This window comes from Sphingobium sp. B7D2B, from assembly GCF_025961895.1.
In the GTDB taxonomy this organism is placed as follows: Bacteria; Pseudomonadota; Alphaproteobacteria; order Sphingomonadales; family Sphingomonadaceae; genus Sphingobium.
Map to the genome: position 1 here is coordinate 2,727,062 of NZ_JAOQOM010000001.1, position 55,689 is coordinate 2,782,750.

Sequence of the window (55,689 nt, forward strand, 5' to 3'; positions counted from 1 at the left end):
TCGCTCGTCGCGGCCCGTAACACGCGGTTGTGGATGGTCGGCACGGTGAGCGAGAGGCCTTCCATCACCGGCAGGCGGCTCTGCACCATCGTTGCCAGCGTGCGGGCCATGCGCGCGGCGTGGAGATCGCGCAGCAGCCGGCCGACGAACGGCACGCCAAGCAGCATCGCATCGGCACGCAGGCGCACATCCTCATTCTTGAGAGCCCGCCAGCCGATCAGGCCGAGCGCGACCAACAGGATGAGGATCGCCCACCACCAGCTTGCCAGCATGTTCGAGATGCCCATCACGATGCGGGTGAGCAGCGGCAGTTGCTGGCCGAGCGTATCGAACTGTTCCACCACCAGCGGGACGACGAAGATCATCAGCGAGATGATGACGATCACCGCGAACGCCGCGAGAACGGTGGGATAAGCCAGCGCCGTCAGCAGCTTGGAGCGCATCACGGCCTGCCGTTCCAGCAAGACCGCCAGCCGCTCGGTCAGCATCGGAAGACTGCCGGAGCGCTCCCCCGCTGCGATCATCGCGCGATAGAGGCCGGGGAAGCTGCGCGGGTCCATGCCCATCGCCTCTCCCAGCGTGCGCCCCTCGACCACGCCCTGATGGACCCGCGAGACGATCTCGCGCACATGGGACTTCTCGCTCTGCCGGGTGATCGTGCGCAGCGCTTCTTCCAGCGGCGAGACCTGCGCCAGCGTGGAGAGCTGACGCGTGAACAAGGTGAGGTCCTTGTTTGAGAGCCGATTGCGCTCAAAGCTCAGCAGGCTGCGCGCCGGCCGGGCCTTGCCTTCGGCCTTGGTGCCCGAGGAACCCCGCCCCTCGCCGATGCGCACCACGAACAACTTCTTGGCCGCCAGCGCGCTGCGCGCATCGGTAGCGGTTTCCGCGCGGATCAGCCCGCGCTTCTCCCGCCCGGCCCCATCGATAACGACATAGTCGAACTCAGGCATGGCCGCTCTCGGGCATCACGACTTCAGGCATCGACCGCTTCGTGCCGCGAGATGCGGATCGCTTCTTCCGCGCTCGTCTCGCCGCTGAGCACCAGCGCCCGGGCGGCGGAAATCAGATTGGGGGCATTGAGATAGGCGTGGCGGGCAATGCGCGATTCATCGCCGCCCTCGTTGATCATCCGGCGGATCGTCTCATCGACGCGAATGGCCTCGAACACGCCGATCCGGCCCTTATAGCCGCTGTTGCCGCACTGGTCGCAGCCGCGCGGGCGATAGATCAGCGTGCCCTCATCGATGCCGAGCAGCGCGCTGACCGACTTGTCCGCCGGGACCTGCTCGCGACAATGCGGGCACAGCCGCCGCACCAGCCGCTGGGCGATAACCGCGCGCAAGGTGGAGGCGAGCAGGAACGGCTCCACCTTCATGTCGCGCATCCGGGTAATGGCGCCCACGGCATCATTGGTGTGGACGGTCGAGAGCACGAGGTGGCCTGTGAGCGAGGCTTGCACGGCGATTTCCGCCGTCTCCCGGTCGCGAATTTCGCCGACCATCACCACATCGGGGTCCTGGCGCAGAATGGCGCGCAGACCGGCGGCGAAGGTCAGGCCGACCTTGGCATTAACCTGCGTCTGGCCGACACCCTCGATGGCATATTCCACCGGATCTTCCACCGTCAGGATGTTGCGGCTGCCGTCATTCAGCTGGCGCAGGCCGGCATAGAGCGTGGTCGTCTTGCCGCTGCCGGTCGGGCCGGTGACGAGAATGATGCCGTTCGGCTCCTCCAGCGCGCGACGGAAGACGCCATCGGCCGTGCCGGTCAGCCCGAGCACATCGAGCGAAATGCCGGCGTTCTCCTTGTCGAGGATACGCATGACGACGCGCTCGCCCGCCCGGCTGGGCAAGGTCGAGACGCGCACGTCCAGCAGCTTGCCGCCCAGCGTGAGGCCGATGCGGCCATCCTGCGGCACGCGCCGCTCGGCAATGTCCAGCCGCGCCATCACCTTGATTCGGCTGACGACGACCGGCGCGACATGCGGCGGCATCCGCAGCGTCTCGGTCAGCACGCCATCCATGCGCATCCGCACGACGAGGCCTGTCTCATAAGGCTCGATATGGATATCGCTGACGCCCTGCCGGGCCGCTTCGGCGAGAATGCCGTTGATCAGGCGGATCGCCGGGGCATCGTCGCCGCTGTCGAGCAGATCCTCGGCGGTCGGCAGGTCGCCGGCGATGAAATCGAGATCGTCCCCGCCCATCGCAAGCGAGCCGGCCATCGCCGCTGCCGAGCCTTCCATGGCGTAATGGTTGGAGAGATGCTTGTCGAAATCCTGCTGGCTGACGATCGAGACATCGAAGCTGCGGGCAAGATGCCGCCGCACCTCCACCAGCACGCGCGGATCGGCGCCCTCCCGCATCGCGACGGCAAGGCGGGGTTGCGCGGCATCCGCATCGGCCTTGTCCGCCACTAGCACCACGCCATGCTTGCGCGCGAAGGCATAGGGAATATCGACCGGCAAGGTCTCGTGAACCAGCGGTGCGGGTTCGTCAGATGCCTGCACCGGCACAGCGGGTTCATCCAGTGCCGGCACCGGCAAGGGCGCGCCTTCGGCCTGAGCGGGGCGCTCGGGCTCGCTCATGGCACGTCCGTCGTCTTGACTGCGCCGGGCCGCACGACCTGCTGGGAGCGCACCTCCTGCCCGGTTGTGATCCGCCCGTCGACCACCTGATCGCCGGGCTTGGGCTCGGCGACCGGCGGCGTCGTGCCCAGATATTCGCGCACGAGCTGATCGATGGACGGCTCGACATCCGGGTTGGCGAGCATCTGCTGGCCGCGAATATAGCCATAGCGCTGGGCGGTCATCTTGCGCGCATCGGCGCGACTGCCGAGGATCGTCGGGCGGATGAAGACCATGAGGTTGGTCTTGGCCTTCGCCCGGCTGCGCGACTTGAACAGCTCACCGATCAGGGGAATGTCCCCCAGCAGCGGGATCTTCTCGATCGTCCGGCGCTCATTCTCGTCGAGCAGGCCGCCAATGGCGAGGATATCGCCATTATCGACCAGAACCGTCGTCTCGAACTCGCGCTTGTTGATGATGAGATCGCTGCTGTTGTTGGAGACCGGCCCGGCGACGCTGCTGACCTCCTGCTTGATGAACAGCTTGATCGTGCCTTCGGAGCTGATCTGCGGCGTCACGTCGAGCATGATGCCGACATTCTGCCGCTGCACGGTGCGGAACTTGTTATCGAAATTGGGGCTGAGCGCCTCGCCCGTCGCAACCGGCACTTCCTGCCCGACGAGCATCTTGGCCTGCTGGTTATCGAGCGTGGTGATGTGCGGCGTCGAGAGGATGTTGCTCTCGGTATCCGACTGGACGGCGTTGATGATCGCGCCGAACACGCCGTTGCTGCCCAGTTCCGTCGCGATGCCGCCAAAGCCGCCGCGCGCCGCCGCCAGCGAATCGACGGCCGCGCTCTGGAGCTGATTGGCAAGTCCGCTATTCTCGGTCGTGGTCGTCGTGGTGCGCGTGCCATCGGGCGCCACCACCACTGTTTCCGTCTGGCTCAGATTTCTGGCGGCAAGCGCGCCGGCCAGCGTCAGGATGTTCGGGCTGGCATTGGAATAGTTCGTCGCGGCAAAGCCGGTCGACGTGCTGCCGACCAGGAACTGCACGCCGAGCTGCCGCGCAGCATTGTCGCCGATCTCGACGATGATCGCTTCGACCAGCACCTGATCGCGGCGGGTATCGAGCTGGCGGATCACTTCGCCGAGCATCCGCTGCGTATCGCCATTGGCCGCGACGATCACCGCATTGGCGCCCTCATAGCGCGTCACGACCGCGGGGCCGCGCCCGATGCCGCCCCCGCTCGAACTGCTCGCCGGTGTGGCGGCGGGGGCTGCGGGTGCGCTGCCTGCCCCGGCGGGCGCGCTGGGCGCATTCGAAGCGGCCGGCGTCTCCGACACCACCCCGGCCTGACCCAGCAACTGCTGCAGCACCGGCAACATCTTGTCGGCATCGGCATGTTGCAGCCAGTAGACGCGAATTTCCGTGCCGGAAGCCGCACGCCCGTCGATATCCCGCACCATCGCGGCGAGGCGCTGCACGGTCGTCGCGTCGCCGCGCAGGGCGATGCTGTTGGAACTGTCGATCGCGACGATGGTCGCGCGGGACGGCGCGCCCTCCTCGCCCGCAAGCAGCCCTTGCAGCGACGTCGCGATCTCGCGCGCGCCGGCATTTTTCAGCGTGATGAGCTGCGTGGTCGATCCGTCCGTATCCACCTGCGCGAGCACCTGCCGGATGCGCCGGATGTTATCGGCATAATCCGCGACAACGATAGAGCGGCCGGAGCGGTTGGCGGTGATCGAGCCATCGCGGCTCACCAGCGGGCGGAGCGTTTCCAGCGCCGATTGCGCGTCGATGGAGCGCAGGCGGATGACTTCCGTCACGAACTGGTTGCTGTTAGCGGCCCGGCCCACCTGCCCCGGCTGGCCCGCCGCGCCCTCGACCGGCTGGATGCGGAAGGCGCCGCCCGCCGCTGGCACGGCGACCAGCCCGTTGGCGCGCAGCGTCGAGAGGAAGATCTCGAAATATTCCGAGCGCGACAGCGGCCGATCCGTCACGACTGAAACCTTGCCCTGCACCCGATTGTCGATGATGAAGGTGCGCCCGGTCACCCGCGCCGCATCCTGAATGAAGGCGCGCACATCGGCATCCCGCACATTCAGCGTCAATTGGCCGACCGCCGGCACGGCGAGCAGCAGCGCGATCATAGCGCTGCCGGCGAAACGGCGGAATTTGGGAAGCAGGGTCATTGGCGTTCCGGAAGATTGAGTGAGATGGGCACGGTGGAGGCACCGCGCTCGACCATGAGGGACAGGCGCGCACCGGGCCGGAGCGCCGCCTGCAACTGGGAGATGTCGCCCATGGATGTGACCGGCCGCCCGTTGATCTGCACGATGATATCGCCGGGCCGGAAGCCGACCTGCGACAGTGCGCCGCTATCGCTGCCGGCGTTGAGGACGATGCCTGTGACTTTCCCGTCCTGATTGCGCGGCGCCATGTTAACCGCCTTCATCACCGAGTCGGGCGTCAACGCCGCGGCAGGCGCCTGCGGGCCGGCGCCGGTCGTCATCTCCGGCGGCATGGCAGGGCCGCCCTCGGCCGGCGGCGCGGGCACCACGGGCGCGTCGCCACCGGACTGATCGATGTAGAGCGTCTCCCCTACACCGCCGCGCTCGATGACGACATGATCGAACTGCACGGCCTTGAGGATGATGCCCGGGGCGATCTGATCGCCCACGGCATAGCTGGCCTGCTCGCCCGCCTCATTGGCGATGATCGCCGAGCCCTGGCCCGACGCCTCGTTGAGACGGATGCCGAACAGGCGGAACGGCAGGGACGTGACTTGCTGCACGCCACCCCCCGCGCTCGCGCCGTTGCGGAAGAACGGATCGAAGCCGGCGAACAGGGCGCTCCGCGCATCGGCGGAGACGAGCACGGGCTCGCGCGCGCGCCAGTCGCCGAACAGGCCGACCGGCGTGCCGAGCGCCCAGAGCAGCCGGGCGATCTGAATGATGAGGACGACGAGCAGCACAGCCTCGATCCATTGACCGAGGCTGGAAGAACCGGCGGGCCGGCCCTGTCGCGCGCGCCGAATGAGATCGGTCCACCGCATCCTAGATTTGATGCCCTCCAGCAAAGCAAGCGCTGCCTATGCGCGGTGTATGACTGATCCGTTTCACCATGGTTACCAAAAAATGACAACCGGCGCTGAGATGCGCCGAATGGCCGGTCGGACGCCGTCTACCCCACAAAAATAATCGCCGTGGAGCGGTTGATCCGGCTCCGCTCCCGTTGCTAGACGCACCGTTCAGCCATGTCGATGCTCGACGCACCTCTTCTTGCCGGTCAGCCGGGCATTCAGCGCCTCCCTCGGCGCGACCTCACGCTGTTCGTGAGGAAGGGTTTTCTCGATTCGGACGAATGCGCCGGGCTGATCGATCGCATCGAAGCCAACCGCCGGCCTTCCACAATCGCCGATGATCTCGGCTATGAAGCCTTCCGCACCAGCGAGACCTGCGATCTGGAGGATAGCGACCCCTTCGTCGCCGCGATCAACGCCAAGCTCGCGGCCTATAGCGGCATCGATCCCGCGCAGGGCGAGCAGCTGCAGGGGCAGCGCTACGCCGTGGGTCAGGAATTCAAGGCGCATACCGATTATTTCGAGCCGGGCGGCATGGATTTTGAGCGCTACTGCGGTCGCTCGGGCAATCGCACCTGGACGTTGATGGTCTATCTCAACCAGCCCGCCGCCGGCGGCGCCACGCGCTTCACCCAGGTGGACAAGATGATCCAGCCGGAAACCGGCAAGCTGGTCGCCTGGAACAATCGCCTGCCGGACGGGACAATGAACCCGGCCACCATCCATCACGGCATGAAGGTGCGCTCGGGCGTCAAATACATCATCACGAAATGGTATCGCGAGCGCATCTGGGCGGGGTAAGCCAAGAAGTCGCGATGGCCAGAATGTTCGACACAATGAAAGCGCCCGACCTACCCTTGGCCGGGCGCTTTCTGACTCTTGAGTGCGGCTTCTCGCAGTCGATCAGAACTTCAATGATGCTGAAAGACTGAAGGTCGTGCCAATATTGTAGAAATTATAGTAGACGCGCCGGTCGCCCAATTCCTGATATTCGCGATACTTGTTGTACAGGATGTTGCGGACCTCTGCCTTGAGGTCGACCTCGCGGCTTCCGATCAACACGCCCTCTCTCCAGACGAAGTCCAAATTAAAGCCAGGATGCTCGAACACATCCGGCTGATCGCCAGACACGCCCCGGCTGGTCACCCGCTTGCTGGCGTAGGAGAGGATGAATGTCTGTTGCGACAACCGGTCCGTATTCTCCATGCCGAGCTGGAAATTGACGATGTGATCGGACTGTCCGGTCAGCGAGGAACCGTCCTTGAAATAGGCAGTTGCAGCAGTCACGACGCCGTTGGCCCCAATGGTGGTATCGCCGCTCGCAACCTTCAGCTTGGACTTGGTGTAAGTGTAGTTCGCAATCGTCACCAGACGGCGGGCCGCGAACATATCGCCAGCAAACCAGTCGGACATGTTGAAATATTTCTGCACGTCAACTTCAACACCGTACAGACTTGCCTTCGGCGCATTGGCGAAGAAAGTCGACGCGCTGTTTCCGGATGAGTCGAGCGATAGATACGCCTCGATCGGCCGATCGATCGTCTTGTAGAACCCGGCGACGGACAGCCGCTGGTCGCGATCGAAATACCATTCGTACCGGCCCTCGAAGTTGGTCAGTTTACTGTCCGTGAGGAATGGATTGCCCGTATAGGTCCGGTTGGTTTCGGGGTCGAAATAAGGCTGAAGCACCAGCTCGCGGAACTGGGGCCGTGCGATGGTCTTGGAGGCATTGAAGCGCAGCTGCATGGCCGGCTGGAACTCCCAGGTCACCGTTCCGGCGGGCAGCCAGTAGTCATTCTTCAGGGCAGTGCGGAACACCGAAGCGTCCGAGAGGAAGACCTGAATACGCTGGGTGCGCTGGAACGCCCTTTCATAGCGGACGCCAGCATCGACGGTGAGACCCGGTATCAACTGCCAGTTGATCTTGCCGTAACCGGCGTGATTCTTGAGGCGAGCGCTCCAAGCCGGGTTCGGCTCGACCTCGTTCGCTTCGATGCCATAGGGATTGATCGCACCGCCCGGTCCGACGGCATTGATGACGCCCGGCGAAAACAGGATATCGGGCCGCAATAGCAGAACACCCGTCGGCGTTGAATTGTCAGCGTTCAACTGGAATTCGCGGCGGACAGTGGTACGGCGCGTCACCTGATAATAATAGCCGGCGCCCAGACTGATGTCCGGGGTAAGCTTGTAGGTGACGTCACCCCCTGCTGCCCACAAATCCTCATTCAGGTCCGAGAAGGCAACGCGTGGGCGATTACCCACATTGCCGGTCAGGCTGATCTGATAGAGGTTGCCGTAGGGATCCTCACTGTTACCCGTCCGAAAATACTCGAAACTCGTCTCGGCCGGCGCTTCGCGCTGAGAATTGGCGTAACTGGCACGCAGATCAACGCTGAGCCCATCGAACGGCTTGAACTCTCCGACCAACTGCGTGTCGATGAGCTGACGCTCGTACCAGGCGGTGTCCTGCACCTGGAATGTGGCCCCCTGGGACCGGGTGCCGATTCCGATGCGCGTGCTTTTCAGCGTGTCGCGAATGTAAAGTGCGGTCGTCCGAATCTTGTTGTCGCCAAATTCCAGGCCAACACCCAAAAGGCCGTTTGCGACGCTGCGATCCGTCGTCGTCACCCGCTCAAAATTCGAGTTCAGGAACCCAAGATCGTCCTGGCTCGAGAACTGCTGGATGGCGTCGCGGGTCTGCCACTTGTTGCTGAACCCGGCAGTGGCGATCAAGCCGAGCGCTGCGTCGCTGCCCAGCTCGAACGATGTGCCCGCGGACAGGCTGCCCGAGAAGTTGGGCGGAATTGTGCCGTCGCGCTGTGCGATCGACAGGCTTGGCGTCACCAGCGATCCAGCGAGGGTCCTGTTCTGTTCATTGGTGATCTGACTAGTCGTGAGACCGGTCGCATAATAAGCCGCAAGACCCGCCGGCGTGTTGCGCGTGCCATTGTCGAAGCCCGTCCAGTCGGTCTTCGACCCATAATAGGTGTAACCATTGATGCCGGTCGTTTCCGAATGAAAGCTGCCGCCGATCGTCGCGGTGAGGAAACTCTCCTGCGGCACCACGCTGGTGGTAAGATTGACCACACCGCCGCCAAACTCGCCGGGGAAGTTCACCGAGTAACTCTTCTGGACGAGCGAGGACGAGACAATGTTGGTGGGGAACAGATCGAGGGGAATTGAACGCTTGAGAGGCTCGGGGCTGGGTAGCGGCAGGCCGTTGAGCAAAGCGAGCGAATAGCGGTCGCCAAGCCCGCGCACATACACAAAGCCATTGCCCACAACGCTCAGGCCCGTGACACGGCCCAACGCGCCGGCGATGTTGCCTTCGCCGGTCCGGGCGATGTCCGCTGTCGAAAGAACCGAGACAACGGCCGGCGCAGCCTGCTGAACATTCGCATTGCGACGGCCCGTGACAACAATATCCCCGCCTGGGATGGAAATGTCCGGAGCAGCCTGCTCCTGGCCGTCAGCAGCAGGAGCCGTATTGTCGCTTTCCTGAACCGCCTTGGCTTCCTGAGCGATCGCTGCAGGGGCAACGAACGCCGTGGATAGAAGCAGCAAGACCCCGAACTTGAGCGGCGTCGCCATGAAATATCCCCTAAATATAGTCGGTGTCACGGCGGGGTGCGACGATCAGCGCCGCACCCCGCTCAACAGTGAGGCTTCGGGCAACCGATCAGGTGGTCGGAAGCGAGCTGCAGTTCCGGTTCGTATTGCTCGTATCGTCGAACTGCGCGTAGCTCGAGTTGCACGTCCAGCCCTTGTACCACGTGTCGTTCGCGTCCTTGACGGCGCCGACATAAGTCGTGCTGTCAAAGAAGTCGCGGAAGTCCGTGCTCAGGCCGGCGATCGTCTTGGGATCGGTTCCCGCGACTGCGTTTTCTGCGGCACCGTTGATAAACAGGCTAGTCAGCGACGACGTATAGGCGTCGTTATTGCCGTTGGACCCGGCGCCAAAAGCCAGAGCCACGTCCGCAGCCGTATAGCGGGCGGCGTTCGAGTCAGAGCTCTTGTTGCCCAGGAATTTGGCGCTGTTGCACTGGAGCAGGACCGAATAGGCCTTGAGAGTGGCACGATCCGCCGTCGAGCCTGACCCGTTCAGACGGATACATTCGTTATTCGGCGTCACCATGACGCCGTTGACCAGCGTCGTATCCGAGTTGCCGCGGAACAGCGACGAAGCCAGATCGTTGGCTTCGTTGTTGGTGCTGGATTGCGACTGAAGGGCTGTGAAGTTCGCAACGTACAGCTTCGAGCGCGGTGCGTCGGTCTCTTTGCCATCACTGTCGATCTCGAACAGTGCATCACCCTGGCCCGGACGCTGGATCAGCATGACATGCTGGAAAGCGCCTTGCGCACCCGTGTCCAGATCGAGGCTGTCGTCGTCGGCGCCGGTTGCGATATAGTGCTTGAATTTCACGACACCGCCGAAGAACTCAGCGCCATCGTCCGAACTGTTGTGCGATTGGATGTAATCAAGCTTGGTCCCGCTACCGATGCCTTCGGTCGTGAGCGCCTGCAGTTCGGTGTTTCCGCTGAGGATAAAGCCAGAGAAGCGAATCTGGACATATTTCATGGACCCCGCATTGTAGGTCGGGTCATTGCCGCCAAACCGCGCGGGGTTCACCGAACCCTCGGTGTTGCGCTCGCAATCGACGCCCACGGTGCCGAAGTTGCAGTCGGTGACCGGCGCGCGACCCATCAAGATCACGCCACCCCAGTGACCGATCGATGTGTCGGTTTCCTGACCGAGCACGTTGTCGCGGCTGGTGAAGATGATCGGTGACGTCTGCGTGCCCTCGGCGACCAACTTGTTACCACGGTTGACCGCAAGGAAAGCCGCGCCTTGGCCCATGACAATTACGCCCGGCTGAATGGTCAGTGTAACGTTGGTGTCTGCAATCAGTTGGCCCGACCCGTTAGCGACTGAGCTCTGCAGGCCCAGACCCGCGATCTCGCTTGCGCGACAGCCGACCGTGGTACTTTCGCGGGGCGAGCCAGAACTTGGCGCGGAGAAACCCCCGTCGCAGCCGACATCCACGCGGCCGTTGTTGATGGCCGGGTTAAGATAATAAACGAGACCGGGAATCTTCTCCAACGTCAGGTTGCGGCTGATGACGCCGGGCAGCGAGCAGACGCGCCACGTTCCGGTCGGTCCGGAGATCGTACCCGAGTCAGTCAGCTGAGTGGGATTGTTGATCGTCGGACAGCCGAGCGCCGCGGTGACCGAGTTAGTCGGCGTCGGTATGGGAGTCGGCGTGGGGGTGGGCGTTGGATTGTTGATCACGATACCGCCCGTACCCGGGGATGCGATCTCGCTCGCACCGCAACCGGCGAGCAGCGGCAGGGCCACGCCTGCCAGCATGAAGTTGATTGTCCGATTGATCAGTTTCATCGTCGTCTCCGCTGCCGGATGTTCCGGATTTCGATTGCAGGACGGCCAACGGGAGTAGCGACTCTGTGAAGTCCCCCTTGCGCCCTCGGCGCGGCAGCTAGGCGATGAGTGTGACAGCGGGATGCAATCCCCGCGTCATCCGAGTGACGGATTCATGTCAGTTTTATTGCAGGGACGTAGGGCAGCGGCGGACGCAAGGGTTAGGTCGCGAAGATCGGCCCGGCTTTCGGAAGCGGGATGATGTACGGCATTGGAGCTGCCGGTGGCGGGCTCGCCGTTCCCCTCCATAGAAAAAAGGTGCGCAAGACCCGCGTCCGCGCACCTTTTCGGGATGATGTCCGGCCGGAAGCCGGATCGGCCTCAATGCTGATCGAGGCGCGCCAGCAGGGTGCGGGCGACGGCGTGGCTCGAATAGCTGGCGCCATCGGCCAGATCGAGCTGCTCGGCGGGAAGCGACTGAACGCGCATCAGCGCCTCGCGCGCCTCGGCCTTGCGCTGCGTGCGCGCATAGACCGTCGCGATGTTGATGAGCCGAGCGGGATCCGCAGCATCGGTCATGCTGGCCGGCTGCAGCAAGCGCTCGGCTTCGTCCAGATTTCCGGCAGAAATGGCGGTGGCGGCATAGCTGCCCGTGGCGCCGCCGGTCTGAGCGATCGCGCCTGTGCAGCCCAGTGCCGCGAGCGCGGCGCCTCCTGCAATCAAAATCTTGAAATTCATGACAATTCCTCTCGTATCTTTTGAAATCTGACCGAGAGTATTTCAGTTTTATGACTCGCTATCAATATTCGAACAAAAATTTTTAAGTTAAAAAAATCATAGGGATAGTCATGATTTTTCGTGTGTACGTACGAGATCAGCATTTTGTCATAATTCTGTAATATTCATGATTCTGCGCTTCGCAGCAACGTTCAGGGCGCGAAACGCCAGAGCCGCGAAGCAACGCCCCGCAGAAGTCAGGTCTTCAAAAGCTGTGCGAGAAGGGCTGAGGTGGGGAGCTTCTGTTGCCCGGCGCTCCCCGTGCCGCTGGAATCCGATTCTGTTGCCCGGTTCGGTCCAACCGCGTTCTGTTAGGGTAATGTCAGGCCGTGAGGCCCTCAATTACGCTGCAAGAGCAAGTGCTTCGTTATCGTTGGCACTTATGGGTTTTGAGCCTTGAACGGGTTACTCAGCCCGGGCAAAAACAGCGCTTTTCAACACACGTCGATCCTAGTTCGGCCCCGTCAGGAACAGTTCTTCCTGAAAGGAAGAGCCACTTCTGGTGGAGCCGCCGGGTACCGCCCCCGGGTCCGCTGCGCCTATTACACGCCGCAGTTTATCGCCATAGCCGGACAAGCCGGCAAATCCTCATATAGGGATCAATTCGCGGTTGAGAAGCCCGCAGACGCAAACAGCCCGGCATAATCCCTGTGGACTATGCCGGGCCGGTCGAACCAAACGCTCAGCGAGCGTTTAGATCAATTGGCAATTCACTTGGCCGCGTCGATCGCGTCAGCCTTCTCGTCGCCCATGTTCCGCACGGCATCCGCACGATTTTCAAGACGATCCACGGCGTTTTCCGCGCGGTCTTCAGCAGCGCCGTTCATGTGGTCGCTCGCCTGCTCAAGCTGGTCAGCCTGGTTGTCAATCGCGTCCGCCCGGTTGTCATAGGCATCTTCGACGTTCTGCGCTTCCTTGGAATCGCATGCGGCCAGCGTCAGGGCTACGCCTGCAGCGGCAAGGATCATCATGGGTTTCACGCGTCTGTCTCCTGTTAGGTCCCGCCATCTGTCACGAGACTGCAAACAAAACCCCCGCAGCGACAAAGGTTCCCGGCTCGGCAACCTTTCGTTCACCGCGATGCGACGGACCGATCAGGGCTTCGCCTTCAGAACGTCGCGGATTTCCTTGAGAAGATCGACCTCGGAGGGCCCAGCAGGCGCTGCAACCTCCTCCGCTTTTTTCTTAACGAAGAAGCGGTTGGCCTGCCGCACGATCAGGAAAATGACGAACGCCAGAATGAAGAATTTGATCACCGCCGTGATGAACGAGCCATAAGCGAAGACCGGCACCGCCGCAGCCTTCATGGCCTCCAGCGTCGGTTCGGTCCCGGCGGGGACGGCGGCCAGCGGAACGAAGTAGTTGGAGAAATCCAGCCCGCCGAGCAGCGCGCCGATGACCGGCATGATGAGATCGTCCGTCACCGAACTGACGATAGCGCCGAAGGCCGCGCCGATGATGACGCCCACGGCGAGATCGAGGACGTTGCCCCGTGCGATGAAGGCTTTGAATTCGGTCAGCATCGTGTTTCTCCCCTGCCGTCTGCGGGCTGCTGATGATGGATTTCGATGATGCGGGGCAGCTAAGCCCGTTGCGGGCGGGCAATCAACACCCTATTTAGCGTATCACTCAAGCGATACACCGCCTTATGAGGGGACAGACCGCCATGGCCACGCTTTCATCGCCATTCAAAGCACTGCGCATGTTTCTGCTGCTTGCCTTGCCGCTGGCGCTGGCGGCCTGCGGCATCAATTCGGTGCCCACCGCCGAGGAAAATGCCAAGGCCAAATGGGCTGACGTGCAGGCGGCTTATCAGCGCCGGGCCGATCTTATTCCCAATCTCGTCGCGGTCGCGCGCAATTCCGCGCAGATCGAGCGCGAGACGCTGGAAGGCGTGATCAGTGCCCGCGCGTCCGCGACGCAGGTGCAGGTCACTGCAGATCAACTGAGCGACCCGGCCAAGGTCCAGGCGTTTCAGGCTGCGCAGAACAATGTGAGCGGCGCCCTCTCCCGCCTGCTCGTCACCGTCGAGCGCTATCCCGACCTCAAGAGCCAGGAGCGCTTCGCGGACCTGATGACCCAGCTCGAGGGCACGGAAAACCGCATCAATATCTCGATCCGCGACTATAATCTCGCGGTGCAGGATTATAACACGCGCATCCGCACCTTCCCGGAGATGATCGGCGCCAAGCTGATCCATGGCGCTAAGCCGCTGACGCCCTTCGAGGCCAAGGCCGGTGCTGACACCACGCCGGATGTCGGCGCGATGTTCAACGGCAATTGACCCGTTCCCACCGCCCTGTCGCGCCGGCCATCGTGCCGGCGCTGATGCGCTTCATGCTGCTGCTGGTTGCGCTGCTTGTGCTGCGGCCGGATGCGGCGCTTGCCCAGAGCTTTCCGGCGCTGACGGGGCGGGTGGTGGACGGCGCCGACATTCTCGACCCCGCCACAGAGGCAGCTCTCACCCAGCAATCCGAAACGCTGGAAAAGACCACCGGGCGCCAGCTGGTCGTGGCGACCGTGCCGGACCTCAATGGCTATGAGATCAGCGATTATGGCTATCGGCTTGGCCGCGCCTGGGGCATCGGCGAGAAGGACACCAACAGCGGCGTGTTGTTGCTGGTCGCACCGAACGAGCGCCGGCTGACCATTCAGGTTGGCTACGGCCTGGAGCCGATCCTGACAGACGCACTGTCTGGCCGGATCATCCGCGATGTCATCACGCCGCGCTTTCGCGACGGGGATTTTCCGGGCGGCATCAGCGCGGGCGTCGCCGAGATCGTGCGCATTCTCGAACTGCCGCCCGAAGAACAGCGCAAGCTCGCCTCGGCTGCGGCCGAGCAGGACAAGCGCCAGGCGGGCAAGGGCTTCGGGCCGGCGATCTTCTTCGCGATCTTCATTCTCTTCTTCGTCGTGCTGCCCATTTTCGGGCGGTTGCGCGGCGGCCGGCGCTATCGCGGCGGCATCCACCCCATCATCATCTGGGGGGCGGAAGCGGCCATTCGCAGCGCGCTCAACAGTCGCGACAATGATGGCGGCGGCTGGGGTGGCGGCGGTGGCTGGGGCGGCGGTGGCGGCTTTTCCGGCGGTGGTGGCAGCTTCGGTGGCGGCGGCGCGAGCGGAGGCTGGTGATGGGCAGGCGGATTTCCATGAGCGAGGCCGATCATCGCATCGTCACCGATGCTGTGGCGAAGGCCGAACTGAAGACCGACGCGGAGATCGTGACCATTGTCGCGCGCCGGTCGGATGCTTATCATGATGTCGGGCTGCACTGGTCCTTGCTGTTCATGCTGCTGGTGCCGCTGGTCGCTGCCGCTTTCCCCGCAGCCTATGAGCATGCCTTGATCGGCCTGACCGGCGGCTGGCATCATGAGTTGCCGCGACACCTGCTCTACCTGCTGATGTTCGGGCAGATGTGCCTGCACTTCCTCGTGATGCGCTATCTGCTGGCGATCCCAGCGCTGCGGATGCTGGCGACGCCCGGCGCGACCAAATCGCGGCGGGTGCGGCGGCGCGCTCTGCTGCTGTTCCGTACTTCGGCCGAGGCGCGGACCCGCCGCCTTACGGGCATGTTGCTCTACCTCTCGCTGGATGAGCATCGCGCGGAAATCGTGGCAGACGAAGCCATCGCCTCGCGCGTGTCGCCGGAAGTCTGGGGCGAAGCAATGGCTGCGATGATCGACGAAGTGCGCGCCGGGCGCATCGCGCAAGGCATGGCGCTCGCCATCGAGAAGGCCGGCCTCATCCTTGCCGAACATTGCCCCAAGAGCGCCGACAATCCCAATGAGTTGCCGGATCGGCTGATCGAACTGTGAGCGACGCCACCCCTGAAGACGAGTTCCGCTTCCCCGAGGAAGCCGTGTGGGAGGGCCGGTTCATCACCGCCAAGAGGCGCGGGCGGTGGGAATATGTCTCGCGCGCTCGCGGCATCCGCGCCGCCGTCATCATCGCCATGGATGAGGGCACGGACGGGCGCCATATTCTGCTGGTCGACCAGTTTCGCGTCCCCCTCGGGCGCCGATGTATCGAGCTGCCCGCCGGGCTGGTGGGCGACGAGTCGGCTGGCGAAGAGCCGGGCCTCGCGGCCGCGCGCGAGCTGGAGGAAGAAACCGGCTATCGCGCAGGCCGCGTGGAGGATCTGGGCGAATATTGGAGCTCGCCGGGCATGGTCTCCGAAAGCTTCACCCTGTTCCGCGCCTTCGACCTTGAGAAAGTGGGCGACGGCGGCGGCGTTCCCGGCGAGGACATCCGCGTTCACCGCGTCCCGCTCGCCGGCTTCGCCGACTGGATCGCAGGCCGCCGCGCGGAAGGCTATGCGGTGGACGTAAAGCTACTCACGCTGCTCGGCGGCGCGTTTCTTATGGCGGGAGAGTGATAGCGATGGGCGATCGGAAGATGACGCCGGGCGGGGACAATCCAGAGGCCCGCAACATTGCGCTGCTGATCGACGCAGACAATTCTCGCCCTGACGACCTCGATGCCGTGCTGACCATCCTGGGCGACCTTGGAACGGTCAATGTTCGCCGCGCCTATGGAAACTGGTCCAAGCCCGCGCTCAAAGGCTGGGCGGGGCTCGTGCTTCAGCAGGCCATCGAGCCGCAACAGCAATTCGATCTCACCAAGGGCAAGAATGCCACGGACATGAAGATGACGATCGACGCCATGGACCTGCTCTATGGCGGTCGCGTCGATGGCTTCGGCATCATGTCCAGCGACAGCGATTTCATGCCCATCGCTGTCCGAATCCGCCAGAACGGATTGCCGGTTTATGGCTTTGGCAACGCCAAGGCTCCCGTCGGCTTTCAGAGGGCCTGCACCCGGTTTATCGACCTCGGCGCGCTCGCCGCCAGTGAAGCCGACGAAGTGCCGGTCGAGGCCAAGCCACCCATTGACGAGGAACTGGTAAAGCTGCTCGGAGATGCGTGGAAAGCATCCAAGCGCGATGAGCGCGGCTTTGCCCGCCTTTCCGAGCTTGGGCAGCGGGCTGCCAATCGGTCGTCCTTCGATGCGCGCAGCTACGGCTTTTCCCGCCTTTCCGAGCTGATCGCCTCCTTGCCCAATTTCGTCACCGAGCAGCGCGAGGATGGCGCTGTTTTCGTGCGGCGCGTGCGCTGAATTTCCAACAGGCCAGAAGCTCGCTACACCCCGCCGCCATGTCACGAGTCGCCATCAAGATTTGCGGGGTCAAGACCGCCGAGGCTATCGATGCGGCCGTGCGTGGCGGCGCGAGCCATGTCGGCCTTAATTATTTCCCGCCCAGTCCGCGTTATCTCGCGCCCGATCGGGTGAGCCTCATCGCCGCGCGGGTGCCGGCCCATGTGAAGCGGGTGGGTGTTCTCGTCGATCCGAGCGATGATCTGATCGATACACTGGTCGCTGCCGGCGGCATGGAGATCGCCCAGTTGCATGGCCGCGAGACGCCGGAACGGGCTGCGGCCATCCGCCAGCGCACCGGGCTGCAGGTCTGGAAAGTCATCTCCGTGAAGACCGCCGCCGATCTCGCCACTGGTGCGGCTTATGCGGGCGCGGCCGATTTCCTGCTCTACGATGCCAAGACGCCGGACGGTGCGGCTCTGCCCGGCGGCATGGGCCTGCGTTTTGATTGGCGCCTCCTCGCCGGCCATCGCCCGCCGCTGCGCTGGGGCCTCTCTGGCGGCCTGGATGCGGAGAATGTCGCCGATGCCATTCGCCTGACTGGCGCGCCGCTGGTGGATGTCTCTTCCGGCATCGAGAGCGCGCCGGGCGTCAAGGATGTGGCCAAGATCGCCAACTTTTGCCGTGCGGCGCAGGCTAGCTGATTGGGGCGCCCTGGCGGTTCGCGGACGCTGTGCGGGATCGAATGCACGTGATTGCGGTTGAGCTTTCATGCCGATGACGACCAACCCCGAATGGCTTCACCTTGCGCTCTACGCGGGCGGTGCGGCGCTGATCCTCATTCTGATCTTCAAAATCCCCTATGTGGGACGGGCTCTGCGCGCCCTGTTTTCGTTCGCCTTGCTGGCGTTTGCCTTGTTCGTGCTGTTTCAGCAGGCGCCATTCGACCCGTCCCTGTCCCGCTTCAGCAGCCGGCTGGGCGTCGACTCTCAGCAAGTCGTGGGCGACGAGGTGCGCATCCGGATGTCGCCCGACGGCCATTTCTGGGCGACGGCGCAAATCAATGGCGTCGACCGGCGGATGCTCATCGATAGCGGCGCCACCGTCACAGCGCTGTCCACGGGGACGGCAGACCTGGCAGGCGTGCCCCGGGGAGCCAGCCTGCTGCCGGTCGTGCTCCAGACAGCGAACGGGACGGTGCAGGCGGAAACCGGCACCGTCGAGCGCCTCGCGATCGGCCCGCTGACGGCCCAAAACCTCAAGGTCGTGATCTCGCCCGCGCTGGGCGACATGGACGTGCTGGGGATGAACTTTCTCTCCCAACTGGCCTCCTGGCGCGTGGAGGAGCGAACCCTGATCCTCGTGCCCGCCCCGCCGACCTGATGGATCAGGACCGAGGGCAAAGCGGGCGCCGCTCGCCAGACTGCCCCAAAGGCCAGCCGCCGAATGCGTCAATGCGGTGGACAAGGCCGCGACCTTCTGCAAAGCGGTTGGGAATGATGACACTGCCTGCCATAGCCAGATGCATCGGGACACGATGGCGCTGATCGCTCGACCCTTTCGACGCGACCCGACCCCAGTGACCAAGAGAGACGCACAGTGACTGCTGCAACCACCCTCCCCAATTCCCGCCCCAATTCCTTGCGCGCCCTGCCCGACGAGCGCGGCCATTTCGGCCAGTTCGGCGGCCGTTATGTGGCCGAGACGCTGATGCCGCTTATCCTTGACCTGGAGCGCGAGTATCGCGCCGCCAAGGAAGACCCGGCTTTCGAAGCCGAGTTCAATGGCCTGATGACGCATTATGTCGGCCGCCCCTCGCCGCTCTACTTCGCGGAACGGCTGACCGCTTATTATCGCGAGCGCGCCAAGCCCGGTTTCGGCGCCAAGATCTATTTCAAGCGCGAAGAGCTCAATCACACTGGCGCGCACAAGATCAACAATTGCATCGGCCAGATCCTGCTCGCCATCCGCATGGGCAAGACGCGGATCATTGCCGAGACCGGCGCCGGCCAGCATGGCGTGGCGACGGCGACCGTTTGTGCCCGCTTTGGCCTGCCGTGCACCATCTTCATGGGCGCTAAGGACATCGAGCGGCAGCAGCCCAACGTCTTCCGCATGAAGCTGCTCGGCGCCGAAGTGCGCCCCGTCACCAGCGGATCGCAAAGCCTCAAGGATGCGATGAACGAAGCGCTGCGTGACTGGGTCGCGACGGTCGAGAACACCTTTTACATTATCGGCACTGCCGCAGGTCCGCATCCCTATCCCGAGCTGGTGCGCGACTTCCAGAGCGTGATCGGCAAGGAAACCCGCGAGCAGATGCTGGCTGCCGAAGGGCGCCTGCCCGACCTGCTGATCGCGGCCGTCGGTGGCGGTTCCAATGCAATCGGGATGTTCCACCCGTTCCTGGACGATCCCGATGTGGCGATGGTCGGCACCGAGGCAGCGGGCCACGGCATCGATACGGACAAGCACGCCGCCAGTCTCACCGGCGGCAAGCCCGGTATCCTCCATGGCAACAAGACCTATCTGCTGCAGGACGAGGACGGCCAGATCACCGAGGCGCACTCGATTTCGGCGGGCCTCGATTATCCCGGCATCGGCCCCGAGCATAGCTGGCTGCACGAGAGCGGCCGCGTGCGCTATGTGCCGGTGACCGATGTGCAGGCTTTGGATGCGTTCCAGCTCTGCTCACAGCAGGAAGGCATCATCCCCGCCCTCGAAAGCGCTCACGCCCTCGCCGCGCTGGAGGCGGAGGCTACGGCGATGCCGCAGGACAAGCTGATCGTCGTCAACGTCTCCGGCCGCGGCGACAAGGACATCTTCACCGTCGCCCAGGCGCTGGGAGCGAAGATATGAACCGCCTCACCTCCACCTTCGCCCGCACCCGCTCAGAAGGGCGCGCCGCGCTCGTGACCTTCGTCACCGGCGGCGATCCGACGCCTGCTGACACCGCCTCTGTGCTCGATGCGCTGGTCGCGGGCGGCGCGGATGTGATCGAGCTGGGGATGCCGTTCACTGATCCCATGGCGGACGGGCAGGCCATTCAGTCCGCCAATCTGCGCGCGCTGGGGGCGGGGATCAGCACGGCGAAGATCTTCGAGATCGCCGCCGCCTTCCGCGCCCGCCATCCGGAGACGCCGCTGGTGCTGATGGGCTATGCCAACCCGATGACCGTACGCGGCGCCGACTGGTTCGCCGCCGAATGTGCCAAGGCGGGTGTCGACGGCGTGATTTGCGTCGACATTCCGCCCGAGGAAGATGCAGAGCTTGGCCCGGCGCTGCGCGGCGCTGGCGTCTCGCTGATCCGCCTCGCCACACCAACCACGGATGCCGCGCGCCTGCCGGCCGTGCTGGAGGGCGCCTCGGGCTTCCTTTATTATGTATCCGTCGCCGGCATCACCGGCTTGCAGCAGGCCGCGCAGACCAGCATCGAGTACGCCGTCGCAAAGCTCAAGGCCGCCACCGACCTGCCCGTCGCCGTGGGCTTCGGCGTGCGCACGCCCGAGCAGGCCGCCGCCATCGGCGTGGTGGCTGAAGGGGTCGTCGTCGGCTCGGCCATCGTCGAGCTGGTCGGCAAGCATGGCGCCCAGGCCGCTGGCCCGGTCCGCGACTTCGTGGCGACCCTGCGCGCCGCGCTCAATCAGAAGGAGAAAGCCGCATGAGCTGGCTGAACCGCGTTCGCAATGCCCTGCCCTTCATCGCCAAGAAGGCCGAGACACCGGACAATCTCTGGCACAAATGCACAAGCTGCGGTCAGATGATCTTCCAGAAAGAATGGGACGAGAATCTCTCGGTCTGCCCGCGCTGCGACCATCATGGCCGGATCGGCCCGCACACCCGGTTCGCGCACATCTTCGATGAGGGCACGATGCACATCCTGCCCGCACCGGTGGTCAAGGAAGACCCGCTCAAGTTCCGCGATTCCAAGCGCTACACCGATCGCCTGAAGGCCGCTCGCGCGCAGACCGGCGACCAGGATGCGTTGATCAATGCCTCCGGCCGGATCGAGGGCCAGCCGGCTGTTGTCGGCGTGCAGAACTTCGCCTTCATGGGCGGCTCGATGGGCACGGCGGTCGGCGCGGCCTTCGTCGCCGGCGTGCAGGAAGCGGTGCGCCAGTCCTGCCCTTATGTGATCTTCACAGCGGCTGGCGGGGCGCGGATGCAGGAGGGCATCCTTTCGCTGATGCAGATGCCCCGTGCCACCGTCGCCGTGCAGCAACTGCGTGCGGCTGGCCTGCCTTACATCGTGGTGCTGACCGATCCGACCACCGGGGGCGTGACTGCCAGCTATGCGATGCTGGGTGACGTGCAGATTGCCGAGCCCAATGCGCTGATCGCCTTCGCCGGTGCCCGCGTGATCGAGAACACCATCCGCGAGAAGCTGCCCGAGGGCTTCCAGCGCGCCGAATATCTGCTCGCACACGGCATGATTGACATGGTGACGCATCGCAAGGAAATGAAGGCGACGCTGGCCAAGACGATCGGCTATCTGACGACGAAGCAAGCGGCATAAAACCACCGATTTCCGTCCCGTCCGCGCCTGCCTGAGGACTCGCCGACCTGCGCAGCAGGGCGAGTCTCCCGGCAAGGCAGGCCGGGCAGCACCTGACCCAGAGGCCCTGCGATGGCTGACCACGCCGTTTCCGACCACCCTGCTGTGCAGGCACAACTCGATCGCCTGATGGCGCTTTCGCCCGGCCGTGACGTGCTGGGGCTGGAGCGCATCAGCGAACTCGTCCGCCGGCTGGGCAACCCGCATCTGGAGATGCCGCCGGTCTTCCACGTGGCCGGCACCAACGGCAAGGGATCGACCTGCGCCTATTTGCGCGCGGCGCTGGAAGCCGACGGCAAGAGCGTCCATGTCTTCACTTCTCCCCATCTGGTGCGGTTCAACGAGCGCATTCGCCTTGCCGGCACGTTGATCGACGATGACACGCTCGCCCGCGCGCTGGAGCAAGTGCTCGACATCGGCGGCGATCTGAACGCCAGCTTCTTCGAGATCACCACCGCCGCAGCTTTCATGCTGTTCGCCACCGTGCCGGCGGATGCCTGCGTGATCGAGGTGGGTCTGGGCGGACGGCTGGACGCGACGAACGTCATTCAGGCGCCGGTCGCCTGCGGTATCGCCTCGCTGGCGATCGACCATGAGAGCTTCCTGCTCGCGCCGGACCATGACGTGCCGGAAGACCCGCTGAGCCGCATCGCCTTTGAGAAGGCCGGCATCGCCAAGGCCGGGGCGCCATTGGTCACCCAGCATTATCGCCCAGCGATGAACGCCACGATCGCCCGCGTGGCCGATAAGGCCGGTGCCGCGCATCTACCGCGCGGGCGGAGCTGGGACATCGCCGAATATCAGGGCCAATTGCACTATCGCGACGAAGCCGGGCGCATCGAATTGCCGACGCCCCGCCTCCACGGCGCTCATCAGATATCCAATATGGGCCTCGCCATCGCGATGCTCCGCCACCAGCAGGCCGTGCCATTGCCCGAGGCCGCGCTGCGCGCCGCGCCGCTCTGGGCGCACTGGCCCGCGCGCATGCAGCGTCTGGAAGGCGGTCCGCTCAACGCGATGCTGCCCGGGCGGACGCTGATGCTCGATGGCGGGCATAATCCCGATGCCGGCAAGGCGCTGGCCGAGGCGCTGACGGAAAGCCATCTGGCCGATGAGGGCATCGACCTGATCATCGGCATGCTCTCGAACAAGGACGTCGCCGGCTTCCTCAAGCCGCTCCGTCCCTTGATCCGCTCGATCCGCTCGCTGCCGGTGCCCGGCCATGAGCATCACGGCCCGGAGGTCTTCGCGCAGGTCGCCCGCGCATGGGAAGTACCGCACCGCAGCTTCACCACGATCCAGGAGGCGCTGACGGATGTCGCCGCCGGGCCGCGACGCACCGTGCTCATGGCGGGCACGCTCTATCTGGCCGGGCAGGTGCTGGTCGCGAACAACCAGCCGCCGGTCTGAGGCGCGTCGCTAATCGTCCTGCGTGCTGGGCTGTCGCACGGACTCCACCACGAAGCCTTTCGTCCACATGATCCAGAGCAGGATCATGCCCGGAATGGCGGCCACGACGGTGAATGCCCAGAAACCGACCCAGCCCAGCCCCTCGGCGAGATAGCCCGAAGGCGTCGAGAGCCATGTCCGGCCGACTGCGGCGAAGGATGAGAGCAAAGCAAACTGCGTCGCGGTATAAGCCAGGCTCGACAGGCCGGACAGGTAGGTGACGAACACCGTTAGGCCGATGCCGCTGGTGAAATTCTCCGCCCCCACCGCCAGCGCGAGCATCGGCGTCGAATGGCCGGCCATGGCGAGCGCGCAGAACAGCAGGTTGGAGAGCATCATCATCGCGCCGGAGACGAACAGCGCGCGCCCCATGCCCAGCCGGGCGATGAACGGCGCGCCCAGCGCCGACCCGGCGATCAGCGCGGCAAAGCCGACGAACTTGTTGACGGTGACATATTCGGTGTCGGTAAAGCCCAGCTCGACGATCATCGGCGCCAGCATCACCTGCCCCATGGCATCGCCGATCTTGTAGATCAGCACGAAGCCCAGGACGAGGAAGGCGCCGTGACGGGAGAGAAACTCGCGGAATGGATTGACGATGGTCTCCTTGAGCCAGTCGCCCATCGCTAGCCCCTCGCGCACCGCGCGGTGCTCCACATAGCGCCCCGTCCCCGCCAGCAGCGCGCCAATCGCTGCCGGGAGCACGCAAAAGGCAGTGATGCCATAGGCGACGGCCCAGCCCAGCCCGGCGCCCTCGGTCGAGGCGAGGAAGATCGTCCCAGCGCCGGCCAGCAGATTGCCGGTGCGATAGCCGAACTGGTTCATCGCCGTACCGTGCGGCAGTTCCTGCTCGCTCAGGATTTCGATGCGATAGGCATCGATCACGATATCCTGCGTGGCGGAGAGGAAGGCGACGGCGATGGCCCAGAGCGCAAAGCGCGCCAGATCGGTCGCCGGATCGCTGGCGCCCAGTTGCCAGATCGCGCCAAACAGCAGCGCCTGAATGAAGAACAGCCATGCGCGCCGCTGCCCGAACAAGCGGGTGAGCACAGGCAGCGGCACCTTGTCGACCAGCGGCGCCCACAGGAATTTGAGCGTGTAGGGGGTCGTCAGGCCGATGGCGAAGCCGATCGTGGACTTGTCGATGCCGACCTTGGAGAGCCAGAAGGTCATGGTCGCAAGCAGCAGCGTCAGCGGAAAGCCGCTCGATATGCCGAGCAGGAACGCGACGAACGGCATGGGCCGCAAATAGGGACGAAAGCTTGGAACGAAGAAGCCGCTCGCCACGACTGCACCGACAATCACGGCGAATATGAGGGTCTGCGACATGCACACTCCGACTGCTTGGGCCTGAACGCGCAGTCTTAGAGCGCTATGCCGGAATTCAAAGCATCGTTTTTGCCGGCGCGCCTCAACGCAGCCCTCAGTTGCGCTTGAAGAGCTTCAGCCCCGCCGGCAGCCGGCCAGGCGAACGCCCGCCGATCACCCGCTCGCACACGCCAATGGCACGGATAAGATCGCGCGGCAGAAACGGCTTGGAGAGGCACCCGAGCGCAATGTCCTGATCCCGCGCTTCCTCCGGGCAGGTGGCCGTCGCGAATAGCACGGCGATGCCGAGTTCGCGGGCATGGCGGGCCAACTCGACGCCCGAGCGGACACCGGCAAGCCGCACATCGGTTACCACCAGATCGACCGCGCCCTGTTCGAGGATGATCGCCGTCGCTTCCCGGAAGCGATCGACCGTCGCGACCACCTCATAGCCGGCCGTCTGGAGGGTATGTTCTTCATCGAATGCGAGCAGCGGCTCATCCTCGACGATCAGGATGCGGCGTATTCGCTGCGTCTCCTTCGAGAAAAACATTGCCGCCTCATTCCCGTTGCGCCAAACCGCAGACCGAAAACGGATCGATCCCGGCGCACAAAAACGCTAGGTCGCGCGGCTGCGATTCGCCAGTGCAGCGATGACACAGCCGCCCCAAAAACGGACACAGATTTTGTCGAACACTCGTGGACCTTCCGGACCTCGCCGTCCCCAGCGCCCTGTAGCCGGTGCTACCGATCGTCGAGCCCAGCCGCCCAGAGCGCGCCGGGGCGCAGGCCGCGTCGCGCCGCAGGTGCGCCAGGCCGCCGATGATGGCACCGCGCGAGAGGGCGAGCGCATTGCCAAGCTGATGGCCCGCGCGGGCGTCGCCTCCCGCCGGGATGTCGAGCGGATGATCGCCGAAGGGCGCGTGGCGCTGAACGGCACGCTGGTGGAAACGCCCGCAACGCTGCTCAAGTCGCTGCGCGGCGTGACGGTGGATGGTGTGGCGGTGAAAGAACCCGCACCGGCCCGCATGTTCCTGTTCCACAAGCCCGCAGGTCTCCTCACCACCGCCAAAGACCCCGCCGGGCGCCCGACCATTTATGATCGCCTGCCCGCCGACCTGCCGCGCGTGATGCCGGTCGGCCGGCTCGATCTCAACACAGAAGGCCTGCTGCTGCTCACCACCGATGGCGAGCTGAAGCGGCAGCTGGAACTGCCTTCCACCGGTGTCGAGCGCACCTATCGCGCGCGCGCGTTCGGGGAGATCAGCCAGGCCCAGCTGGAAGAACTGATCGAGGGCGTCGAGATTGAGGGGATGCGCTATGGCCGCATCGACGCCAATCTGGAGCGGCGGACAGGGCGCAATCAGTGGATTGAAATGACGCTGACCGAAGGGAAGAACCGCGAAGTGCGGCGCGTGCTCGAACATCTCGGCCTCAAGGTCAGCCGGCTGATCCGAACTCGCTACGGTCCCTTCGTGCTGGGCGATTCCGCGCCGGGTGAGGTGGCCGAGGTGCGCCAGGTCGATCTCATCAAGTTCCGCAAGACGCTCAAATGAGGATCATCTCAGGACAATGGCGGGGCCGGCCCCTGGTGGCGCCAATCGGCGAGGAAACGCGCCCGACAGCGGATCGCACACGCGAGACGCTGTTTTCGATGCTCACCAGCCGGCTGGGCTCATTCGAAGGGCTTGCGGTGGGCGATTTCTTTGCCGGCTCCGGCGCACTGGGCCTAGAGGCGCTGTCGCGCGGGGCGGCGACATGCCTGTTTGTCGAGCGCGATCGGGCTGCGATCACAGCCTTGCGCCAAAATGCCGAAAAGCTCGGACTTGCGCGCCCCGACATCCGCCAGAACGATGTTCTTGCGCTTGGCGCCACGTCGGCGCCGCTGGATGTGATTTTCATGGACCCGCCTTATGGCACCGGCGCGGGTGCCGTCGCTCTGGACAAGCTTGCCCGGCTCGGCTGGGTCGGCCCCAGCACCTGGGTGAGCATCGAGACCGAAAAGCGGGAAGAGATCGCGGTCAAAGGCTTCGATTGCGATGCCGAGCGCGTGGTCGGCAAGGCCAAATTGGTCCTGCTGAGGCCGGCAACCTAGACGGACGCCGACCTCAGCAGAAGCTCAGTTAATTATCGCCCGCCGGGGTTCTTGCACCCGTCCTTCACGGTGCGCGAGCACACCGGATATTCTGCCGGGGGCTGCGGAGCGGTCTGCTCCACGGGCCGCTGCGGCATCATCTCAACCTGACCACCACCGGGGGGCGGAGGCGGCGGCGTCATCGTGCCGCCGGGTGCAGGGGGCGGCGGGGGAGCCGGCGGCGGCGGCGGGTTCATGCCATCGCCGGGCATGGGGTTACCAGTCGGCGGGGGCATGGTGTCCGTCCCGCCCGGCATCGGCCCGGGTGTGTCGCCCGGCATCGGCGCGGTCGCGGACGGTGGGCCGACCGGCGCGCCACCCGGAGGCGGCATGTCTTGTGCGTGGGCAGCGAAGGCCAGTGCCGAAGCGGCACCGCAGGCGAGAATGGTTGAGAAGCGCATGATCGCATCCTCCTATGAGTGATCGTTCTTGTGGGATGGAAATCCCGCAACGGGACAGCCGTTCCGCGGGAACCATCCGCCGCAGACCGCCGGGGGCGTAATCGGGATGAAGCGGTCGGAACGCACGCCAAGGCCCTTGCCCCCGCCCCACCCGTTCCCTAGTTGTTCGCCTGTGACCGATCCTTTGCCAGCCCCCTCTCCTGCCGACCCGCCTTATATCCAGGGTCTCAATGCGCCGCAGCGCGAGGCCGTGCTGACCACGGAAGGGCCAGTTCTGGTTCTGGCCGGCGCGGGCACGGGCAAGACGGCAGCGCTGACAGCGCGCCTCGCGCATCTGGTGGCGACCCGCCGCGCCTGGCCTTCCGAGATCCTGTGCGTCACCTTCACCAACAAGGCCGCGCGCGAGATGCGCGAGCGCGTGGGGCGAATGATCGGCGAAGCGGTCGAGGGCATGCCTTGGCTCGGCACCTTCCACTCCGTCTGCGCCAAGATGCTGCGGCGCCATTCCGAACTCGTCGGGCTGCAGAGCAATTTCACGATCCTGGATACCGACGACCAGCTGCGCCTGATGAAGCAGATCATCGTCGCCGAGGGGATCGATGAGAAGCGCTTCACCGCCCGCGCGCTGGCCGGCCTTATCGACAAGTGGAAGAACAAGGGCCTCACACCCGGCGAGATCGACGCGGGCGAGAGCGAGGCCTTCGCCAATGGCAAGGGCGCGGCGATCTATGCGCTGTATCAGGCCCGCCTGCGCGCGCTCAACGCATGCGATTTCGGCGATCTGCTGCTGCACATGCTGACGATCTTCAAGACCGATCGCGAGGTGCTGGAGCAATATCAGCAGCGGTTCCGCTACATCATGGTGGACGAATATCAGGACACCAACACCAGCCAGTATCTCTGGCTGCGGCTGCTCGCCCAGCAGCGCAAGAACATCTGCTGCGTTGGCGATGATGACCAGAGCATCTATAGCTGGCGCGGCGCGGAAGTGGCGAACATCCTGCGCTTCGAGCGCGATTTTCCCGGCGCCGCGATCATCAGGCTGGAGCAGAATTATCGCTCGACGCCGCATATCCTCGCCGCGGCCTCCGGCGTCATCGCGCAGAATGGCGGACGGCTCGGCAAGACCTTGTGGACGCAGGAGGCCGATGGCGAGAAGCTGCGCGTCATCGGCGTGTGGGACGGGCCGGAAGAGGCCCGCCGCGTCGGCGAGGAGATCGAATCGCTGGAACGGCAGGGCGTCGGCGCCGAGAAGATCGCCATCCTCGTGCGCGCCTCCTTCCAGACTCGCGAGTTCGAGGACCGCTTCATCCAGATCGGCCTGCCCTACCGTATCGTCGGCGGCTTCCGCTTTTATGAGCGTGCCGAAATCCGCGATGCGCTGGCTTATCTGCGCCTCGTCAACCAGCCGGCGGATGATCTTGCGTTCGAGCGGATCGTCAACGTGCCCAAGCGCGGCCTTGGCGACAAGGCGGTCGAGAAGGTGCACCGCCTCGCCCGCGCCATGGGGGAGCCGCTCACCAGCGCGGCGGCCCGTATTCTCGACACGGACGAGCTGACCCCGCAGGCGCGGCGCTCGCTAGGGCGGTTCATCGGCGATCTCGCCCGCTGGCGCGATCTCGCCAATGCGATGAACCACGCCGATCTCGCGCGCCAGATTCTCGACGAAAGCGGCTACACCGCTGCGTTGCAGGCCGAGCGTACCACGGAGGCCAGCGGGCGGCTGGAGAACCTGCAGGAACTCACCCGCGCCATGGAGGAATATGAGACGCTCGGGGCCTTCCTCGAGCATGTCAGCCTCGTCATGGACAATGAGGCGCAGGCCGATGAAGCCAAGGTCACGCTGATGACCATCCACGCCGCCAAGGGGCTGGAGTTCGACACCGTCTTCCTCGCCGGCTGGGAGGATGGCCTGTTCCCCTCGCAACGCGCGCTCGATGAGGGCGGCCTCGCCAGCCTGGAGGAAGAGCGCCGGCTGGCTTATGTGGCGATCACCCGCGCGCGCCAGCGCTGCCTGATCCTGCACGCCGCCAACCGGCGGGTCTATGGCCAGTGGACCAGTTCCATCCCCTCGCGCTTCATTGGCGAATTGCCCAAGGAGACGGTGGACGAGGAAAACACCATGTCCGGTGGCGCAAGCCTTTGGCGCGCCAACTGGTCCGAGCGGGACGATCCCTTCGCCAATGTGGCGCGCGGCTCAGGGCGCGGACCGGGCTGGCAGCGTGCGCAAAGCCAGTTCTCGCGCGAGCCGACGCGCCTCGTCGAAGCGCGGCAGAGCGCCGTGAGCCTCGGAAACAAGGGCCGCAGCGACATCAGCCTCGGCACCCGCGTCTTCCACCAGAAGTTCGGATATGGGACGGTGACGGGCATCGAGGGCAACAAGCTGGAAATCGATTTCGAGCAGGCCGGCGCCAAACGGGTTCTGGACAGCTTCATCAGCCTCGCCTGAGGTGCGGTACCTCAGGCGGCACAATTGTGTTCATGACGCCGCAGGTGCCCCAGGAAAAATGACAAGCTGCTTTATTTCCTGATGACTCATTAACCCTGTTTTCTTAGGGCGGAGCTGCGACCCGAAGGGCGCTGGCAGCCCCAGTGCTCAAACTCGGCCCGGCGGAGCGTGGGTTCCTGCCGGGCCTTTTTCGTTCCGCCCAAGCGAAGGCGCGCGGCAATCGAAAATCTTTGCCCTGCGCGCGTTTTGGTCCGTTGCGCCGTCGCCAGCCTTGCGCCAAGGAACATGCATGGTCAGCCCATCTTCTCGCGAGCCTGACGGCACCGCCGGGCGCAAGCCACCGACCCATCCCTTTCAGATCGGCGCCTTCCGCGCCTATCTGATGGTCCGCCTGTCGACGATCCTCGCATCGAACGGTATGGCGCTGATCATCGCATGGGAAGCCTACAACATCGCGCGCCAGACCATGTCTCCCGGGCAGTCGGCGGCGCAATTGGGGCTGATCGGCCTCATCCAGTTTGTCATGGTCTTCGTGCTGACCCCCTTTGCGGGACTCGTCGCGGACAATTACTCGCGCACCCGCATCGCCATGGGCACGCTCTCGCTGCTGCTCTTCTCGGCAGGGATTTTGGCGCTTTCCAGCTATGAAGGGTGGATCAGCCTGCCGCTGATCTTCGCCCTCGCCGCGCTGATCGGCTTTGCCCGCGCTTTCCAGGGGCCAGCGCTCGGCTCCTTGGGCCCGAACATCGTCCCCAAGGACCTGCTGCCCCGCGCCATCGCATTCAGCAGCATGTTCTGGCAGGCCGGCAGCATCGTCGGGCCGGCCGTCGCCGGCTACGCCTATGCGTTCAAGCCCTATTTCGCCTACATGTTCAGCAGCGCGCTGTTCGGCATGGCGGTCATCGGCATGATCTTCGTGGGCAAGGTCCCGCAAGCGGCCCGCCAGCGCGACCGTCATCCGATCGGCCAGATCATTGACGGCCTCACCTATGTGCGCACCAACCGGCTGGTGTTCGGCGCCATCACGCTCGATCTCTTTGCCGTGCTGCTGGCCGGCACCACGGCGCTTCTCCCGGTCTATGCGCGCGATGTGCTTCACATCGGTTCGCAGGGCCTGGGGCATCTTGCCGCAGCGCCGGGCATCGGCGCAGGGCTGACCGCTCTCTTCTTCTCCTTCCGACCGCTGCGCCACAATGTCGGGCTGAAGATGATGCTCTCGGTCGGCATCTTCGGGCTGGCCACAATCGTCTTCGGCCTCACCGCCTTCATGCCGCAGCAGACCGCGATCATCGTCGCCCTGTTCGCCATGGCGACGTGGGGCAGTGCGGACATGTTCTCGGTGTTCGTCCGCCAGTCGCTCATCCAGCTCCACACGCCCGACGACATGCGCGGCCGCGTGACCAGCGTATCGATGATGACGATTTCCGCCTCCAACGAGCTGGGCGATGCCGAGTCGGGCTTTCTCGCCGCGCTCATCGGGCCGATCGCGGCTGTGATTGCGGGTGGCGTCGGTGCGATTGCCATCACCTTGTGGTGGTCGCGCCTTTTCCCTGAATTGCGGAACGCCCGGACCTTCGATCCGCCCGAGGTTCATTTACGACCTTCCCACGCGGGCGCTGCTCCCGCAAAAGAAGGATAGAGTCCGCCCCTTGCAAATCTCTATCAATTAAGTTTTAATTGATCGATCGCCTTATGGAGGATTGCCCATGAAAGTCTCGTCCATTCTCGAAACGATCGGCGGCACGCCGCATATCCGCTTCAACCGCCTATTTGGCGATGCGAATGTCTGGATCAAGTCCGAGCGCTCCAACCCCGGCGGATCGATCAAGGACCGCATCGCGCTGGCCATGATCGAAGCTGCGGAAAAGGACGGCAGCTTGAAGCCCGGCGGTGTCATCGTCGAGCCAACCTCAGGCAACACCGGCATTGGTCTTGCCATGGTCGCCGCCGTGAAGGGCTATAAGCTCGTCCTCGTCATGCCCGAGAGCATGAGCCTTGAGCGCCGCCGACTGATGCTGGCCTACGGTGCCAGCTTCGACCTCACCCCGCGGGAAAAGGGCATGAAGGGCGCCATCGAGCGCGCGCTGGAGATCGTCGCGGCCACGCCGGGTGCGTGGATGCCGCAGCAGTTCGAAAATCCGGCCAATATCGATGTCCATGTCCGCACGACGGCGCAGGAAATCTTCAATGATTTCGCCGACGAGCCGCTGGATGCGCTGATCACCGGCGTCGGCACCGGCGGCCACATCACGGGCTGCGCGCAGGTGCTCAAGGCGATGTGGCCAAGCCTTAAGGTCTTTGCCGTGGAGCCGACGCTCTCCCCGGTCATCAGTGGCGGCGCGCCCGGCCCGCACCCGATCCAGGGCATCGGCGCCGGTTTCATTCCGGCCAATCTGCACACCGATCTGCTGGACGGCGTGATCCAGGTCGATCCCGCCGATGCCAAGGATTATGCCCGCCGCGCTGCCAGCGAGGAAGGCGTGCTGGTCGGCATCTCCTCCGGCGCGACGCTCGCCGCTATCGCCCAGAAGCTGCCGGAACTGCCCGCCGGCGCTAAGGTGCTGGGCTTCAATTACGACACTGGCGAGCGCTATCTTTCGGTGCCGGACTTCCTGCCCGAAGCCGGCTGATCCGGGCCGACCATCCCGTGCCGGCGAGCCGTTAAGACTTGCCGGCCGGAATTTCCCGTTATGGCACGGCCGTCCCTGTGGCCGGGCGGCTGGCCGTGCCGCTCTTGCCTAACGCTGCCTAAAGGCACACATACCGCCCCTCTCCGGCCGCGCATGGCGGCTTTGGCGGAAGGACGTATGGCAAGCAACGGTCTGATTGCGCGAAAATCGGCATTCCCGGCGCTCTCTTCGCGCCAAGGCCGACTCGTGCTGGCTGGCCTGCTGGGGCTGATCCTCACCGGCGCTCTGGCGCTGCTCGCCATCGGCAATCGCTCCAGCGTTACCGCCCTGTCCGGCAGCGAGGCCGTGAGCACAGCTCTGCCCAAGGCACCGGATAACAGCCCCGTGCCCGTCGTCGAGCCGCTGGTGCTCGACGCCTCCCATCCCGATCAGGCGCGCCAACTGAACGCGCAGATCCCCTTCTCGACCGCGCCCAATCCTGCCGCGCGCCCCTTCACGTTCAGGGGCGACGCGATGGCATTGGGCCGCGCAACCGACTGTCTTGCCGCCGCGATGATCTATGAGGCCGGCGACGACGCCAAGGGCCAGCGCGCTGTGGGACAGGTGGTGCTCAATCGCCTGCGCCACCCCGCCTTCCCCAAGACGGTGTGCGGCGTGGTCTTCCAAGGGCAGGAGCGCGCCACCGGCTGCCAGTTTACCTTTACCTGCGATGGTGCCATGGCGCGTCGCCCATCCCCGTCAGCCTGGGATCGCGCCCGGGGCAATGCGGCACGGATGCTCGCAGGCGATGTCTATGCGCCTGTCGGCTACAGCACCCATTATCATACCGACTGGGTGATGCCTTATTGGAGCAAGTCGCTCGACAAGGTCGCGGCGGTCGATACGCACCTGTTCTTCCGCTGGGAGGGCTGGTGGGGCACACCGCCGGCCTTTGCGCGGAGCCTCAGCATCGCTGCCGAGCCCGCCATCGCCAAGCTTGCCGCCTTGTCGCCCGTTCACGCCGATGATGGCGCGCTGGCCGGCACCTTGCCCGGCTCGCTGATCGACGACGCCACCGCACCGGCGTTGCTTGGTGCTGCGGATATCGGCAAGCGCATCGGCCCCGGTCGGCTGGCTGCCGTCGAACCCGGCGGCACAGGGTTTGTGATGACACTCGATCCGGGCGGCGACCCGGCCCGCTATGCCGACGCCGCCGCGCGCCTGTGCGCCGGGCGCGCGCAGTGTCGCTTGCTGGCCTGGACGAGCGATAAGGCGACGCCGCGCAGCTTCCCGGTCGCGGAAACCAGCCTCGCCTCCATGTCTTTCTCCTATATCCGCATGAAGGACAGCGGCATTGAGCGCACGCTCTACAATTGCGACGAGTTCCGCGACGTGCCGCGCGTCAGCTGCATGGTCCGCCGCACGCCGAGCGCACCCGCGCCCAAGCTGCTGGCCGACGAACGAGGTGAAGGCTCGCGGATCAACCTGCCGGACGGCGCGCGCCCCGTTGCCGACATGCAGCGCGGCGAGCTGGTGCCGCTCAAGCCCGGCGACGCCGCGCTGTTCAAGGCGCCGCTGCGGGCTGATGCGCCGGCATCTGCAAAGCCCTGAACCTCAGCCATCGACGTGAAAACGGCTCCCTCTCCGGAGAGAGGAAGCCGCTTCTTGATCCCGCAGGATAAGCCCGATCAGGCTGCCGTCAGGAACGCCTCCGGCGGCAGTTCCATCAGCACCTCGGCACCGCCCTCGATCTTGCGACGCAGTGCGCCGGCTTCCGGCATGATGCGCTCGGCGAAGTAGCGCGCCGTCACCAGCTTGGCCTTCATATAGTCGGGATTGCCTGTGCCGGCATTGAGCTGCGCCTGCGCGGCCATCGCCATACGCAGCCACATCATGCCCGTCGCGACGATGCCGGTGATGTGCATATAGGCGTAAGCCGCGGCGCCGGCATTGTTCGGGTTCTGCATGGCATTTTGCATCAGCCACATGGTCGCGGCCTGCAGCTGCTGATTGGCCTTCTCCAGAGCCTCAGCAATAGCAGCCGTCTCCGGCACGGCCTTGCCGGCGGCGACATCCTCAGCGACCATCTTGAACAGCGCCTGCACCGCGCGCCCCCCATTGGCGGGCAGCTTGCGGCCGACCAAATCCATCGCCTGAACGCCATTGGTGCCTTCGTAGATCATGGTGATCCGCGCATCGCGCACCGCCTGCTCCACGCCCCATTCGCGGATGTAGCCATGGCCGCCGAACACCTGCTGTGCCAGCACCGCGACGTCGAAGCCCTTGTCCGTGCCATAGCCCTTGATGACCGGGGTAAGCAGCGAGATGATGTCATCCGCCGCCTGACGCTCTTCCTCGGTCGGCGCATATTTGATGAGATCGACCTGCAGCGCGCCCCATAGCACCAGCGCGCGCAGGCCTTCGGTGAGCGCCTTGCACTCCATCAGCATCCGGCGGACATCGGGGTGCACGAACAGCGTATCGGCAGGCTTGTCCGGCTCTGCAGCGCCGGTCAGAGCGCGGCCCTGCCGTCGGTCCATCGCATAATGGACCGCCTGCTGATAGGCCAGCTCGCCTTGCGCGAGGCCCTGAAGGCCCACGCCGAGCCGTGCCTGGTTCATCATGATGAACATCGCAGCGAGGCCCTTATTCTCCTCCCCGATCATCCAGCCGGTCGCATCGTCATAGTTCATGACGCAGGTCGCGTTGCCGTGAATGCCCATCTTGTGCTCGATGGAACCGCAGGTGACGGCGTTGTGCGCGCCCAGCGAGCCATCGTCATCGACCATCATCTTGGGCACGAGGAAGAGCGAGATGCCCTTGCTGCCGGCCGGAGCGCCCGGCGTCTTTGCCAGCACGAGGTGGATGATGTTCTCGGCCATGCTGTGCTCGCCGGCCGAGATGAATATCTTGGTGCCGGTGATCTTGTAGCTGCCATCATCCTGCGGCAACGCGCGCGTCTTGATGAGGCCGAGGTCGGTGCCGCAGTGCGGCTCGGTCAGGTTCATGGTGCCGCACCACTGGCCGGAGACCATGTTGGGCACATATTTCTGCTTGAGCGTATCGTCGCCCTTGGCGAGGATCGCGCTGACCGCGGCGCCGGTCAGGCCGTGATACATGTTGAAGCCGTGGTTCGATGCCGTGAAATATTCCTCGGCGGCGATCGCCAGGACGATGGGCAGCCCCTGCCCGCCATATTCCTCCGGCGCATGCAGCGTGGTCCAGCCACCCGCGACGAACTGGTCGAAGGCCTCCTGAAAGCCCGGCGGCGTCGTCACCGTGCCATCGTCATTGCGCTTGCAGCCAATCTGGTCGCCCACGGCATTGAGCGGGCTGAGCACCTCGCTGGCGAACTTGCCGCCCTCTTCGAGAATGGCCTGAACGATATCGCTGGTCGCCGAAGCAAAGCCGGGATTGTTCGTCAGACGCTCCAGCCCGACGATCTCGTTGAGGATGAACATGGTGTCGGCGACGGGCGCCTTATAGCTGGGCATGGGCCTCTCCGTGGTAGAAAGTCTTAGTTGAGTTCGCCTGACAGGCGCTGATTTTCCTCGACGAGCGCGACGAAATTCTTCAGCTCTTCAATCGCTTCGTCGATATCCTGCCGCTGCCGCTGGAGCAATCCGATCCGCTCCTCGCATTTGGCGACGGTAAATTCGCGCTGGGTGCGCCGACCGTCGCCGGCATCGTACAGGTCGATCATGTCGCGGATTTCGGCCAGGCTGAATCCCACCCGCTTGCCGCGCAAGATCCACGCGAGCCGCGCGCGATCGCGATGGCTGTAAACCCGCGTCAGGCCCTGCCGGCGCGGCGAGATGAGTTCCTCATCCTCGTAAAAGCGCAGAGCGCGCGGCGTTACTTCGAATTCATCGCACAGGTCGGAGATCGAAAACTCTTCCCGCCCGTCCCGTTCCGGCTGGGGAATGCCGGCAATCATCTGGAGCTTCGTCATTGCATCCATCCTTCCGTGAAGGTCAGACGCGCAGTTTACGTTTACGTCAACGGAAAATCAACCCCTCCGCGCCGGCGTCCCGGGGAGACTGAGCGACATATCCGTAACCGATCAATGGGCGTGCGGCTCGCGGTCGATCCATTCGAGCCCGTCATCCGTGACGCGGCGATAGAAACAACTGACGCGGCCCGTGTGGCAGGCCGGACCCACGGGCTTGACCAGCAGCCAGATGGCGTCCTGATCGCAATCTATCCGCATGTCGACGATGTGGAGTTCGTTGCCGGACTCCTCGCCCTTGCGCCAGAGCTTGTCCCGGCTCCGGGACCAGAAATGGGCAACGCGCGTTTCGATCGTCGCAGCCAGAGCCTGCGCGTTCATATGCGCGAGCATCAGCAATTCGCCGGTATCGACATTGCTCGCCACGGCTGTGATCAACCCGTCGCGGTCATAGCGAGGATTGAGCCGCAGCCCTTCCTCCCGATCATCGTCTGCTTTTGCCATGCCGTGCCTATAGGCGGCGCGCGACGGGCTGTCAGCCCCGCGTACGCAGCGCAGCGGCCAGGCATCCAAATCTCGGAAAAGAAAATGGGGCGATCGACGGGATCCGAACCCGCGACCTCTGGTACCACAAACCAGCGCTCTAACCAACTGAGCTACGATCGCCACAGCGTCCATCGACGCTATCGAGAGGCGGCCCATAATGCCCGGGGAGGACCGCCGTCAAGCACAGAGCGCGCCCCTTTCGGGATTAGCACGCTTTTCCCGGCAGACCGGGCATCGTCAGCCCTCACCCCGGCTGAAAATCAAAAAGGCCAGGCGGAGCCCGGCCTTTGCCGACATGGGACGTCGCGTTCCCTGTCGGCGATCCAATCAAGCGGTGCCCCGGCCGGAAAGCGCGGGGCAACGATCGATCGAGTTGATTAGTTGACGGCGTCCTTGAGACCCTTGCCGGCCTTGAACTTCGGCTGGCTGGAAGCCTTGATCGCCATGGTTTCGCCGGTGCGCGGGTTGCGACCGGTCGAGGCCTTGCGCTGCGAAACGGAGAACGTGCCGAAGCCAACGAGGCGAACTTCATCGCCCTTCTTGAGAGCGGCGGTGATCGCGTCGAACACTGCCTCAACAGCCTTGTTCGCATCGGCCTTGGTGAGGCCGCTCTGATCCGCGACCGAACTGATGAGATCCTGCTTGTTCATGCCTTGGGAACCCCCTTCTTGAGAAAACTTGTGGTGGGAATCATGCGACGAAGGCGCGCATAAAGGCTTGCTTCGTCGCAAGTGTCAAAGAGATTTGCGCCTCAAACCCGTTAAAAACCCTGATTTACGCTGTTTTTCACGATGATCGGTCCGGTCCGGGCGACGGACCGGCCCATTTACGACGATCCTTAACCGCCCTTAACTTCAAATCGGGCTGTTTTGGGCATCGGTGTCATGACGATCATCGCGAGACTCAGTGCCGCATCCGCTGCTCATGCTCGGCTGCCGAGCCGATCGGAGGCTGGGCGGCGAGATCATCTTCCTCGGACCAGTCAATCGGCGTGAGCGCCCCGGTGAGCGCGCGAGCAAGCACCTCGTCCACATGGCTCACCGGCACGATTTCAAGGCCTTCCTTGATGTTCGCCGGAATCTCCACCAAGTCCTTCTCATTCTCCTGCGGAATGAGCACGGTCTTGATCCCCCCGCGCAGCGCAGCGAGCAGTTTTTCCTTCAGCCCGCCAATGGGCAGAACCCGGCCGCGCAGCGTCACTTCGCCGGTCATCGCGACATCCTTGTGGACGGGGATGCCGGTCAACGTCGAGACGATGGAGGTCACCATGCCGATGCCAGCGCTCGGCCCATCCTTGGGCACGGCGCCTTCGGGAAGGTGGATATGAATATCCTTGCGGTTGAAGATGCTCGGCTTGATGCCATAAGCCGGGGCGCGCGCCTTCACATAGGAGAAAGCCGCCTGCACCGACTCGGTCATCACGTCGCCGAGCTTGCCGGTCGTCTTGATCTGGCCCTTGCCGGGGACCGTCACCGATTCGATGGTGAGCAGTTCGCCGCCCACTTCCGTCCAGGCAAGGCCGGTGACGGCACCGATCTGGTGCTCTTCCTCGGAAATGCCGTGACGGAATTTCCGCACGCCCGCATAATCGCCGAGATTCTCCGGCGTGATGGTCACGCTGGTTTCCTTGCCCTCAAGAATCCGGCGGAGCGCCTTGCGCGCCAGACGCGCAATCTCGCGCTCGAGCGTCCGCACGCCCGCTTCCCGCGTATAATAGCGAATGAGGTCGCGCAGCGCGGCTTCCTCGATGGCGAATTCGCCTTCTTTCAGCCCATGGGCCTCGATCTGCTTTTCGATCAGATGCCGCTGGGCAATCTCCAGCTTTTCATCCTCGGTGTAGCCCTCCAGCCGGATGATCTCCATGCGATCGAGCAGCGCCTGCGGAAGATTGAGGCTGTTGGCAGTCGTGACGAACATCACATCCGACAGATCGAGGTCGATCTCCAGATAATGGTCCTGGAACTTGCTGTTCTGCTCCGGGTCCAGCACCTCGAGCAGCGCCGATGCCGGATCGCCCCGGAAATCCTGGCCGAGCTTGTCGATCTCGTCGAGCAGCACCAGCGGGTTCATCGCGCCGGCCTTTTTGAGGTTGGACGCGATCTTGCCCGGCATGGAGCCGATATAAGTGCGGCGATGGCCCCGAATCTCGGCCTCGTCCCGCACGCCGCCCAGCGACTGGCGCACGAACTCGCGGCCTGTCGCCTTGGCAATGGAACGACCGAGCGAGGTCTTGCCGACACCCGGCGGACCGACGAGGCACAGGATCGGCCCTTTCAGCTTGTCAGAGCGCGCCTGCACGGCGAGATATTCGATAATCCGGTCCTTGACCTTGTCGAGCGCGAAGTGATCGGCATCCAGCACTTCCTGCGCCTTCACCAGATCCTTTTTAAGCTTGCTCTTCTTGCCCCACGGCACGCCGAGCAGCGCATCGAGATAATTGCGGACCACCGTCGCTTCGGCCGACATGGGCTGCATGGAGCGCAGCTTCTTGAGCTCGGCTTCCGCCTTGCTGCGCGCTTCCTTGCTCAGGCGCGTCTTCTTGATCTTCTCGGTCAGCTCGGAAAGCTCATCGCCCTCCTCGCCTTCGCCGCCGCCCAGCTCGCGCTGGATCGCCTTGAGCTGCTCGTTGAGATAATATTCGCGCTGGGTCTTCTCCATCTGGCGCTTCACGCGGCCACGGATTTTCTTCTCGACCTGCAGCACGCCGAGTTCGCCTTCCATGAAGGCAAAGACCATTTCCAGGCGCTTGAGCGGATCACCCTCGACCAGCAGCGACTGCTTGTCGGCGACCTTCACGGCCAGGTTGGCCGCAATGAAATCGGACAGGCGGCCAGCCTCGGTGATCTCGCGCAATTGCGCGGCAGCTTCCGCCGGCAGCTTCTTGTTGAGCTTGGCGTAATTCTCGAACTGGTCGGTGACCGAGCGCATCATCGCCTCGACCTCGGCGCCGCCCACGACGATATCGTCCAGCGGCGCCACGGTGGCGACGATATGATCCTCAGCATCCGTCAACGCGGTCAGGGAGGCGCGCTGCTTGCCTTCCACCAGCACGCGGACATTGCCATCGGGCAGCTTGAGCATCTGCACGATGCTGGCAATGACGCCCATGTCGTAAAGCGCTTCCCGGTCCGGATCGTCCTCGCTCGGGTCGAGCTGCGCGACGAGGAAGATGTCCTTGTCGCCCGCCATCGCCTTTTCAAGCGCCGTCACGCTCTTGTCGCGTCCCACGAACAGGGGCACGATCATCTGGGGGAAAACGACGATATCCCGCAGCGGCAAGAGAGGCAGATCAAGATCCATTGTCACTCCAATCCAGCCAGGGGGCCTTACCCCTGAGCCTGCGAACCGCCTTCGTGCAGAAGGGGCCGCTTCACAACCCGGTCGCTTTTCCCGCGCATCGCGAAAAACGATCAATGCATCATATCGTTCAGCCGCGCGCGCATTTCAACGGCGCGAAAAGCTACTGACTGCCGAACTGGTTAAGCGCGGGTAAAACTATCGCCTTTTTACGCCGATCAGAAGGGCATCTTGAAGCCCGGCGGCAGCGGCAGACCAGCAGTCATCTTGCTCATCTGCTCGTTGGCGGCTTCATCCGCCTTGGCGCGCGCATCATTGAAGGCGGCGACAATCAGGTCTTCCAGCATCGTCTTGTCGGCTGGCACGATCAGGCTCTCATCGACCGAAAGGCCAAGGATACGGCCCTTGGCGCTCGCCCGCACCTTGACCAGTCCGCCGCCGGACGCACCCTCGACCTCGATATTATCGAGTTCGGCCTGCGCCTTCTGCATTTCCTCCTGCACCCGGCTGGCCATGCCGAGAATGTCGTTGAGGTCCTTCATCAGCCTTCACTCCTATATTGCTCATCTTCCGGGTCCACGAGCCGTGCTCCGGGGAATGCTTCCAGCGCGGCAGCCACGATAGGGGCAGCGCTGATCTGGGCAAGCCGCGCTTCCTTGGCGGCCTGCTCCTGCTCGCGCAGACTTGGCTGGCCGTGGGCGTCCGTCGAGCGGACATCCCAGACCTCGCCCGTCACCTCACGCAACGCCGCCGCTACTTGCCGGGGGAAATCGGCGTCGAGCGGCTGGAGGATGCGGAAGGCCAGCTCCGGCGGAGCATAATGCACAAGGCTCACATAATCATGCAGCTCCGCGCTGAGCCGGGCATGGCGCGCCTTGAGCGCCTCGACCATCGCCGCAAAATCCGTCGGCAGCGCTGGCGTTGCCGCTTCCGGCTCAGGCGCGGCTGCCGGCGCGGGCGGCGGCGGAGCGCTCGGGGCCGACTGGGCCGCTTCGCTCAACGTCCCACTGGGCGCAGGGGCCGGCATCGTCAGGCTCGCCTGCCCGCCACCGGCACCGTCGCGGATGAGCCGCGCGAGTTCCGCCGGATCCGGCATGGCGGATGCGTGAATGAGCCGCAGGAGCGCCATCTCGCACGCCGCATGGGGTCGCGCCGCAGCAGCCACTTCGGCATGGCCTTTGAGCAGCAATTGCCACAACCGATGCAGCACCGGGAAAGACAATTGCTCTGCCCAGCCGGCAATCGCGCCGCGCTCGGCCTCCGGCATCCGGTCGAGGCCGGCACCGCGCCCGGCCTTGGCCGTCGTCGCGGCATGGATGAGATCGAGCAACGCATTCACCGTGGCGAGCGGCTCGACGCCAAGCGCTTCCTGCTCGCCCAATGTCGCCAGCACCGCCGGTGCATCGCCATCGAGAATCTGGTCGAACAGCCGCCGCGTCGCGCCGCGATCCGACAGGCCGAGCATTTCGCGAACCTGATCGGCCTGCACGTAGGGCCGTCCATCCTCGCCGACCCCGGCATGCGCAATCGCCTGATCGAGGATCGACTGACCATCGCGCGCCGAGCCTTCCGCGGCGGTGGCAATGAGGCGCAGGGCATCGTCCTCGGCGACGACGCCTTCCTTGCCGCAAATCATGCGGAAATTATCGACCAGCAGTTCCACCGGGATGCGCCGCAGGTCGAAGCGCTGGCAGCGGGAGAGCACCGTGATCGGCACCTTGTTCACCTCGGTGGTGGCGAACAGGAATTTCACATGCTCGGGCGGTTCCTCAAGAGTCTTGAGCAATGCATTGAAAGCATTGCGCGAGAGCATGTGGACTTCGTCGATGATGTAGATTTTGAACCGTGCCGAGACCGCCGCATAGCGCACCGCCTCGATGATCTCGCGCACATCGTCGACGCCGGTGTGGCTGGCCGCGTCCATCTCGATCACATCGATATGGCGCCCCTCGGCAATCGCCTTGCACGGCTCGCACACGCCGCAGGGATCGATGGTCGGCCCGCCCTGCCCGTCGGGACCGACGCAATTGAGCGCCTTGGCGATCAGCCGCGCGGTAGAGGTCTTCCCCACCCCGCGCACGCCGGTCATCAGGAAGGCGTGGGGCAAACGCTCACGCTTGATCGCATTGGCGAGCGTGCGCACCATCGCCTCCTGGCCGATCAGTTCGGCAAAGGTCTGCGGGCGATAAGCGCGGGCCAGCACGCGATAGGCGGGCGCGTCCGGCCCAGCGATGGGCGCGACAGCCGCTGGCGGCCGGGGCGGTTCGCCGAGGTCGAAGCCCGGATCGTCTGAGGAATCGGTCATTGGGCCCGTTCTAGCCGCACTCGCGCCAGAAGTTAATGCGCCATCGGGGTGCGGACGGATCGCCGCAGGAACGGCAGCGCGATGCCGATGAAGATGAGGCCCATCCCCGCCAGATGATAGCCATGCAGCGGCTCGTTCAGCAGCAATGCCGCCAGCAGCGCACCGAACACCGGTTGCAGGTTGATCACCTGCCCGGCATCGCCCGCCCCGATCTGGTCCACCGCCAGGTTGAACAGAAAGTAGGCGACCAGCGAGGGCAGCAGGATGACATAGGCCACGCCCGCCGCCACGCCGGGCGTCATGATCACCCGCGCATGCGTCAGTTCATAAGCGGACAGGGGCGCCATGCACAGCACGCCGATGAACGCGGTGATGGCCAGAAAGCTCAGCCCGTGGATCTTCGGCCGCAGGCGCAGAAACACCGTGTAGAGCGACCAGAGGCTAACCGCGCACAGCACCAGCAGATCGCCCCGGTTGAACACCATCGAGAACAGGGCCGAAGGATTGCCCTGCAGGATGATCGTGAGCACGCCGGCAGCGGCCATGATCACGCCCACCACCTGCATAGCGCGCGGGCGATTGCGGAAGAACAGGAAATCGAACAACAGCACCAGCGCCGGAATGGCGGCCTGGATGAGCAGGCTGTTCGCCGCCGTCGTATATTGCAGGCCGGAATACATGAACGCGTTGAAGCAGCCGACGCCGATCACGCCGAGGAACAGGATGATCTTCCAGTTGGCTTTCGCCACGGGCCAGTCCTGCCGCAAATAGCGCCAGGCGACCGGCAATGCGATCAGCGTCGCGCCGCTCCAGCGCCAGAAGGCCAGTGTGAAGGGCGGCATTTCCGTGTGGATGGCCCGCGCAACCACGGAGTTGCCGGACCAAAGCAGCATCACCAGCACCAGCATGAGATAGACGATGGTTCGGGATCTGCCGGCCATGAACTCAGTCCTTTCGCGCGCGCCGCTCAGCCACGAAAGCGCGGCCTGCCTATGACGCCATGCCCATGACGCCCTATCCTGCCCCCGGCAAGTCCGCGCGCAGGCCCGCAAGCAGAAGAGCGCTGCAGAACAAGGCGATGACAATGAAGAGGAGGTGGAAGCCGGAACGACCCGCAGCGAATTCGTTGTGGCTGCTTCCGTCAGGACCTGACCAGGTTGGCGAAGACTACGTCCGCCCGACTTCCGCGGCGCATATGGCGGCATGAGGCGGGAAATGCAAGCGGCGCGAGGCCAGCCGTGAGGTCACTTTCCCGTCAATCCCGCCAACGCGGGAATCCAGGAGCGGAAGAGCGGTTCAGCTGGTTCTGGATTTCCTTGTTCACGAAGATGACGGAGAACGACGGGAGTGGCCAGCCTGCCCTGCCTCACGCCCCCTGCATGTTCCGACTCTCGGCGGGAATGTGAACGGTCAGCGTCTCCAGCGCGTCACTCAGCACGATTTGGCAGGAGAGCCGGCTGGTCCGGGTGGTGGAAGCCGCCAGATCGAGCATGTCCTCCTCATCCTCGCTGGCGCGGGGGAGCTTTCTGAAGTCCTCCGCGTCCACGATCACATGGCAGGTGGAGCAGGCCATCTGCCCCTCGCAGGTGCCTTCCAGCGGCTGACCGGCGGCCTGGGCCACGTCGAGCAGAATGTCGCCCGCGCTGGCCTCCACTTCCTGCACATGTTCGCCATTGGCGCTGACGAAGCGGACTAAGGTCATGCGGGCACTCCCTGTGCGTCGGCGGCCTGATTGAGCAGGCTCGCGGCTTCTTCCAGATCAGCCATGCTGGTGTAGCGCCCCATACCGATCCGCACCGAACTGCGCGCTTCTGCATCGCTGAGCCCCATGGCCTTGAGCACATGGCTCGGCCGGCCGGACCCGCTCGCGCAAGCAGACCCGAGCGAGACGGCGACGGTCCGTACATCCGATATCAGCCGCGCCGCGTCCAGCCCCGCCCGGCGGAGATTGAGATTGCCATGATAGCGCGCCTCCCCGGTGCCATTGAGGCGCCAATCCGCAAACAGCTCCAGCGCGCGCGTCCAGAGCGCCTCGACATGGGCAAGGTCGGCATAGCGGCGCTGCGCCGCCAGTTGCGCAGCCATACCGAAGCCCGCGCAGAGCATGGGTGAGAGCGTTCCCGGTCTCACCCCCTGCTCCTGCCCGCCACCATGCATGAGCGGCGGCAGGTCAAGCCCTTCCCGCAGCCACAGCGCGCCCACGCCCTTGGGGCCGTGAATCTTGTGAGCGCTGATCGCGATCAGGTCCGCCTGAGGGGTCGCCAGTCGGCCGAAACCCTGCACGGCGTCGCACAATGTCGGCACGCCAGCCGCGCGCGCGATCACGAACAGCCGGTCGAGTGGCTGCACCACGCCAATCTCGTTGTTCACCTGCATTACCGCAAGCAAGGCGGCTCGCTCGTCGATCGCCGCCTCGGCAATCTCCAGATCGACCAGCCCGTCGGCATTCACCGGCACGATTACTGGCTCGAAACCCTCGCGGCGCAAAGCCATCACCGTATCGAGCACGGCGGCATGTTCGGTCGCCACCGTTACCACCCTTCGCCGGCCCTGCGGAGCAGCCCGCGCGGCGCCGATAATGGCCATGTTCAGCGCTTCGGTCGCGCCGCTGGTGAAGATCAGGCGGCCATCCGCGCGGCCCAGCGCATCGAGGATGCGACCCCGCGCCAGCTCGACATCCGCCGCCGCGATGCGGCCGACGCGGTGCGCGCTGTTCGGATTGCCATAATGATCCATCGCGGCCACCATGGCATCCGCAACCTCCGGCGCCAGCGGCGTGGTGGCCTGGTAATCGAGGTAGATCATCGTCTTGCGTTCCCGTGCGCGATGGCCTGCCACTCAGTGAGAAAATCGTCAATGTCGGCCGCGCACGTATCATGCCCCATAGTGACACGGATCACCTCGGCGGCCTCAGCCTGCGGCCAACCCATGGCCGCCAACACATGGCTGGTGCGCAAGCTGCCCGACGAGCAGGCACTGCCCGCCGACACCGCAATCCCGGCCATGTCGAAGCGGATGAGCTGCGCTTGCGCGGACACGCCGGGCATTCGGTAGCTGGCGATAGTCGGCAAGCGCGCGGAGGCGTCCGCCACGATCTCACCGCCGGCTGCGAGAATAGCCGCGTCCATCCGCTCGCGCCAACCGGCGACGTCAGCCAACCAGTCGCGCGGAGCTTCCAGCGCCGCCGCAAAGCCTAGCGCCAGCGGCATGGCCTCGGTGCCGGCGCGGTAGCCTTGCTCCTGCCCGCCGCTTGGGCTCAGCAGCGTCAGATCCCGCACCAGAAGCGCACCAATGCCGATTGGCCCGCCCAGCTTGTGCGCGCTCAGGACGATCAGGTCCGCGCCTTGCGGCAGCGCCATCTTCCCGGCCGATTGGCTGCAATCGGCCAGCAGCAGGCCATTTTGCGCGTGGATGCACTCGGCGAACGCCTCCAGCGGCTGGATCACGCCGGTCTCGCTATTGACCTGCTGGATCGCGATCAGCGTACCCGGCGCAATGACATCGGGCAGGCACACGATCCCGTCATGATCGACCGGCATCCGGCGATCCTCCGGGATGTGGCGCAGCACAGCATCATGTTCGCTCGCCCCTGCCAGCAAGGGAGACGCCTTTGTGCGTGTCAACGCGATGGCCAGCGCCTCGCTCGCGCCGGCGGTGAACAACACACGCCCATCCCAATCCAGCGCCCGCGCCACGCGGCGGCGGGCATCCTCCAGCATGGCGCGCGCCTGACGACCGGCGGCATGCGGCGATGAGGGATTGGCCCAGGCATCGAACCCGGCCAGCATCGCAGCGCGAGCCTGCGGCAGCAGCGGTGTGGTCGCGGCATGATCGAGATAGATGCGTCGGCTCATCGCCCCTTCCCTACAGGCCCGTCGCGCCGCGGCAAATGGATTTGCCCTCTGGTGCAATCAGCCATGTTGCGGCGCAACACAGACCTGATATGCGAAGGCATGGATCCGGCCTTCGACATCATCCTTATCCTCATGGCCGTGGCGTTTCTCGCCGCGACCATCGACGCCATGGCGGGCGGCGGCGGCCTCGTCACCATTCCCGCGCTGCTGGCGGCGGGCATCCCGCCCGTGACCGCTCTGGCGACCAACAAGCTCCAGAGCAGCTTTGGCACTTGTGGCGCCGTCATCGCCTTCGCCCGGCGCGGACATATTGATTTCCGCCGCTTCGCCTTACCGGCGCTGGCGTCATTTATCGGCTCTGCGGGCGGCGCGTTTCTGGTGACGCGGATCGATTCCGGCTTTCTCTCCGCGCTGCTGCCCATGCTGCTGGTCGCGATGGTGCTCTATTTCCTCTTCTCGCCCCGGATGAGCGATGAGGACAGGCACAGCCGCTTCGGCCCGCTCGCGCTCATCGTCACAGCGGCGATCATCGGCGGCTATGACGGCTTTTTCGGGCCCGGCACCGGCTCCTTCTTCACCACCGCGCTGGTCGGCCTGTTTGGCCTGGGCCTCATCCGCGCCGTAGCCCATACCAAGCTGCTCAATTTCGCCAGCAATTTCTCCAGCGTGATCGTGTTCATCATCGGCGGGCATGTGCTCTGGATCACCGGCCTTGCCATGGCGGTTGGCAGCATCGCAGGCGGACAATTCGGCGCCTATCTCGCGATCCGCTTCGGCGCCGGAATCGCGCGGCCCCTGCTGATCGTCATGTCCCTCGCGCTCACCACCAAGCTGCTGCTGGACCCGACGAACCCCCTCACCGCCGCTGCTCTGGGCTGGTTCCGGGGCTGACGTGGGCGCTGTCACAACGCCGTTCGATCGTTGACTGTAACTCGCAATGTCGGGACAATGCTGACATGGTCTTGTCGCTCCTGATCCTTGCCGCGTCGGCCACGGTGCCCGTCACCTGCGCGCCACCAGAGGGCGCTCAACATGTCGTCTCCAACCCCACTATTCGTTGGATTCTCTTGGGTGAGGATGGACATGGCACGAAAGAAATGCCCCTCAGCATGGCTGATTGGGTCTGCGCCGCTGCCGCAACCGGCCGACCCATCATTGTCGGCGTAGAATATGCGGAGCGAAATCAGGCTGCGCTGGATGCCTATATGGCGTCGGACGGCAGCAAAGACGCCCGCCTCGCTTTGACGGACGCGCCCCTGTGGGATCCCGATTGGGCGGATGGCAAATCCTCATTCGCTATGCTCGCCTTGCTGGAGTGGCTGAGAACACAGCATCAGGCTGGCGTGATAGGCCGCGTGATCGCCTTCGAGCCAGATTTTATCGAGGACGGCGCGGACCGCGAGCGCCAAATGGCCAAGCGGCTAGAGTCTTTTTCATCGGAAGACGGCGCTTTGTTCATTGCGCTTACCGGCTCATTCCATGCCCGCAAGCGCCTGCTGGATGCCGAAACCACCCCCTACCCGCCCATGGCGACACTCTTGCCCAAAGCGCGCACGGTCAGCTTCCGCATTCAGGGCACCGGCGGCCGGAAATGGGCCTGCACAGATCTGGGTTGCGGGGAGCAAGATGCCAATCAGGCTGGCGGCGAGGTTCGAAAATTAACGATCCTTGCCACGCCGGACGGGAGCTATGATGGCGTTTACGATCTCGGCGTGCCGATGACCCCATCGCCGCCAGTGAAGCAAAAACGCTAGACCGAATTCTGCTTGTGAAGGCGCGGAGAGGGCTTCTCATGCGAACAAGTTCGATGGCGCCGTCTGCGCATTCCTCATCCCCAACCAGAAACATTGCGAAAATCGCGCTTCCGCCTATATAAGCGCCCGTCCCGCGTCGTCGGCCAGTCTCGGTCGCCCGCTCCCATTTCAAGTCTCAGGTGCCATGCCCGACGTCATTTTTCCCGGTCCCGAAGGCCGTCTCGAAGGTCGTTTCAGCCCTCCGCCCCGCCCGCGTGCGCCCGTTGCGCTGATCCTGCACCCGCACCCGCAGGGCGGCGGCACGATGAACGATCGCATCACGCAGGCGCTCTACAAGACCTTCGTGAAGCGCGGTTTTGCGACGCTGCGGTTCAATTTCCGGGGTGTCGGTCGCTCGCAGGGCGTGTTCGACAATGGCATTGGCGAGCTCTCGGATGCCGCCGCGGCGCTCGACTGGATTCAGAGCTTCCATCAGGAAGCGCAGACGACGTGGATCGCCGGTTTCTCGTTCGGTGCATGGATCTCCATGCAGCTGCTGATGCGCCGGCCGGAAGTGCGCGGCTTCATCTCGGTGGCGCCGCCCGCCAACATGTACGATTTCTCGTTCCTCGCGCCCTGCCCCGCCTCCGGCATCATCGTGCAGGGCGCGAACGACGAGGTCGTCTCCGCCGCCTCCGTGCAGAAGCTGGTCGACAAGCTGCGCACGCAGAAGGGCATCACCATCCATCATGACGAGATCCGCAACGCCAATCACTTCTTCGAGCATGAGCTCGACCAGCTGATGATGAGCGTCGACAACTATCTCGACATGCGCCTCGCCCCGGATTCGCCGATCCGCTGATGCTGATCCTCGCCGGGACCGTTCGCTTGCCGCCGGAGAACCTGCCGGCGGCGCGTCCGGTCATTGCGCGGATGGTCGCAGCCAGCCGCGCGGAGCCGGGTTGCATCGCCTACAGCTTCGCCGAGGATCTCGAGGAACCCGGTCTTCTGCGCATCTTCGAGGTCTTTCGCAACCGCGAGGCCCAGCAGGCCCATGCCGCGAGCCAGCACATGAAGGACTGGCGCGCCACATGGGAAGACCTCGGCATCGGCGACAAGCAGATCATCCATTATGAGGTTTCGGCCACCTCGGAGGGCTGACACGCGCCAGTGCGTTCACACCGTCGCGGGCGGAGTCCGGCGGCGGCGCTTCAGCACGATCAACGTGCCGGCGCTGCCGATCGTGAGCATCCCGACAATCGCCACCGGATCGGGCACATGCCGGAACACGATCCAGCCGAGCACCGTCGCCCACAGCACCTGCAGATACGTGATCGGCGCCAGCGTCGAAGCCGGGGCGTGGCGAAAGGCTGCCGTGAACAGATAATGTCCCACCCCGCCCCACAAGCCCAGCGACGCCAGCAGCGCGCCTTCCAGAAGCGTCGGCATCCGCCCCGCCCAGTAGAAGGGCGCCACCGCGCCGAAAACGAGGCTGCCCACGGCGGCACTGTAGAAGAGCAGCGCGAAGGTCTTCTCGGTCGCCGCCAGCGTGCGGGACATCAGCTGATAGGTGCCATTGAGCATGGCGGCACCCAAAGCGAGCATGACGCCCACCACATCCAGCCCGCCACCCGGCCGCGCGATCAGCACGACGCCGGCCAGCCCGAGCAACACAGCGCCCCAGCCCCGCAGCCCGACCTCTTCCCCGAGCAGCAGCCCGCCACCCAGCGCGACCAGCGTCGGCGCCAGAAACATGATCGCCGTCGCTTCACCGACCGGCATGCGGGTGAGCGCCAGCGCCATCAGCACGGAGGCGCAGGCGAGGCAGCAGCCACGCAACCAGACGAGCGCGGTGCGCGTCGTGCGCACCATCTCCCGCCCGCCGCGCGGCGCCATGACGACGAGCATCAACAAGAGGTTGCCGATGAAACGCGCCGCCACGATCACCGGCGCCGCGAAATGCGCGGTGAGCACTTTCGTGGTCGTATCCAGCGCCGCGAACAGCAGCAAAGCGGCGGCGCAGAGCAGAATTCCACGAATCGGTTGAGTGCTGGTCATCTGAATGCTCGTCGGCGACAACGCCCCCGGCGACCATGGCTGGGTGCGTCGAAAATCTTGATCTGCGCGATCCGGCTAAAGAGTGCGGGACGCCACGCGGCCCTTGCCGGGCTCAACCCTGCAGGGCCTCGACCTGCTCGGCCAATTCCAGCCAGCGCTCCTCGGCCGCATCTTTTTGCGCGCGCGCCTTTTCGATCGTCGCGCTCAACTCGGCGAAGCGCTTGGGGTTCTTGGTATAGAGATCGGGGTCGGCGAGCGCGGCTTCATCGCGCGCAATCGCCGCCTCGAGCGCCTCGATCTGCCCCGGCAGCAGATCGTAATCCCGCTGATCCTTGTAGCTGAGCTTCGCCGCCTTGGGCGGCGGTGGCGCAGCGGGTGCATCCGCCTTCGCAGCCGATCGCTTGCCCGCCGCATTGGGCTTTTGGCGCTTGGCTTCCCAGTCCGCATAGCCGCCGGCGATCACATCGATCCGGCCGGAGCCATCCAGTCCCAGAGTCACAGTCACCGTGCGGTCGAGAAAGTCGCGGTCGTGGCTGACGATCAGCACCGTGCCATCATAATCGGCGATCACCTCCTGCAGCAGGTCGAGCGTTTCCAGGTCGAGATCGTTGGTCGGCTCGTCCAGCACCAGCAGGTTGGATTCGCGCGCGAATTCGCGCGCCAGCAACAGGCGCGAGCGCTCGCCACCCGAGAGCGTGCCGATCTTCGCCTCGGCCAGCGACGGATCGAACAGAAAATCCTTGAGATAGCCGTGGACATGCTTGCGCACGCCGCGCACGTCGATCCAGTCGCCGCCCTCGGCCAGCACATCCCTCACCCTTTTGTCCGGCTGCATCAGCGAGCGCTGCTGGTCGATGACGATGCCGTCCATCGTCTTGGCCAGCGTGATCGTGCCGCTGTCCGGTTGCAGATCGCCGGTCAGCAGGCGCAGCAGCGTCGTCTTGCCGGCCCCGTTGCCGCCGACGATGCCAATACGGTCGCCGCGCTGGATGCGGATCGAGAAATCCTTGATGACCGCGCGGTCGCCGAACTGCTTGGTGACATGCTCGGCGGTGATGACGCTCTTGGTTTTGGTGTCATTGGCGGTGACCTCCAGCTTGGCGCCGCCCTGCGGGCCGATCATCGCCGCGCGCTGGGCACGCATCTCCCAGAGCTTGGCCAGCCGCCCCTGGTTGCGCTTGCGCCGTGCAGTCACGCCGCGCTCCAGCCAGTGCGCCTCGATCTTCAGCTTCGCATCGAGCTTTTCCGCAGAGCGGGCCTCGTCGGCATAGGCCTTTTCCATCCAGGCCTCGAACCCGCCAAAGCCGATCTCCTGCCGACGCAGACTGCCCCGGTCGAGCCAGAGCGTCGACCGGGTGAGGCGCGTGAGGAATGTCCGGTCGTGGCTGATGACGATGAATGCGCCATTGAAGCGCGTCAGCCAATCCTCCAGCCAGGTGATCGCGGCGATATCGAGATGGTTGGTCGGCTCGTCCAGTAGCAGGATGTCCGGCTCGCTCGCCAGTGCTCGGCAAATCGCCGCCCGGCGGCGCTCGCCACCCGATGCGGTCGATGCCGCGCGGGAGAGGTCGATGCCGAGCTGGTCCGCAATCGCCTCAACCTCATGCGCAGCCGGCGCCTTCGCGCCGGACGTCGCGAAATCGTGCAGCGTCGCGAAGGCGGAGACGTCCGGGTCCTGCTCCAGCATCACCACATGCCGCCCCGGCACGACCGAGCGCTTGCCTTCGTCCGGCTCCACCGTGCCGGCAATCAGCTTGAGCAGCGTGGTCTTGCCGGCCCCGTTGCGGCCGATCAGCGCCAGGCGATCACGCTCGCCGACATGAATGTCCAGACCACGGAACAGCCAGCCGGCGCCTTGGATGAGACCGAGATTTTCGAAGGATAGAAGTGGCGGGGCCATGGCAAGGCGCTAAAACAGATGCAGGCGGCGGGAGCAAGGGCTGAGGCGCCAGATGAACGGGAAGAAACTCGATGGGTCAGGATGCGTTCAGAAGCTTCAGCCCATTTCTATGGCCATCACACAAAAGGGAAAATGTTCCATGCGTCGTTTGCCAATTCTGCTCGCTGCAACTGCCGCTCTCATGACGCCGGCGATCGTCTCGGCCCAGCCGCAACCGCCGGCACCCCAGGCTGCCAAGGGCCCGCTGCTGAGCCTGAGCGTCAGTGAATCGGTGAACAGCGCGCCGGATATGGCGACCATCAACACCGGCGTGCAGACCCGCGCGATGTCAGCGAAGGATGCGATGGCGCAGAATGCCACCCAGATGGACAAGCTGATCGCTGCGCTTGTGAAGGCTGGCATCGCCCGCAAGGACATCCAGACCAGCGGCATCAACCTCAACCCGCAATATGATTATAGCGACCGCACAGATGGCAAAGGTCCGCGCTTCATCGGCTATGAAGCCAGCAACCAGCTCACTGTCGCGGTCCGCAAGCTGGATAGCGCAGGCGATCTGATCGACTCGCTGGTCGCCGCCGGGGCGACCAACATCAACGGCCCGAGCTTTGGCATTGCCGAGCCGGACAAGCTGCTCGATCAGGCCCGCACCAAGGCGCTGAAAACCGCGCAGGCTCGCGCAAACCTGTATGCGCAGGCGACCGGCTTCCGCACCGCGCGCCTGGTGAGCATCTCCGAAGGTGGCGGTTTCGCGCCGCCGCCGATGCCGATGATGGCTATGCGCGACTCTGCTGCAGCGGCACCGCAGACCAAGATCGAGCCCGGTGAGATCGCCACCTCGATTTCCCTCAACGTCCAGTATATGCTGGAACCCTGAACGGGGGACAGATGGGACATTCAGCGCTTGTTCAATGCTTGATGGCTAACACGGCATCATGAAACATCTTTCATCCTCTCTTCTGCTCGGCGGGCTGATGGCACTGGCGGCCACCAGCCTCCCCGTTTCGGCGCAGAGCTTTGCGCGGGGCGATGACCAGCGGGCGGCGCGGCGCGCCATGCTCGATGGTGAGGTGATGCCGTTTTCGATCATCAAGCGTCGTGTCGAGCGCGAGATCAGCGACGCCCAATATGTCGGCGTCGCCCCATCCGTTCGCGAAGGCGTGTACCGGATGCAGTTCCTCCAGCAGGATGGCAAGGTCATCTGGGTTGATGTGGACGGCAAGACCGGCAATATCATCGGACGGACGCGCTGATCCGGCCGGATCGCCTGCGCACGCTCCCTCATTCGGAAAGGAAAAGCCATGCGTCTGCTGATCGTCGAAGATGAGCCGACCTTGGGCAAACAGCTCAAGTCCACGCTCGAAGGCGTCGGCTATGCCGTGGACCTCGCGACCGATGGCGAGGACGGCCATTTCCTCGGATCAACCGAGAGCTATGACGCGATCATCCTGGATCTGGGCCTGCCGGAAATCGACGGCCTCACTGTGCTCGACCGCTGGCGCAAGGAAGGCTCGGCGGTGCCGGTGCTCGTGCTGACGGCGCGGGACAGCTGGTCGGACAAGGTTGCCGGGCTGGATGCCGGAGCAGACGATTATCTCGCCAAGCCGTTCCAGAGCGAGGAACTGATCGCCCGCCTGCGCGCGCTTATTCGCCGCTCTTCCGGCAACGCCTCGTCGGAACTCATTGCCGGTAGCGTGCGCCTCGATACCCGCTCGGGCAAGGTCACGCTGAACGGCGAGCCGGTGAAGCTGACCGCGCAGGAATATAAGCTGCTCTCCTATCTGATGCACCACAAGGGCAAGGTGGTGAGCCGCACGGAACTGATCGAGCATATTTACGATCAGGATTTCGACCGCGATTCCAACACCATCGAAGTGTTCGTCACGCGCATCCGCAAGAAGCTGGGTGCCGATGTGATCTCCACCATTCGCGGTCTGGGCTACAGCCTGGAGGACCCCGCTGGCTGAACCGGCGCCGCACGATGCGGAGACGGCGCCCCCGCCAGCCTCCAGCCGCAGTACCGGATCGCTCAGTCGCCGCATTCTCGGCATCTCGGCCATCTGGATCGGCCTGCTGTTGCTCGGCGGCGCGCTGGCGCTCGACCGGGTGCTGGTGAGCACCGTCACGCGCACCTTCGATGACGGCTTGTCCTATGTGCTGACCGCCATGATCTCCTCGGCGGAGATCGGCCCGGAAGGCGAAGTACTGTTCAACCGCCCGCTGGCCGACCAGCGGTTTCTGGAGCCGGCAAGCGGGCTCTATTACCAGATCAGCGGTCAGGGCCATGAAGACTGGCGCTCCCGCTCGCTCTGGGACCGCGCGATCCGCGTCACGCCGGGCATGACCACCAATCCCGGCGAGGGGATGGACAGCAACCAGTTCCCCGACGAGCCACTGCGCCTGATGGCTCGCACCGTAATCCTGCCGGGCAGCAATACGCGGTGGATTTTCATCGTCGCGCAGGCCCGCGAGGGCCTGGACGCGCAGATCCACGCGCTGCGGGCTACGCTGTTCAACAGCTTCGTCATTCTGGGCGTCGGGCTGATCATATTGGCCGGCTTGCAGGTGTTTTTCGGCCTGCGTCCGCTGCGCCATATCCGCCGCGAAATCGCGCGCATGCGGGATGGCGAGAAGAGCCGCGTAACCGTGCCCCTGCCCCGGGAGGTCCAGCCGCTGGTCGAGGAATTGAACGCGCTGCTCGCCCATAACGAGCAGCAGGCGGAGGAAGCCCGCCGCCACGCCGGCAATCTCGCCCACGCGCTTAAGACGCCGCTGACGGTCGTGATGAACGCCGCGACGGCCCAGTCGCCCGACCTCGCCACCACGGTGGTGCGGGAAACCGGGACGATGCGCCGCCAGATCGACCACCATCTTGCCCGCGCCCGTGCCCTCGGCCGGCGCGGCGCGGCGCAGAGCCGCACATTGGTGTGGCCGAGCCTCGAAGCGGTGGAGCGCGCCGTCGAGCGCCTCTACCCGGACGTCCGCATTGACCGCGACGGCGCGCAGACGGCCGTCGTCCGCGTCGAGCGGCAGGATCTGGACGAGCTGCTCGGCAATCTGGTCGAGAATGCCGCCAAATATGGCGGTGGCAGCGTGTTCGTCACCGTGGTGCAGAGCACGCCCTGGGTCGACATTCTCGTGGAGGACGACGGCATGGGCATTCCCGAGGCCGCGCGCGAACGCATCTTCGATCGCGGCGTGCGGCTGGATAGCGGCAAGCCCGGCACCGGCCTTGGCCTCGCCATCGTGCGCGATGTCGCGGAAATCTACGGTGGCTCCGTCACGCTGGACGAGAGCGAGGATCTGGGCGGCCTGATGGTGCGCCTGCGCCTGCCGGCCGGATAAGGCCTCACACGCCGAAGGATTGCAGGATCGGGCACAGCCCTTCTTCGGAACGGGCACAGGTCCGCGCGAGTTGGCGTAGCGAGGCGCGCGCAGCTTCGAGTTGCGCGATCTTTTCATCGAGCTGGACCAGCCGCTCTTCCGCCAGAGCGCGCGCGCGGGCACGATCCTGCCCCGCGTCCAGCGACAACAGCGTGCGGATTTCCTCCAGCGTAAAGCCGGCCTGCTGCGCCGCCCGAATGAAGCGCAGCCGCCGAACATCCTCCTCGCCATAGCGCCTTATGCCCCCGGACAAGTCATTGCCGGCCTGCTTCTCAGGCGTGGGGAGCAAGTTCTTGCGCTGATAGAAGCGGATCGTCTCGACCCCCACGCCGCCGGCTTTCGCCAGACCCGAAATGCTCATCGCTGCCATGCTTGACTCCGTACCGTGGTACAGACCCTATATGGGGTGCATGGACTTCTCAGCAAGGATGAGCGTCAATGCCTGAACCCCGCGCCACGAGCAGCCGTAAGGCCGTTCTCCATCGGTTGGTGATGCCCGGCCACATCTGCCCCTATGGCCTCAAGGCGCTGCACCTGCTGCGCAGCAAAGGCTATGATGTCGAGGATCGCTGGATCGAAACGCGCGAACAACAGGAGGCGTTCAAGGCCGAGCATTATGTGACCACGACGCCGCAGGTGTTCATCGACGGTCAGCGGATCGGTGGCCATGATGACTTGCGCCGCTTCCTGGGCCTGAGCGTCAAAGATCCGAACGCGACGAGCTATACGCCTGTTCTGGTCGTGTTCGCTGTCGCGGCGCTGATCGCGCTGACGATCGATCTGTTGACGGCCGCGCCGCTGCTCAGCCTGCTCACCCTCGAGCGCTTCATCTCTGTGACGATGATCCTGCTGGCGATGCTCA

General features: G+C 64.6%; 53 protein-coding genes, 1 tRNA gene and 2 other RNA genes (2 of these 56 only partly in view). 27 read left to right on the top strand and 29 right to left on the bottom strand.

Annotation, left to right across the window (positions count from 1 at the left end):
* The 4 genes in view from gspF to M2341_RS12650 are tightly spaced (at most 23 nt apart) and all read right to left on the bottom strand, a layout consistent with a single transcriptional unit that may run on beyond the window.
* Positions 1-950: the 5' portion of a type II secretion system inner membrane protein GspF gene (gene gspF, locus M2341_RS12635; protein ID WP_264585479.1), read on the bottom strand. The gene continues 298 nt to the left of window position 1, outside the view; 950 of the gene's 1,248 nt are visible here — the first part of the coding sequence; its start codon is at positions 948-950; the stop codon falls past the left edge of the window.
* Positions 951-973: 23 nt separating this feature from the next.
* Positions 974-2,587 carry a type II secretion system ATPase GspE gene (gene gspE, locus M2341_RS12640; RefSeq protein ID WP_264585480.1) on the bottom strand — a complete coding sequence of 538 codons (1,614 nt, stop codon included), beginning with the start codon at positions 2,585-2,587 and terminating at the stop codon, positions 974-976.
* A complete protein-coding gene (gene gspD, locus M2341_RS12645; RefSeq protein WP_264585481.1) occupies positions 2,584-4,761 on the bottom strand; it encodes a type II secretion system secretin GspD in 2,178 nt (725 codons plus the stop codon). The genes gspE and gspD overlap by 4 nt, the downstream gene beginning before the upstream one ends.
* Complete coding sequence (locus M2341_RS12650) at positions 4,758-5,624, bottom strand: type II secretion system protein N (RefSeq protein ID WP_264585482.1); 867 nt, start codon at positions 5,622-5,624, stop codon at positions 4,758-4,760. The genes gspD and M2341_RS12650 overlap by 4 nt, the downstream gene beginning before the upstream one ends.
* A gap of 201 nt (positions 5,625-5,825) precedes the next feature.
* On the opposite strand from M2341_RS12650, the gene M2341_RS12655 reads away from it, so the two are divergent.
* Positions 5,826-6,452: a prolyl hydroxylase family protein gene (locus M2341_RS12655; RefSeq protein ID WP_264585483.1), complete on the top strand. Its 627-nt coding sequence runs from the start codon at positions 5,826-5,828 to the stop codon at positions 6,450-6,452.
* A 102-nt stretch (positions 6,453-6,554) separates the two neighbouring features.
* Here the strand turns inward: M2341_RS12655 and M2341_RS12660 are convergent, their stop codons facing one another.
* From M2341_RS12660 to mscL, 6 genes are all read right to left on the bottom strand, one after another.
* Positions 6,555-9,245, bottom strand: coding sequence for a TonB-dependent receptor domain-containing protein (locus tag M2341_RS12660; RefSeq protein ID WP_264585484.1), 2,691 nt, complete (start codon positions 9,243-9,245; stop codon positions 6,555-6,557).
* An 88-nt stretch (positions 9,246-9,333) separates the two neighbouring features.
* Entirely contained in the window at positions 9,334-11,052 is a 1,719-nt protein-coding gene (locus tag M2341_RS12665; protein ID WP_264585485.1) for a hypothetical protein, read from the bottom strand.
* A gap of 360 nt (positions 11,053-11,412) precedes the next feature.
* Positions 11,413-11,769 carry a tetratricopeptide repeat protein gene (locus M2341_RS12670; RefSeq protein WP_181560245.1) on the bottom strand — a complete coding sequence of 119 codons (357 nt, stop codon included), beginning with the start codon at positions 11,767-11,769 and terminating at the stop codon, positions 11,413-11,415.
* Positions 11,770-12,038: 269 nt separating this feature from the next.
* Positions 12,039-12,429: a transfer-messenger RNA gene (gene ssrA / locus M2341_RS12675) on the bottom strand.
* A gap of 89 nt (positions 12,430-12,518) precedes the next feature.
* Complete coding sequence (locus M2341_RS12680) at positions 12,519-12,779, bottom strand: hypothetical protein (RefSeq protein ID WP_264572283.1); 261 nt, start codon at positions 12,777-12,779, stop codon at positions 12,519-12,521.
* Between the two features lie 123 nt (positions 12,780-12,902).
* A complete protein-coding gene (mscL, locus tag M2341_RS12685; RefSeq protein WP_181560246.1) occupies positions 12,903-13,331 on the bottom strand; it encodes a large conductance mechanosensitive channel protein MscL in 429 nt (142 codons plus the stop codon).
* 143 nt (positions 13,332-13,474) lie between these two features.
* Here mscL and M2341_RS12690 point away from each other — a divergent pair, with 143 nt between their 5' ends.
* From M2341_RS12690 to M2341_RS12740, 11 genes are all read left to right on the top strand, one after another.
* Entirely contained in the window at positions 13,475-14,092 is a 618-nt protein-coding gene (locus M2341_RS12690) for a LemA family protein (protein WP_181560247.1), read from the top strand.
* 41 nt (positions 14,093-14,133) lie between these two features.
* Positions 14,134-14,940 carry a TPM domain-containing protein gene (locus M2341_RS12695; RefSeq protein ID WP_264586043.1) on the top strand — a complete coding sequence of 269 codons (807 nt, stop codon included), beginning with the start codon at positions 14,134-14,136 and terminating at the stop codon, positions 14,938-14,940.
* 17 nt (positions 14,941-14,957) lie between these two features.
* Complete coding sequence (locus M2341_RS12700) at positions 14,958-15,623, top strand: TPM domain-containing protein (RefSeq protein WP_264585486.1); 666 nt, start codon at positions 14,958-14,960, stop codon at positions 15,621-15,623.
* Positions 15,620-16,183 carry an NUDIX hydrolase gene (locus M2341_RS12705; protein WP_264585487.1) on the top strand — a complete coding sequence of 188 codons (564 nt, stop codon included), beginning with the start codon at positions 15,620-15,622 and terminating at the stop codon, positions 16,181-16,183. The genes M2341_RS12700 and M2341_RS12705 overlap by 4 nt, the downstream gene beginning before the upstream one ends.
* A 5-nt stretch (positions 16,184-16,188) precedes the next feature.
* Entirely contained in the window at positions 16,189-16,923 is a 735-nt protein-coding gene (locus tag M2341_RS12710; RefSeq protein ID WP_264585488.1) for an NYN domain-containing protein, read from the top strand.
* 38 nt (positions 16,924-16,961) lie between these two features.
* Positions 16,962-17,606 (top strand): phosphoribosylanthranilate isomerase, encoded by a 645-nt coding sequence (locus M2341_RS12715; RefSeq protein WP_264570920.1) that lies wholly within the window; start codon positions 16,962-16,964, stop codon positions 17,604-17,606.
* A 67-nt stretch (positions 17,607-17,673) separates the two neighbouring features.
* Complete coding sequence (locus M2341_RS12720) at positions 17,674-18,285, top strand: TIGR02281 family clan AA aspartic protease (RefSeq protein ID WP_264585489.1); 612 nt, start codon at positions 17,674-17,676, stop codon at positions 18,283-18,285.
* Positions 18,286-18,501: 216 nt separating this feature from the next.
* The gene (gene trpB / locus M2341_RS12725) at positions 18,502-19,758 is read left to right on the top strand and encodes a tryptophan synthase subunit beta (protein ID WP_264585490.1); all 1,257 of its coding nucleotides are present in this window, start codon (positions 18,502-18,504) and stop codon (positions 19,756-19,758) included.
* A complete protein-coding gene (gene trpA / locus M2341_RS12730; protein ID WP_264585491.1) occupies positions 19,755-20,564 on the top strand; it encodes a tryptophan synthase subunit alpha in 810 nt (269 codons plus the stop codon). Before trpB ends, trpA begins: the two co-directional genes overlap by 4 nt.
* A complete protein-coding gene (gene accD, locus M2341_RS12735) occupies positions 20,561-21,415 on the top strand; it encodes an acetyl-CoA carboxylase, carboxyltransferase subunit beta (RefSeq protein WP_264585492.1) in 855 nt (284 codons plus the stop codon). Before trpA ends, accD begins: the two co-directional genes overlap by 4 nt.
* Positions 21,416-21,526: 111 nt before the next feature.
* A complete protein-coding gene (locus tag M2341_RS12740; RefSeq protein WP_264585493.1) occupies positions 21,527-22,864 on the top strand; it encodes a bifunctional folylpolyglutamate synthase/dihydrofolate synthase in 1,338 nt (445 codons plus the stop codon).
* Positions 22,865-22,873: 9 nt separating this feature from the next.
* Here M2341_RS12740 and M2341_RS12745 read toward each other — a convergent pair whose 3' ends face one another.
* Together M2341_RS12745 and M2341_RS12750 are read right to left on the bottom strand one after the other, a co-directional pair.
* The gene (locus M2341_RS12745) at positions 22,874-24,232 is read right to left on the bottom strand and encodes an AmpG family muropeptide MFS transporter (RefSeq protein WP_264585494.1); all 1,359 of its coding nucleotides are present in this window, start codon (positions 24,230-24,232) and stop codon (positions 22,874-22,876) included.
* A 94-nt stretch (positions 24,233-24,326) separates the two neighbouring features.
* A complete protein-coding gene (locus tag M2341_RS12750) occupies positions 24,327-24,764 on the bottom strand; it encodes a response regulator (protein ID WP_181560256.1) in 438 nt (145 codons plus the stop codon).
* Positions 24,765-24,864: 100 nt separating this feature from the next.
* On the opposite strand from M2341_RS12750, the gene M2341_RS12755 reads away from it, so the two are divergent.
* Positions 24,865-25,767: a pseudouridine synthase gene (locus tag M2341_RS12755; RefSeq protein WP_264570927.1), complete on the top strand. Its 903-nt coding sequence runs from the start codon at positions 24,865-24,867 to the stop codon at positions 25,765-25,767.
* Positions 25,764-26,306, top strand: coding sequence for a 16S rRNA (guanine(966)-N(2))-methyltransferase RsmD (gene rsmD, locus M2341_RS12760; RefSeq protein ID WP_264585495.1), 543 nt, complete (start codon positions 25,764-25,766; stop codon positions 26,304-26,306). The genes M2341_RS12755 and rsmD overlap by 4 nt, the downstream gene beginning before the upstream one ends.
* A 32-nt stretch (positions 26,307-26,338) precedes the next feature.
* Here the strand turns inward: rsmD and M2341_RS12765 are convergent, their stop codons facing one another.
* Positions 26,339-26,746, bottom strand: coding sequence for a hypothetical protein (locus tag M2341_RS12765; protein ID WP_264585496.1), 408 nt, complete (start codon positions 26,744-26,746; stop codon positions 26,339-26,341).
* A 106-nt stretch (positions 26,747-26,852) separates the two neighbouring features.
* On the opposite strand from M2341_RS12765, the gene M2341_RS12770 reads away from it, so the two are divergent.
* From M2341_RS12770 to M2341_RS12785, 4 genes are all read left to right on the top strand, one after another.
* Entirely contained in the window at positions 26,853-29,195 is a 2,343-nt protein-coding gene (locus tag M2341_RS12770; protein ID WP_264585497.1) for an ATP-dependent helicase, read from the top strand.
* A 289-nt stretch (positions 29,196-29,484) separates the two neighbouring features.
* Positions 29,485-30,834, top strand: a complete 1,350-nt coding sequence (locus M2341_RS12775; protein ID WP_264585498.1) for an MFS transporter — start codon at positions 29,485-29,487, stop codon at positions 30,832-30,834.
* Positions 30,835-30,901: 67 nt separating this feature from the next.
* The gene (cysK, locus tag M2341_RS12780; RefSeq protein WP_264585499.1) at positions 30,902-31,825 is read left to right on the top strand and encodes a cysteine synthase A; all 924 of its coding nucleotides are present in this window, start codon (positions 30,902-30,904) and stop codon (positions 31,823-31,825) included.
* 177 nt (positions 31,826-32,002) lie between these two features.
* Positions 32,003-33,415 (top strand): cell wall hydrolase, encoded by a 1,413-nt coding sequence (locus M2341_RS12785; RefSeq protein ID WP_264585500.1) that lies wholly within the window; start codon positions 32,003-32,005, stop codon positions 33,413-33,415.
* Positions 33,416-33,492: 77 nt separating this feature from the next.
* Here the strand turns inward: M2341_RS12785 and M2341_RS12790 are convergent, their stop codons facing one another.
* The 13 genes from M2341_RS12790 to M2341_RS12850 form a co-directional block, all read right to left on the bottom strand.
* Entirely contained in the window at positions 33,493-35,298 is a 1,806-nt protein-coding gene (locus M2341_RS12790) for an acyl-CoA dehydrogenase C-terminal domain-containing protein (RefSeq protein ID WP_264585501.1), read from the bottom strand.
* A 23-nt stretch (positions 35,299-35,321) separates the two neighbouring features.
* Positions 35,322-35,756 (bottom strand): MerR family transcriptional regulator, encoded by a 435-nt coding sequence (locus tag M2341_RS12795; RefSeq protein ID WP_181560264.1) that lies wholly within the window; start codon positions 35,754-35,756, stop codon positions 35,322-35,324.
* A gap of 111 nt (positions 35,757-35,867) precedes the next feature.
* Positions 35,868-36,257: a phosphoribosyl-AMP cyclohydrolase gene (hisI, locus tag M2341_RS12800; RefSeq protein ID WP_264585502.1), complete on the bottom strand. Its 390-nt coding sequence runs from the start codon at positions 36,255-36,257 to the stop codon at positions 35,868-35,870.
* Between the two features lie 85 nt (positions 36,258-36,342).
* Positions 36,343-36,419, bottom strand: a tRNA-His gene (locus M2341_RS12805).
* 257 nt (positions 36,420-36,676) lie between these two features.
* Positions 36,677-36,949 (bottom strand): HU family DNA-binding protein, encoded by a 273-nt coding sequence (locus M2341_RS12810; protein WP_181560266.1) that lies wholly within the window; start codon positions 36,947-36,949, stop codon positions 36,677-36,679.
* A gap of 253 nt (positions 36,950-37,202) precedes the next feature.
* Positions 37,203-39,599 (bottom strand): endopeptidase La, encoded by a 2,397-nt coding sequence (gene lon, locus M2341_RS12815; RefSeq protein WP_181560267.1) that lies wholly within the window; start codon positions 39,597-39,599, stop codon positions 37,203-37,205.
* A gap of 215 nt (positions 39,600-39,814) precedes the next feature.
* Positions 39,815-40,138 (bottom strand): YbaB/EbfC family nucleoid-associated protein, encoded by a 324-nt coding sequence (locus M2341_RS12820; protein WP_264570937.1) that lies wholly within the window; start codon positions 40,136-40,138, stop codon positions 39,815-39,817.
* Positions 40,138-41,901, bottom strand: a complete 1,764-nt coding sequence (locus tag M2341_RS12825) for a DNA polymerase III subunit gamma/tau (protein WP_264585503.1) — start codon at positions 41,899-41,901, stop codon at positions 40,138-40,140. The genes M2341_RS12820 and M2341_RS12825 overlap by 1 nt, the downstream gene beginning before the upstream one ends.
* A 32-nt stretch (positions 41,902-41,933) precedes the next feature.
* Entirely contained in the window at positions 41,934-42,842 is a 909-nt protein-coding gene (locus tag M2341_RS12830) for a DMT family transporter (protein WP_264585504.1), read from the bottom strand.
* Between the two features lie 150 nt (positions 42,843-42,992).
* An RNA gene (gene ffs / locus M2341_RS12835) (signal recognition particle sRNA small type) lies at positions 42,993-43,090 on the bottom strand.
* Positions 43,091-43,267: 177 nt separating this feature from the next.
* A complete protein-coding gene (locus M2341_RS12840; RefSeq protein WP_264585505.1) occupies positions 43,268-43,603 on the bottom strand; it encodes a 2Fe-2S iron-sulfur cluster-binding protein in 336 nt (111 codons plus the stop codon).
* The gene (locus tag M2341_RS12845) at positions 43,600-44,706 is read right to left on the bottom strand and encodes a cysteine desulfurase family protein (RefSeq protein WP_264585506.1); all 1,107 of its coding nucleotides are present in this window, start codon (positions 44,704-44,706) and stop codon (positions 43,600-43,602) included. The genes M2341_RS12840 and M2341_RS12845 overlap by 4 nt, the downstream gene beginning before the upstream one ends.
* Positions 44,703-45,755, bottom strand: coding sequence for a cysteine desulfurase family protein (locus M2341_RS12850; RefSeq protein WP_264585507.1), 1,053 nt, complete (start codon positions 45,753-45,755; stop codon positions 44,703-44,705). The genes M2341_RS12845 and M2341_RS12850 overlap by 4 nt, the downstream gene beginning before the upstream one ends.
* A gap of 99 nt (positions 45,756-45,854) precedes the next feature.
* Here M2341_RS12850 and M2341_RS12855 point away from each other — a divergent pair, with 99 nt between their 5' ends.
* The 4 genes from M2341_RS12855 to M2341_RS12870 all read left to right on the top strand — a co-directional run bounded on the left by M2341_RS12855 (position 45,855) and on the right by M2341_RS12870 (position 48,649).
* A complete protein-coding gene (locus M2341_RS12855; protein WP_264585508.1) occupies positions 45,855-46,646 on the top strand; it encodes a TSUP family transporter in 792 nt (263 codons plus the stop codon).
* A 218-nt stretch (positions 46,647-46,864) separates the two neighbouring features.
* Positions 46,865-47,509 carry a hypothetical protein gene (locus tag M2341_RS12860; RefSeq protein WP_264585509.1) on the top strand — a complete coding sequence of 215 codons (645 nt, stop codon included), beginning with the start codon at positions 46,865-46,867 and terminating at the stop codon, positions 47,507-47,509.
* Positions 47,510-47,693: 184 nt separating this feature from the next.
* Positions 47,694-48,350, top strand: coding sequence for an alpha/beta hydrolase (locus M2341_RS12865; protein WP_264585510.1), 657 nt, complete (start codon positions 47,694-47,696; stop codon positions 48,348-48,350).
* Positions 48,350-48,649: a putative quinol monooxygenase gene (locus tag M2341_RS12870; protein ID WP_264585511.1), complete on the top strand. Its 300-nt coding sequence runs from the start codon at positions 48,350-48,352 to the stop codon at positions 48,647-48,649. Before M2341_RS12865 ends, M2341_RS12870 begins: the two co-directional genes overlap by 1 nt.
* Positions 48,650-48,664: 15 nt before the next feature.
* Here the strand turns inward: M2341_RS12870 and M2341_RS12875 are convergent, their stop codons facing one another.
* Together M2341_RS12875 and M2341_RS12880 are read right to left on the bottom strand one after the other, a co-directional pair.
* Positions 48,665-49,546, bottom strand: a complete 882-nt coding sequence (locus M2341_RS12875; RefSeq protein WP_264585512.1) for a DMT family transporter — start codon at positions 49,544-49,546, stop codon at positions 48,665-48,667.
* Positions 49,547-49,658: 112 nt separating this feature from the next.
* On the bottom strand, positions 49,659-51,446 hold the full coding sequence (locus tag M2341_RS12880) for an ABC-F family ATP-binding cassette domain-containing protein (protein ID WP_264585513.1): 1,788 nt from the start codon (positions 51,444-51,446) through the stop codon (positions 49,659-49,661).
* A 139-nt stretch (positions 51,447-51,585) separates the two neighbouring features.
* Here M2341_RS12880 and M2341_RS12885 point away from each other — a divergent pair, with 139 nt between their 5' ends.
* From M2341_RS12885 to M2341_RS12900, 4 genes are all read left to right on the top strand, one after another.
* Complete coding sequence (locus tag M2341_RS12885; protein WP_264573336.1) at positions 51,586-52,320, top strand: SIMPL domain-containing protein; 735 nt, start codon at positions 51,586-51,588, stop codon at positions 52,318-52,320.
* A 58-nt stretch (positions 52,321-52,378) separates the two neighbouring features.
* Positions 52,379-52,696, top strand: coding sequence for a hypothetical protein (locus tag M2341_RS12890; RefSeq protein ID WP_181560280.1), 318 nt, complete (start codon positions 52,379-52,381; stop codon positions 52,694-52,696).
* Positions 52,697-52,744: 48 nt separating this feature from the next.
* Complete coding sequence (locus M2341_RS12895; protein WP_181560281.1) at positions 52,745-53,410, top strand: response regulator transcription factor; 666 nt, start codon at positions 52,745-52,747, stop codon at positions 53,408-53,410.
* A 73-nt stretch (positions 53,411-53,483) separates the two neighbouring features.
* Complete coding sequence (locus M2341_RS12900) at positions 53,484-54,788, top strand: sensor histidine kinase (RefSeq protein ID WP_181561478.1); 1,305 nt, start codon at positions 53,484-53,486, stop codon at positions 54,786-54,788.
* Positions 54,789-54,792: 4 nt separating this feature from the next.
* Here the strand turns inward: M2341_RS12900 and M2341_RS12905 are convergent, their stop codons facing one another.
* Positions 54,793-55,197, bottom strand: a complete 405-nt coding sequence (locus M2341_RS12905) for a MerR family transcriptional regulator (protein WP_264585514.1) — start codon at positions 55,195-55,197, stop codon at positions 54,793-54,795.
* Between the two features lie 68 nt (positions 55,198-55,265).
* Between M2341_RS12905 and M2341_RS12910 the strand changes: the two genes are divergently transcribed.
* Positions 55,266-55,689, top strand: the 5' portion of a protein-coding gene (locus tag M2341_RS12910) for a glutaredoxin (protein ID WP_264585515.1). 356 nt of this gene lie beyond the right edge of the window; 424 of the gene's 780 nt are visible here — the first part of the coding sequence; its start codon is at positions 55,266-55,268; its stop codon lies off the right edge, out of view.

What these genes read in the sequence shown, in the direction of transcription:
- hisI (WP_264585502.1), bottom strand. Translation starts at nt 36,257, where the DNA reads ATGGCAAAAGCAGACGATGATCGGGAGGAAGGGCTGCGGCTCAATCCT.
- M2341_RS12655 (WP_264585483.1), top strand. Translation starts at nt 5,826, where the DNA reads ATGTCGATGCTCGACGCACCTCTTCTTGCCGGTCAGCCGGGCATTCAG.
- M2341_RS12875 (WP_264585512.1), bottom strand. Translation starts at nt 49,546, where the DNA reads ATGACCAGCACTCAACCGATTCGTGGAATTCTGCTCTGCGCCGCCGCT.
- M2341_RS12860 (WP_264585509.1), top strand. Translation starts at nt 46,865, where the DNA reads ATGGCTGATTGGGTCTGCGCCGCTGCCGCAACCGGCCGACCCATCATT.
- M2341_RS12890 (WP_181560280.1), top strand. Translation starts at nt 52,379, where the DNA reads ATGAAACATCTTTCATCCTCTCTTCTGCTCGGCGGGCTGATGGCACTG.
- trpA (WP_264585491.1), top strand. Translation starts at nt 19,755, where the DNA reads ATGAACCGCCTCACCTCCACCTTCGCCCGCACCCGCTCAGAAGGGCGC.
- M2341_RS12785 (WP_264585500.1), top strand. Translation starts at nt 32,003, where the DNA reads ATGGCAAGCAACGGTCTGATTGCGCGAAAATCGGCATTCCCGGCGCTC.
- accD (WP_264585492.1), top strand. Translation starts at nt 20,561, where the DNA reads ATGAGCTGGCTGAACCGCGTTCGCAATGCCCTGCCCTTCATCGCCAAG.
- M2341_RS12715 (WP_264570920.1), top strand. Translation starts at nt 16,962, where the DNA reads ATGTCACGAGTCGCCATCAAGATTTGCGGGGTCAAGACCGCCGAGGCT.
- M2341_RS12690 (WP_181560247.1), top strand. Translation starts at nt 13,475, where the DNA reads ATGGCCACGCTTTCATCGCCATTCAAAGCACTGCGCATGTTTCTGCTG.
- M2341_RS12830 (WP_264585504.1), bottom strand. Translation starts at nt 42,842, where the DNA reads ATGGCCGGCAGATCCCGAACCATCGTCTATCTCATGCTGGTGCTGGTG.
- M2341_RS12895 (WP_181560281.1), top strand. Translation starts at nt 52,745, where the DNA reads ATGCGTCTGCTGATCGTCGAAGATGAGCCGACCTTGGGCAAACAGCTC.
- lon (WP_181560267.1), bottom strand. Translation starts at nt 39,599, where the DNA reads ATGGATCTTGATCTGCCTCTCTTGCCGCTGCGGGATATCGTCGTTTTC.
- M2341_RS12820 (WP_264570937.1), bottom strand. Translation starts at nt 40,138, where the DNA reads ATGAAGGACCTCAACGACATTCTCGGCATGGCCAGCCGGGTGCAGGAG.
- M2341_RS12755 (WP_264570927.1), top strand. Translation starts at nt 24,865, where the DNA reads ATGACACAGCCGCCCCAAAAACGGACACAGATTTTGTCGAACACTCGT.
- M2341_RS12840 (WP_264585505.1), bottom strand. Translation starts at nt 43,603, where the DNA reads ATGACCTTAGTCCGCTTCGTCAGCGCCAATGGCGAACATGTGCAGGAA.
- gspD (WP_264585481.1), bottom strand. Translation starts at nt 4,761, where the DNA reads ATGACCCTGCTTCCCAAATTCCGCCGTTTCGCCGGCAGCGCTATGATC.
- M2341_RS12765 (WP_264585496.1), bottom strand. Translation starts at nt 26,746, where the DNA reads ATGCGCTTCTCAACCATTCTCGCCTGCGGTGCCGCTTCGGCACTGGCC.
- cysK (WP_264585499.1), top strand. Translation starts at nt 30,902, where the DNA reads ATGAAAGTCTCGTCCATTCTCGAAACGATCGGCGGCACGCCGCATATC.
- M2341_RS12865 (WP_264585510.1), top strand. Translation starts at nt 47,694, where the DNA reads ATGCCCGACGTCATTTTTCCCGGTCCCGAAGGCCGTCTCGAAGGTCGT.
- M2341_RS12720 (WP_264585489.1), top strand. Translation starts at nt 17,674, where the DNA reads ATGCCGATGACGACCAACCCCGAATGGCTTCACCTTGCGCTCTACGCG.
- M2341_RS12885 (WP_264573336.1), top strand. Translation starts at nt 51,586, where the DNA reads ATGCGTCGTTTGCCAATTCTGCTCGCTGCAACTGCCGCTCTCATGACG.
- M2341_RS12845 (WP_264585506.1), bottom strand. Translation starts at nt 44,706, where the DNA reads ATGATCTACCTCGATTACCAGGCCACCACGCCGCTGGCGCCGGAGGTT.
- M2341_RS12790 (WP_264585501.1), bottom strand. Translation starts at nt 35,298, where the DNA reads ATGCCCAGCTATAAGGCGCCCGTCGCCGACACCATGTTCATCCTCAAC.
- mscL (WP_181560246.1), bottom strand. Translation starts at nt 13,331, where the DNA reads ATGCTGACCGAATTCAAAGCCTTCATCGCACGGGGCAACGTCCTCGAT.
- M2341_RS12770 (WP_264585497.1), top strand. Translation starts at nt 26,853, where the DNA reads ATGAAGCGGTCGGAACGCACGCCAAGGCCCTTGCCCCCGCCCCACCCG.
- M2341_RS12810 (WP_181560266.1), bottom strand. Translation starts at nt 36,949, where the DNA reads ATGAACAAGCAGGATCTCATCAGTTCGGTCGCGGATCAGAGCGGCCTC.
- M2341_RS12650 (WP_264585482.1), bottom strand. Translation starts at nt 5,624, where the DNA reads ATGCGGTGGACCGATCTCATTCGGCGCGCGCGACAGGGCCGGCCCGCC.
- M2341_RS12880 (WP_264585513.1), bottom strand. Translation starts at nt 51,446, where the DNA reads ATGGCCCCGCCACTTCTATCCTTCGAAAATCTCGGTCTCATCCAAGGC.
- M2341_RS12660 (WP_264585484.1), bottom strand. Translation starts at nt 9,245, where the DNA reads ATGGCGACGCCGCTCAAGTTCGGGGTCTTGCTGCTTCTATCCACGGCG.
- M2341_RS12670 (WP_181560245.1), bottom strand. Translation starts at nt 11,769, where the DNA reads ATGAATTTCAAGATTTTGATTGCAGGAGGCGCCGCGCTCGCGGCACTG.
- M2341_RS12850 (WP_264585507.1), bottom strand. Translation starts at nt 45,755, where the DNA reads ATGAGCCGACGCATCTATCTCGATCATGCCGCGACCACACCGCTGCTG.
- M2341_RS12750 (WP_181560256.1), bottom strand. Translation starts at nt 24,764, where the DNA reads ATGTTTTTCTCGAAGGAGACGCAGCGAATACGCCGCATCCTGATCGTC.
- M2341_RS12795 (WP_181560264.1), bottom strand. Translation starts at nt 35,756, where the DNA reads ATGACGAAGCTCCAGATGATTGCCGGCATTCCCCAGCCGGAACGGGAC.
- M2341_RS12825 (WP_264585503.1), bottom strand. Translation starts at nt 41,901, where the DNA reads ATGACCGATTCCTCAGACGATCCGGGCTTCGACCTCGGCGAACCGCCC.
- M2341_RS12855 (WP_264585508.1), top strand. Translation starts at nt 45,855, where the DNA reads ATGGATCCGGCCTTCGACATCATCCTTATCCTCATGGCCGTGGCGTTT.
- M2341_RS12740 (WP_264585493.1), top strand. Translation starts at nt 21,527, where the DNA reads ATGGCTGACCACGCCGTTTCCGACCACCCTGCTGTGCAGGCACAACTC.
- rsmD (WP_264585495.1), top strand. Translation starts at nt 25,764, where the DNA reads ATGAGGATCATCTCAGGACAATGGCGGGGCCGGCCCCTGGTGGCGCCA.
- M2341_RS12680 (WP_264572283.1), bottom strand. Translation starts at nt 12,779, where the DNA reads ATGATGATCCTTGCCGCTGCAGGCGTAGCCCTGACGCTGGCCGCATGC.
- M2341_RS12775 (WP_264585498.1), top strand. Translation starts at nt 29,485, where the DNA reads ATGGTCAGCCCATCTTCTCGCGAGCCTGACGGCACCGCCGGGCGCAAG.
- M2341_RS12700 (WP_264585486.1), top strand. Translation starts at nt 14,958, where the DNA reads ATGAGCGAGGCCGATCATCGCATCGTCACCGATGCTGTGGCGAAGGCC.
- M2341_RS12665 (WP_264585485.1), bottom strand. Translation starts at nt 11,052, where the DNA reads ATGAAACTGATCAATCGGACAATCAACTTCATGCTGGCAGGCGTGGCC.
- M2341_RS12745 (WP_264585494.1), bottom strand. Translation starts at nt 24,232, where the DNA reads ATGTCGCAGACCCTCATATTCGCCGTGATTGTCGGTGCAGTCGTGGCG.
- M2341_RS12905 (WP_264585514.1), bottom strand. Translation starts at nt 55,197, where the DNA reads ATGGCAGCGATGAGCATTTCGGGTCTGGCGAAAGCCGGCGGCGTGGGG.
- M2341_RS12870 (WP_264585511.1), top strand. Translation starts at nt 48,350, where the DNA reads ATGCTGATCCTCGCCGGGACCGTTCGCTTGCCGCCGGAGAACCTGCCG.
- M2341_RS12710 (WP_264585488.1), top strand. Translation starts at nt 16,189, where the DNA reads ATGGGCGATCGGAAGATGACGCCGGGCGGGGACAATCCAGAGGCCCGC.
- gspE (WP_264585480.1), bottom strand. Translation starts at nt 2,587, where the DNA reads ATGAGCGAGCCCGAGCGCCCCGCTCAGGCCGAAGGCGCGCCCTTGCCG.